At 39.7% G+C, this 57,671-nt stretch carries 56 protein-coding genes (2 of these 56 cut by a window edge); 5 read left to right on the top strand and 51 right to left on the bottom strand.

Features of this window, described 5'->3' with window-relative positions:
* The 10 genes from ACTQ54_RS07575 to ACTQ54_RS07530 all read right to left on the bottom strand — a co-directional run.
* Positions 1–831, bottom strand: the 5' end (the start) of a protein-coding gene (locus ACTQ54_RS07575; RefSeq protein WP_441755614.1) for an ABC transporter permease. Its footprint begins 1,290 nt before the window's first position; the window shows 831 of its 2,121 coding nt (coding positions 1–831); its start codon is at positions 829–831; the stop codon falls past the left edge of the window.
* Positions 821–1,591 (bottom strand): ABC transporter ATP-binding protein, encoded by a 771-nt coding sequence (locus ACTQ54_RS07570; protein ID WP_441755613.1) that lies wholly within the window; start codon positions 1,589–1,591, stop codon positions 821–823. The genes ACTQ54_RS07575 and ACTQ54_RS07570 overlap by 11 nt, the downstream gene beginning before the upstream one ends.
* Before the next feature lie 1,094 nt (positions 1,592–2,685).
* Positions 2,686–3,540 carry a two-component system regulatory protein YycI gene (yycI, locus tag ACTQ54_RS07565; RefSeq protein WP_441755612.1) on the bottom strand — a complete coding sequence of 285 codons (855 nt, stop codon included), beginning with the start codon at positions 3,538–3,540 and terminating at the stop codon, positions 2,686–2,688.
* Complete coding sequence (gene yycH, locus ACTQ54_RS07560; protein ID WP_441755611.1) at positions 3,530–5,020, bottom strand: two-component system activity regulator YycH; 1,491 nt, start codon at positions 5,018–5,020, stop codon at positions 3,530–3,532. The genes yycI and yycH overlap by 11 nt, the downstream gene beginning before the upstream one ends.
* Positions 5,020–6,870, bottom strand: coding sequence for a cell wall metabolism sensor histidine kinase WalK (walK, locus tag ACTQ54_RS07555; protein WP_441755609.1), 1,851 nt, complete (start codon positions 6,868–6,870; stop codon positions 5,020–5,022). The genes yycH and walK overlap by 1 nt, the downstream gene beginning before the upstream one ends.
* A gap of 6 nt (positions 6,871–6,876) precedes the next feature.
* Positions 6,877–7,584: a response regulator YycF gene (yycF, locus tag ACTQ54_RS07550; RefSeq protein ID WP_441755607.1), complete on the bottom strand. Its 708-nt coding sequence runs from the start codon at positions 7,582–7,584 to the stop codon at positions 6,877–6,879.
* Positions 7,585–7,783: 199 nt separating this feature from the next.
* Positions 7,784–9,175 carry a L,D-transpeptidase family protein gene (locus ACTQ54_RS07545; RefSeq protein WP_441755605.1) on the bottom strand — a complete coding sequence of 464 codons (1,392 nt, stop codon included), beginning with the start codon at positions 9,173–9,175 and terminating at the stop codon, positions 7,784–7,786.
* Between the two features lie 103 nt (positions 9,176–9,278).
* The gene (locus ACTQ54_RS07540; RefSeq protein ID WP_441755603.1) at positions 9,279–10,112 is read right to left on the bottom strand and encodes a Cof-type HAD-IIB family hydrolase; all 834 of its coding nucleotides are present in this window, start codon (positions 10,110–10,112) and stop codon (positions 9,279–9,281) included.
* A gap of 1 nt (position 10,113) precedes the next feature.
* Positions 10,114–10,785 (bottom strand): O-methyltransferase, encoded by a 672-nt coding sequence (locus ACTQ54_RS07535; protein ID WP_441755601.1) that lies wholly within the window; start codon positions 10,783–10,785, stop codon positions 10,114–10,116.
* 129 nt (positions 10,786–10,914) lie between these two features.
* Positions 10,915–12,324, bottom strand: coding sequence for a hemolysin family protein (locus ACTQ54_RS07530; RefSeq protein ID WP_441755599.1), 1,410 nt, complete (start codon positions 12,322–12,324; stop codon positions 10,915–10,917).
* 234 nt (positions 12,325–12,558) lie between these two features.
* On the opposite strand from ACTQ54_RS07530, the gene cbpA reads away from it, so the two are divergent.
* Positions 12,559–13,206, top strand: coding sequence for a cyclic di-AMP binding protein CbpA (cbpA, locus tag ACTQ54_RS07525; protein WP_441755597.1), 648 nt, complete (start codon positions 12,559–12,561; stop codon positions 13,204–13,206).
* Positions 13,207–13,531: 325 nt separating this feature from the next.
* Here the strand turns inward: cbpA and ACTQ54_RS07520 are convergent, their stop codons facing one another.
* From ACTQ54_RS07520 to efp, 12 genes are all read right to left on the bottom strand, one after another.
* Positions 13,532–14,155 (bottom strand): MBL fold metallo-hydrolase, encoded by a 624-nt coding sequence (locus ACTQ54_RS07520; protein WP_441755595.1) that lies wholly within the window; start codon positions 14,153–14,155, stop codon positions 13,532–13,534.
* 44 nt (positions 14,156–14,199) lie between these two features.
* The gene (gene alr, locus ACTQ54_RS07515; RefSeq protein WP_441755594.1) at positions 14,200–15,402 is read right to left on the bottom strand and encodes an alanine racemase; all 1,203 of its coding nucleotides are present in this window, start codon (positions 15,400–15,402) and stop codon (positions 14,200–14,202) included.
* 24 nt (positions 15,403–15,426) lie between these two features.
* Complete coding sequence (gene acpS / locus ACTQ54_RS07510; protein ID WP_441755592.1) at positions 15,427–15,828, bottom strand: holo-ACP synthase; 402 nt, start codon at positions 15,826–15,828, stop codon at positions 15,427–15,429.
* Between the two features lie 52 nt (positions 15,829–15,880).
* Positions 15,881–17,398, bottom strand: a complete 1,518-nt coding sequence (locus tag ACTQ54_RS07505) for a DEAD/DEAH box helicase (RefSeq protein ID WP_441755590.1) — start codon at positions 17,396–17,398, stop codon at positions 15,881–15,883.
* Positions 17,399–17,592: 194 nt separating this feature from the next.
* Positions 17,593–18,996 carry a UDP-N-acetylmuramoyl-tripeptide--D-alanyl-D-alanine ligase gene (locus tag ACTQ54_RS07500; RefSeq protein ID WP_441755588.1) on the bottom strand — a complete coding sequence of 468 codons (1,404 nt, stop codon included), beginning with the start codon at positions 18,994–18,996 and terminating at the stop codon, positions 17,593–17,595.
* Between the two features lie 24 nt (positions 18,997–19,020).
* Complete coding sequence (locus tag ACTQ54_RS07495) at positions 19,021–20,106, bottom strand: D-alanine--D-alanine ligase (RefSeq protein ID WP_441755586.1); 1,086 nt, start codon at positions 20,104–20,106, stop codon at positions 19,021–19,023.
* Positions 20,103–20,885, bottom strand: a complete 783-nt coding sequence (locus ACTQ54_RS07490; protein WP_441755584.1) for a hypothetical protein — start codon at positions 20,883–20,885, stop codon at positions 20,103–20,105. Before ACTQ54_RS07490 ends, ACTQ54_RS07495 begins: the two co-directional genes overlap by 4 nt.
* Positions 20,886–21,157: 272 nt before the next feature.
* Positions 21,158–21,715, bottom strand: a complete 558-nt coding sequence (locus ACTQ54_RS07485; protein WP_441755582.1) for a LemA family protein — start codon at positions 21,713–21,715, stop codon at positions 21,158–21,160.
* Between the two features lie 73 nt (positions 21,716–21,788).
* Positions 21,789–23,285, bottom strand: coding sequence for an FAD/NAD(P)-binding protein (locus ACTQ54_RS07480; RefSeq protein WP_441755580.1), 1,497 nt, complete (start codon positions 23,283–23,285; stop codon positions 21,789–21,791).
* Positions 23,286–23,368: 83 nt separating this feature from the next.
* On the bottom strand, positions 23,369–23,602 hold the full coding sequence (locus tag ACTQ54_RS07475) for a type II toxin-antitoxin system PemK/MazF family toxin (RefSeq protein WP_441755579.1): 234 nt from the start codon (positions 23,600–23,602) through the stop codon (positions 23,369–23,371).
* Positions 23,596–23,910 carry an AbrB/MazE/SpoVT family DNA-binding domain-containing protein gene (locus ACTQ54_RS07470; RefSeq protein WP_441755577.1) on the bottom strand — a complete coding sequence of 105 codons (315 nt, stop codon included), beginning with the start codon at positions 23,908–23,910 and terminating at the stop codon, positions 23,596–23,598. Before ACTQ54_RS07470 ends, ACTQ54_RS07475 begins: the two co-directional genes overlap by 7 nt.
* A gap of 38 nt (positions 23,911–23,948) precedes the next feature.
* Complete coding sequence (efp, locus tag ACTQ54_RS07465) at positions 23,949–24,512, bottom strand: elongation factor P (protein WP_441755575.1); 564 nt, start codon at positions 24,510–24,512, stop codon at positions 23,949–23,951.
* 164 nt (positions 24,513–24,676) lie between these two features.
* On the opposite strand from efp, the gene ACTQ54_RS07460 reads away from it, so the two are divergent.
* A complete protein-coding gene (locus ACTQ54_RS07460) occupies positions 24,677–25,309 on the top strand; it encodes an NUDIX hydrolase (RefSeq protein ID WP_441755573.1) in 633 nt (210 codons plus the stop codon).
* 356 nt (positions 25,310–25,665) lie between these two features.
* Here the strand turns inward: ACTQ54_RS07460 and ACTQ54_RS07455 are convergent, their stop codons facing one another.
* From ACTQ54_RS07455 to ACTQ54_RS07430, 6 genes are all read right to left on the bottom strand, one after another.
* On the bottom strand, positions 25,666–26,652 hold the full coding sequence (locus ACTQ54_RS07455; RefSeq protein ID WP_441755571.1) for a glycoside hydrolase family 43 protein: 987 nt from the start codon (positions 26,650–26,652) through the stop codon (positions 25,666–25,668).
* Between the two features lie 20 nt (positions 26,653–26,672).
* Positions 26,673–28,499: a glycoside hydrolase family 2 protein gene (locus ACTQ54_RS07450; protein ID WP_441755569.1), complete on the bottom strand. Its 1,827-nt coding sequence runs from the start codon at positions 28,497–28,499 to the stop codon at positions 26,673–26,675.
* A 34-nt stretch (positions 28,500–28,533) separates the two neighbouring features.
* Entirely contained in the window at positions 28,534–28,911 is a 378-nt protein-coding gene (locus ACTQ54_RS07445) for a hypothetical protein (RefSeq protein ID WP_441755567.1), read from the bottom strand.
* Between the two features lie 12 nt (positions 28,912–28,923).
* Positions 28,924–29,766, bottom strand: coding sequence for a carbohydrate ABC transporter permease (locus ACTQ54_RS07440; protein WP_441755565.1), 843 nt, complete (start codon positions 29,764–29,766; stop codon positions 28,924–28,926).
* Between the two features lie 15 nt (positions 29,767–29,781).
* The gene (locus tag ACTQ54_RS07435) at positions 29,782–30,687 is read right to left on the bottom strand and encodes a carbohydrate ABC transporter permease (protein ID WP_441755563.1); all 906 of its coding nucleotides are present in this window, start codon (positions 30,685–30,687) and stop codon (positions 29,782–29,784) included.
* Positions 30,688–30,752: 65 nt separating this feature from the next.
* Positions 30,753–31,988 carry an ABC transporter substrate-binding protein gene (locus tag ACTQ54_RS07430; RefSeq protein ID WP_441755561.1) on the bottom strand — a complete coding sequence of 412 codons (1,236 nt, stop codon included), beginning with the start codon at positions 31,986–31,988 and terminating at the stop codon, positions 30,753–30,755.
* Positions 31,989–32,271: 283 nt separating this feature from the next.
* Between ACTQ54_RS07430 and ACTQ54_RS07425 the strand changes: the two genes are divergently transcribed.
* Positions 32,272–33,195 carry an ArsR/SmtB family transcription factor gene (locus ACTQ54_RS07425; protein ID WP_441755559.1) on the top strand — a complete coding sequence of 308 codons (924 nt, stop codon included), beginning with the start codon at positions 32,272–32,274 and terminating at the stop codon, positions 33,193–33,195.
* Positions 33,196–33,790: 595 nt separating this feature from the next.
* Here the strand turns inward: ACTQ54_RS07425 and ACTQ54_RS07420 are convergent.
* The 18 genes from ACTQ54_RS07420 to ACTQ54_RS07335 all read right to left on the bottom strand — a co-directional run bounded on the left by ACTQ54_RS07420 (position 33,791) and on the right by ACTQ54_RS07335 (position 49,219).
* A complete protein-coding gene (locus ACTQ54_RS07420; protein ID WP_441755557.1) occupies positions 33,791–34,135 on the bottom strand; it encodes a hypothetical protein in 345 nt (114 codons plus the stop codon).
* 281 nt (positions 34,136–34,416) lie between these two features.
* Positions 34,417–34,827 (bottom strand): nucleoside 2-deoxyribosyltransferase, encoded by a 411-nt coding sequence (locus ACTQ54_RS07415; RefSeq protein WP_441755555.1) that lies wholly within the window; start codon positions 34,825–34,827, stop codon positions 34,417–34,419.
* Between the two features lie 33 nt (positions 34,828–34,860).
* A complete protein-coding gene (locus ACTQ54_RS07410) occupies positions 34,861–35,616 on the bottom strand; it encodes a methyltransferase domain-containing protein (protein ID WP_441755553.1) in 756 nt (251 codons plus the stop codon).
* A gap of 828 nt (positions 35,617–36,444) precedes the next feature.
* Positions 36,445–36,711 (bottom strand): type B 50S ribosomal protein L31, encoded by a 267-nt coding sequence (locus ACTQ54_RS07405; protein WP_441755551.1) that lies wholly within the window; start codon positions 36,709–36,711, stop codon positions 36,445–36,447.
* Between the two features lie 130 nt (positions 36,712–36,841).
* Positions 36,842–37,087, bottom strand: a complete 246-nt coding sequence (locus ACTQ54_RS07400) for a hypothetical protein (protein WP_441755549.1) — start codon at positions 37,085–37,087, stop codon at positions 36,842–36,844.
* 2 nt (positions 37,088–37,089) lie between these two features.
* Positions 37,090–37,506, bottom strand: coding sequence for a GNAT family N-acetyltransferase (locus ACTQ54_RS07395; RefSeq protein WP_441755547.1), 417 nt, complete (start codon positions 37,504–37,506; stop codon positions 37,090–37,092).
* Positions 37,507–37,509: 3 nt separating this feature from the next.
* Positions 37,510–37,731: a YdbC family protein gene (locus tag ACTQ54_RS07390; protein ID WP_441755545.1), complete on the bottom strand. Its 222-nt coding sequence runs from the start codon at positions 37,729–37,731 to the stop codon at positions 37,510–37,512.
* A gap of 24 nt (positions 37,732–37,755) precedes the next feature.
* Positions 37,756–38,205, bottom strand: a complete 450-nt coding sequence (locus ACTQ54_RS07385) for an aminoacyl-tRNA deacylase (RefSeq protein ID WP_441755543.1) — start codon at positions 38,203–38,205, stop codon at positions 37,756–37,758.
* A gap of 109 nt (positions 38,206–38,314) precedes the next feature.
* Positions 38,315–39,580: a transcription termination factor Rho gene (gene rho / locus ACTQ54_RS07380; RefSeq protein WP_441755541.1), complete on the bottom strand. Its 1,266-nt coding sequence runs from the start codon at positions 39,578–39,580 to the stop codon at positions 38,315–38,317.
* A 25-nt stretch (positions 39,581–39,605) separates the two neighbouring features.
* Positions 39,606–40,877, bottom strand: coding sequence for a UDP-N-acetylglucosamine 1-carboxyvinyltransferase (locus ACTQ54_RS07375; RefSeq protein WP_441755539.1), 1,272 nt, complete (start codon positions 40,875–40,877; stop codon positions 39,606–39,608).
* A gap of 18 nt (positions 40,878–40,895) precedes the next feature.
* Entirely contained in the window at positions 40,896–41,741 is an 846-nt protein-coding gene (locus tag ACTQ54_RS07370; RefSeq protein ID WP_441755538.1) for a hypothetical protein, read from the bottom strand.
* A gap of 247 nt (positions 41,742–41,988) precedes the next feature.
* Positions 41,989–43,245, bottom strand: coding sequence for an MFS transporter (locus ACTQ54_RS07365; protein ID WP_441755536.1), 1,257 nt, complete (start codon positions 43,243–43,245; stop codon positions 41,989–41,991).
* A 68-nt stretch (positions 43,246–43,313) separates the two neighbouring features.
* Entirely contained in the window at positions 43,314–43,943 is a 630-nt protein-coding gene (gene pyrE, locus ACTQ54_RS07360) for an orotate phosphoribosyltransferase (protein WP_441755532.1), read from the bottom strand.
* Positions 43,944–43,946: 3 nt separating this feature from the next.
* The gene (gene pyrF, locus ACTQ54_RS07355) at positions 43,947–44,684 is read right to left on the bottom strand and encodes an orotidine-5'-phosphate decarboxylase (protein WP_441755531.1); all 738 of its coding nucleotides are present in this window, start codon (positions 44,682–44,684) and stop codon (positions 43,947–43,949) included.
* Positions 44,685–45,278: 594 nt separating this feature from the next.
* Positions 45,279–46,136, bottom strand: a complete 858-nt coding sequence (gene fba / locus ACTQ54_RS07350) for a class II fructose-1,6-bisphosphate aldolase (RefSeq protein WP_441755529.1) — start codon at positions 46,134–46,136, stop codon at positions 45,279–45,281.
* A gap of 124 nt (positions 46,137–46,260) precedes the next feature.
* Positions 46,261–47,886, bottom strand: a complete 1,626-nt coding sequence (locus ACTQ54_RS07345; RefSeq protein ID WP_441755527.1) for a CTP synthase — start codon at positions 47,884–47,886, stop codon at positions 46,261–46,263.
* A gap of 177 nt (positions 47,887–48,063) precedes the next feature.
* On the bottom strand, positions 48,064–48,726 hold the full coding sequence (rpoE, locus tag ACTQ54_RS07340; protein WP_441755525.1) for a DNA-directed RNA polymerase subunit delta: 663 nt from the start codon (positions 48,724–48,726) through the stop codon (positions 48,064–48,066).
* A 73-nt stretch (positions 48,727–48,799) separates the two neighbouring features.
* The gene (locus tag ACTQ54_RS07335; RefSeq protein ID WP_441755523.1) at positions 48,800–49,219 is read right to left on the bottom strand and encodes a DUF1934 family protein; all 420 of its coding nucleotides are present in this window, start codon (positions 49,217–49,219) and stop codon (positions 48,800–48,802) included.
* A 186-nt stretch (positions 49,220–49,405) separates the two neighbouring features.
* On the opposite strand from ACTQ54_RS07335, the gene ACTQ54_RS07330 reads away from it, so the two are divergent.
* Positions 49,406–50,248 (top strand): lipoate--protein ligase family protein, encoded by an 843-nt coding sequence (locus tag ACTQ54_RS07330; RefSeq protein WP_441755521.1) that lies wholly within the window; start codon positions 49,406–49,408, stop codon positions 50,246–50,248.
* 20 nt (positions 50,249–50,268) lie between these two features.
* On the top strand, positions 50,269–51,660 hold the full coding sequence (locus ACTQ54_RS07325) for an HD domain-containing protein (RefSeq protein WP_441755519.1): 1,392 nt from the start codon (positions 50,269–50,271) through the stop codon (positions 51,658–51,660).
* A 179-nt stretch (positions 51,661–51,839) separates the two neighbouring features.
* Here ACTQ54_RS07325 and ACTQ54_RS07320 read toward each other — a convergent pair whose 3' ends face one another.
* From ACTQ54_RS07320 to ACTQ54_RS07300, 5 genes are all read right to left on the bottom strand, one after another.
* Positions 51,840–53,591 (bottom strand): ABC transporter ATP-binding protein, encoded by a 1,752-nt coding sequence (locus ACTQ54_RS07320; protein WP_441755517.1) that lies wholly within the window; start codon positions 53,589–53,591, stop codon positions 51,840–51,842.
* The gene (locus ACTQ54_RS07315; protein ID WP_441755515.1) at positions 53,578–55,323 is read right to left on the bottom strand and encodes an ABC transporter ATP-binding protein; all 1,746 of its coding nucleotides are present in this window, start codon (positions 55,321–55,323) and stop codon (positions 53,578–53,580) included. The genes ACTQ54_RS07320 and ACTQ54_RS07315 overlap by 14 nt, the downstream gene beginning before the upstream one ends.
* A gap of 274 nt (positions 55,324–55,597) precedes the next feature.
* On the bottom strand, positions 55,598–56,293 hold the full coding sequence (locus ACTQ54_RS07310) for a methionine ABC transporter permease (RefSeq protein WP_441755514.1): 696 nt from the start codon (positions 56,291–56,293) through the stop codon (positions 55,598–55,600).
* Positions 56,293–57,384, bottom strand: a complete 1,092-nt coding sequence (locus tag ACTQ54_RS07305) for a methionine ABC transporter ATP-binding protein (protein ID WP_441755512.1) — start codon at positions 57,382–57,384, stop codon at positions 56,293–56,295. The genes ACTQ54_RS07310 and ACTQ54_RS07305 overlap by 1 nt, the downstream gene beginning before the upstream one ends.
* Before the next feature lie 12 nt (positions 57,385–57,396).
* A protein-coding gene (locus ACTQ54_RS07300) for an AEC family transporter (protein ID WP_441755510.1) crosses the window boundary here: on the bottom strand, positions 57,397–57,671 show its final stretch. 637 nt of this gene lie beyond the right edge of the window; the window shows 275 of its 912 coding nt (coding positions 638–912); its start codon lies off the right edge, out of view — the gene reads right to left on this strand; its stop codon occupies positions 57,397–57,399.

The following is a 57,671-nucleotide window of genomic DNA, read 5'->3' as shown; positions in this document are numbered from 1 at the left end:
TCGAGTAAATATCTCCAGTCCTTGCGTTGTGTTGTTGCTCGACCTGGTGGATTGGCGGTTTAATAAAGCTGCTGCCCCACGAATCACAGCGATTGTCCCGATTATTCCAAGTGGCATGGCTACTGCCAGCTTAGTAAAACTGGCTTCTTCAAAGCCAACAATCGCAAACCAGTAAGTAGTGAGTAATATGATGCAACCAGAAATAAAAAAGATAATGTTCGTTTGTTTTGACCGTGTTTTCTGCTTAGCGGTTACTTGTCCGTCCAGTAGTTTTTTCACTTCGGGACGGAAAATGCGAATGGTTGAGAAAAATAAGGCAAGCAGCTGGATGCCCACATATCCCACTAAAGTATAAAGCGACGCTTCTAGCGAAAAACTAAATTGATGCCCAATAATCCCTTGCCCAATTAAACGTGCTGTTACTAAACTGATTAACTCAGATAATAACAAACCAGCAGCAATACCAGCGATTAAAGTGAAAGTAGTGGTGATTAGGGCTTCCGCCCATAACATCAACCACAAACGACCATGTCTCATCCCTAATAATAAATACACCCCAAACTCCCGACTGCGTCGGTCAATTTGATAGCTATTAGCAAATAAGACTAAAATAAAAAGCAGGAATAATGTAAAAATATACAATAAAGGCAAGTATGACAACATCTTATCAAGAGCAGCATTTTCAAAGCCACGTAAAAAACGAAAGACCGCTTGGTTTTCTAAGGATAAGATAATATAAAATGCCGCGACCGCCGTCACCAACGTTAAAAAATAAATCCCATTTTCCTGACGCGCCCGTTGTGCTTGTCGAACAATAAGCTTAAAGAACATTGGCACTTCCTCCTCCTAACTGAGAGACGACTTGCAAAATCCGCTGATAAAAAGCATCTTTTCTTTCGTCTGCTTTACGGCGCAATTCATGAAAAATAACCCCATCCTGAATAAATAATATCCTAGAACAATAAGAGGCTGCATTCGCATCATGGGTCACCATCAAAATGGTACGTTGCATTTGTTGGTTAATACCGTTTAATTTTTCCATTAAGTTTTTCGCAGACCGAGAATCCAATGCTCCTGTCGGCTCATCCGCTAAGATAATCGACGGATTCATAATTAAACTCCGCGCGGCCGCCACCCGTTGCTTTTGCCCACCTGACAATTGGCTTGGAAACTGCTCAAGCACGTCTTGCACATCAAAATATTCCGCAATAGCTTCCACTTGCTCCTTTTGCTCTTTGACCGAACGCCCATGAATCGACAAAGGTAACATAATATTCTCCCGCGCCGTCAAATTATCTAATAATTCAAACGCCTGAAAAAGATAACCAATCTGATTACCACGAAAATCAGCTAAATCACCCCGGCTGAAATTACTAATATTTTCCCCATTTAAAAAGATTTGTCCCGCTGTTGGCCTGATAGTCGTCGCGATACAATTCAACAAAGTCGACTTCCCCGATCCACTCGGTCCCATTATCCCCAAAAATTCACCATCCAACACATCAAAACTAATCCCAGCCAAAGCCGCCGTCGGTGTCCCAGCCTGATTATATATTTTCTCCAAATCTTTAATTTCTAATATGCGCTTCACTTGCATCCACTCCCTTATACTTCTACTTTAAAATAAATATCTGCAAATGAACACGAACAAATTTTGTCAGCTTGTCTTGGGAGCCTAATTGTTCAGGTGGGATGTTGACTCGATGGGAATTAGATGGTTATTAGATGGGGATTGGTTTGTTTAGTGGCTAAATAGACGGAATAGTAGGCCGAAATCGTCTATTTAGGGCCTAATCCGACGAATAACAGGCTAGGTTGCGTCTAATCCAGGCCAATCTGACGAATAGCAGGCAGCTTTTCGTCTGATCCAGGGCCAATCTGACGAATAACAGGCTAGGTTGCGTCTGATCCAAGGCTGATCTGACGAACAATAAGCTAGATTTCGTCTGATCCAAGGCTGATCTGACAAATAACAGGCTAGGTTGCGTCTGATTCAAGGCTGATCTGACGAATAGTAAGCTAGGTTGCGTCTAATCCAGGGCCAATCTGACGAATAACAGGCTAGGTTGCGTCTGTTCCAGGGCCAATCTGACGAGTAACAGGCTAGGTTGCGTCTGATCTAGGGCCAATCTGACGAATAACAGGCAGCTTTCGTCTGATCTATGGCTAATCTGACGGATAACAGGCAGCTTTTCGTCTGATCCAAGGCCAATCTGACGGATAACAGGCAGCTTTTCGTCTGATTCATGGCTGATCTGACGAACAACAGGCAGCTTTTCGTCTAATCCAAGACTGATCTGACGAATAATAAGCTAGGTTTCGTCTGATTCAAGGCTGATCTGACGAATAATAAGCTAGGTTTCGTCTAATCCAGGGCCAATCTGACGAATAACAGGCAGCTTTCGTCTGATCTATGGCTAATCTGACGAATAACAGGCAGCTTTTCGTCTAATCTAGGGCAATCTGACGGATAACAGGCTAGGTTGCGTCTGATCCAGATCTATTCTGACACATAATAGACATTTTTACATCAGAACCGCAACTTATCCAATTTACACAATTATATGGACTAGACTAGATACTAGGGCACAATCGTCTGTTTACTCCACCTTCTCCCAATCCCACCTAAAAAGCACAAGTAAGACTAGAGATAACCAGCCTTGCTTGTGCTTCATGCAGTGATATTTAATTGGTGGCTCGACGGACGAGGACTTCACCTCGCATGGCGTCGACTAGCATAGACCCGACTTGGCCGTCGCTGTAAGAGTAGACCACATTCCAAACGGGCGAAAAGATTTGGTAGTCATTTAAGCCGGAATATTGGGCGTAACTCAAGGTAATGTGGACGACATAAGCGTTTGACGGAATGAAGGTTTGGAGGCGGTTGTCTAGGACTTCCAAGGAATTTTCTTGGGAAATCAGTTGAAACGGACTGTCCTCGCTGATCGGAACCAGGTCATTCACATAGGTTTGACGATAGCTTTGCAAGTTGTAGTCTTCATCCAGCGAAATACGGATTTCGGCAGAACCATCAACAATAGGGGCTCCATCATAGGCACTCATCCAAAAAACGATTATACGGTTTGAAGGGACATACCACCATTGGCGGTATTCTTCCCCATTGATAAAAAATTCATCTTGCGACAAATAGTTGTCCATCAAATAACGGGCTTGGTCGACCGAAAGGCCAGCGGTATCGGCTGTAATTAGACCTTCCAAGTTAATGGGTTCGACGAAAGTACTTTCTAGCACACCGTTGTCAGAAACCGTCGTAATTTGATTGACTAATTGATTCACATTGTCGCGTAAGACGGTATTGTAGTCAGCCTTTATTAAAGGCAAACTTTCGATTTCAGTCGACAATTCTTGATTCAAAGTGATGCCACGGCTATCCAAACGCTCTTCAATGGTCACAAATTCTTGGTTGTTGACCGAATGCTGACTGCCAAAATCCACCTGCGCCAACAATTGATACACTAAATAAATATCAAAAACGAAAAAGAAAACAATTAACAAAATCTGAATTCGTTTATAGTCCATTTAATGCACCTCCTTGCGCCAATCGGTAAGTAGCGCTTTGGTCTAGCCAACTGACTTCATCATCGGATTCTGTTTCGGCTGCACCTTCTTCGGCTTCTTCCATCAATTGATTAATGACACCATTACTAATTTGTTCCAGTGAGTAATAAGTGCCTTGGTAATTAAAAAACCAAGCAGGCATAAAGTTCACTTTTGACATATTCTCCATTTCTGGCAACCACTGGTAACCTAGGGTCACATTTGAGAAGTCTCTAAAGCTGAGGCCTTGTTGGTTTAAAACACCGACCATTTCTTCTGCGGTTTCCAATTGGACCGCTTCTGATTGGTCGTCAATTTTAGCCAACAAACGAACAGCCGAACTTTGAAGGCGAGCGACCACACTGTTGTTATTTAAGTCATTGTTACTATTTTCTAAATAAATAATCGTGCTACCATAAGGTGTAATGCGGTTTTGAAAATAAATCGGTAGCCCATTTAGGTAACGGCGGAAAATAATCATGTCCCCTACTTGATCGCTATAACGAATCCCTTCTTCCCAAAAGTCAAAGTCTGACACGAGGTTTAACCCTAAGCGAATGCGTTGATCAAAATTCATCCTTACTTGATCTTCTGGGGTTGTGTACTCAATATTAAAGGTTTGCGTAACCGTATCGAAGGTTAAGACAGTATCTAAACTTTGATAGGTACTGACTGTTTGCGAATTGGAAGGGGATAAACGAATAAAGCGTGTATTATGGTCTCCAAAAACCAAATCAGTATAGATGGTTTCTGGGATGACTTGTAATAAATACTCTTCCATATCTAAAGTTAAACCATTAAGTGGTAAATAGACAAATTCTTCATTGGCAATAGGGAATCGGTCTGCCTGCATCCATAGATTTCTTGACTCTTGCGCAAGTTCGTGGAGATTAAGCGCAAAGTAATTCGCAACTTCCACCTCCAAAAAGGACTGCTGGCTACTGTTCATCAAGAAAGCCTGATTACTTTTTCCGAAGGGAACCACGATTCTATCAAAGGTATACGCCGGTTGTTGGTTATCTTGAATTTCTAAATAATGATCCATCGTAACAATGGGAAAATCATTGGCAAAAACAAACTGGACATGATTTTCATTTAGATGCTGGTAAAATAAATCCGAATCTTCTACAACTACACTCTCAGAAACAACCAATTGATTCGAACGCATTTGCGCAACTAACGAACTAATCAAGTCCACATCATGTACCACATAGACTTCCTCGGTTTCATTAATGACAACTTTCGTAGGATATAAAGTATTGGTCAAACTCGTACGCGTATTATTGTCATAAAAATCACTGGTGTAATTATCCTCACCCACAATTTGGGTGGTTTCTTCTACACGCGTATCCATAAACAACTGGTAAAAAGGAATGGCATCAAAAATAAGGAAATAGGTTAGAAATAAACTGGCCGCAATGACAATGGCTAAGATAATCGACATCCAAGGTAGTTTTTTCATTAGTCATCCCACCCCTCGTCTATGATTTCAAAGATTTCGTAAGGTAATTCAAAGATAAACGAAGAACCGTAACCTTCACGACTCTCCACCCAAATTTTTCCACCATGCAACTCAATCACTTCTTTAGAAATCGCTAAACCAAGACCCGTCCCACCTTGATCACGTGATCTGGCCTTATCAACCCGATAAAAACGCTCAAACAAATGCGGCAAGTCCTTTTGCGGAATCCCAAGCCCTTGGTCACGCACAATCGTTGTCACCTTATTATGGGATTCTTGAATACTAATAAATATCTCCCCGCCTGCCGGCGAATATTTAATCGCATTGTTAATCAAGTTATCAATTACTTGCGTCATTCGGTCTTGGTCCATTTCAATATAAATATCTGAAGTGGTAAACTCACGATTAATCACGAAGCCTTTTGAAGTTTTTCCACTTTTCAACATAAATTCAAAGCGGTCAATAATATGATTCATGACGCGTTTATAATCTAATAATTCCATTTCAGGTTTAATTTGACCACCATCAAGTTTCGATAAGTCCAGTAGGTTCCCAATCATCCGAATCATACGGTTCGTTTCAGATTGGATTACTTCAATAAATTGAGGTGCAATGACTGGATCTTCCCATGCCCCATCTGAAAGGGCTTCGGAGTAACTTTTAATCGACGTTAATGGGGTTCTTAATTCATGCGAAACATTGGAGACGAAATCGCGTCGCTCTTGTTCCGTTTTTTCTTGTTCTGTCACATCGGTAAGCACACAAACTAGACCTGTAACAAAACCAGTATCTCGGCGGATTAATGAGAACTCTGCTTTTAAAATGGTTTGAATCTTACCATCACTGCGGTTCATTAATACTTCTTGGTCGCTTGTTAGTAAGGTTTCTAAGGTAACCTGATTGGTAATATCCAATAAACTTAAAATCGAGATCCCAATGGCTTTTTGATGTGGGACATTGAGTAAAGAAAGCGCACGGTTATTTACTAAAATAATATTACCGCGACGGTCTGTTGCCAACACCCCATCCGTCATATGGCGTAAAACACCATCCAAACGCTGTCTTTCCGACTCGGTTAATTCTTGGGCTTCTTTAACTTTGACCGCCACATCATTGATGGTCATGGCTAATTCTCCAAGCTCATCTTGGCCATAAACCGTTGCTGGGTAATCATAGTTACCTTCAGAAATACGGATTGCCTGCTGGCGAATATTTTCAATCGGCCGCGTTAAACCTTGTGAAAGAACGATTGAAACAATAAAAGTAAGCAAGACAGAAAAGACAGCTGATTGGATGAAGACGACCATAATATCACCTGTCTGTTCATATATTTGTGTCATATCCGCTACAGCATGAATAACCCCGAGCAGTTGATTATTATCCAATGAAATCACTGGCTGTATGACGGTATATTGTTGGATACCTGAAATGGGGTTATACAATTCTGCAACGTATGAACGTTGATTTAAAAAAACTTGGTTAATCTCATTGCTATTCATCCGTCGACCAACCGCATTGGCCACATTGGTCTCATTTGTGGCAATCACATAACTTTGCGGATTGATCACTTGATAAACAGCATTCGATTGTTGAAAAGAGTCCAAGACCTGATTCATTCTCGAATAACGATCATCATTCGACAGAGTGGTATCACTTAGAATCGGTCGGACATTATTCATTAACAAATCCACTTGTGTATTAACGGTTTCTTTGTAGTTATTGGCTGTTTGCGTTTCTAATTGGTCCACAAAGAAAACAGCAATAAACTGAAAAGCAATCATTAAGATAAAAATAAATAATAGTGGAATTTTAATGTAGATTGACTGAAATATAGAAAAGGGACGCTTCATCTTCTCTTAATCCTGTTCTGGGTTTTTTAGAAAGTATCCTACGCCTCGGCGCGTTACAATATAGGTTGGATGACTCGGTGAATCTTCAATTTTTTCACGTAAACGACGGATCGTCACATCCACCGTACGAACATCACCAAAATAATCATATCCCCATACGGTTTCAAGTAAATGTTCGCGTGTCATCACTTGACCAATATGTTTAGCTAAATAATGTAGTAATTCAAATTCACGATGAGTAAGTTCAATTTCTTGGCCACGTTTTGAAATGATATAGGCATCTTGGTGAACAATTAATTCTCCTACAGCAATATCATTATTCTTCTCAGCATTGTCTTGTTCATAATCGCGAAAAGCATTACGTCTTAAATTGGCTTTTACACGCGCAATTAACTCACGGTTAGAAAATGGCTTGGTGACATAGTCATCGGCACCTAGTTCTAAACCTAATACTTTATCAATTTCTGAATCTTTAGCTGTTAACATAATAATGGGCACAGCACTGTCTTTACGAATTTCACGGCAAACTTCTAAGCCATCTTTTCCTGGTAACATTAAATCCAAGATAACGAGATCAGGATCTTCTTTTTTAAACATTTCAACGGCTTCATCACCATCGTATACTTTCACTACTTCGTAACCTTCATTTTTTAGGTTAAATTCGATAATATCGGAAATCGGCTTTTCATCATCGACTACTAAAATCTTTTTCATTTTCTCACTCCTCTTAGTGTCATACTTATTTATTTTGAAAAATTCTCACTCACTCTTTTATTATAGCGATTACAAGCAATTAGTCAAAACTATCACCATTAATTTTAATATATCTTATTGCTTCATTAATATAAAAACAGAGGTAGGATGTACGAATCTGACATCACTTGCCTCTGTTTACTATAGCTTATTTTAATGATTAAAATATGATAACAGGTGTTCCAACCTCAACTAATTCAAATAATTGAGCCATCATTCCAGGAGGGGTGTTAATACATCCTTGCGAACCAGCATATTGGTAAATATCGCCACCAAAGTTAGCTTGCCAGTTAGCATCGTGAATACCTTGACCAGTATCGTCAAAAGGTAACCAATAACTTACAGGTTGTTCATAGTCGTTACCTCTTTGTTGGTTAATTCCTACTAGAGTGGCATCTCTTTCTTTATTCCAAATAGAATACGCTCCAGCAATCGTAGGGGTTGGAACCGCATGGTTATTCCCCATACCACTTACAATAGCTGTTTCTAACATCTTTACACCATCACGGTAGTAGTACATCATTTGGTTGGCTAAGTCTACTTCAACATAAGTTCCACCAATGTCGTCACCGTTAGAATTATAACCTGTCCCTTGGATAATTGGTTGACGTGTAATATCTTCACCTGCTAATAAGTCTGCAGCAATTTGTGCCGCTTCTTCATCACGGTAAATTGACCAACCTAATGTACCTGGATCTACAGTTACTTCACCTTGTAATGTACTGTTAAATGAGCGATATGAATTATAAGTTGCATATTGGTCATTTAAGGTTCCTAAATATTCATAAATTAGATTTTGGTCAAATACTGGATTGTTTTCACTATCAAAGTATAACCATTCTTCAATTTTTTCTTGCGGAATCGTCACTTGGTTACCTGCAATATCTAAGGTAATTTTTGTGCTTGTTAATTCCTCAATACGATTCATTAAAGATTGAATTTCTTCACTTTCAGCGGTTACTTCAGGTTCTAAGTAAGTTTGATTGATTTCAACTTCTTCAGTTCCGTCTTGTAAGCCTGTTACAATTAATTCTTTAACTTCATCGAGGTCTAATTGCGTTCCATTAGAAGCGTCTTGAACGAAATAGCCACGACCGTCTTGGTAATCAATGTAAGCATTCGTTGCTGCTTCGCGATCTGAGTTAGTTAAGCCAATCTCAGCTAAAACAGCTGTTAAATCTTCGTCATTAATTTCTAAATTATCCATTAATGCATGATCATACTCAACACTTGAAAAATATCCACCTAACCATTCGGTTGGGTTTTGTGAATTATAAGTGCTAGTTAAAACTTCCTCTGTATTAAGTTGACCATTTAATTCGCTAACAGTAAAAGTTCCTAAAGTTTGACCATTTTCTTTTATTGTTATAGTTTCATTATTTAGCTCTTCTTCAATTTTAGCTTGAGCTTCTTGTAACGTTAAGTTACTAATATCTACTGAACCAAAAGTTGTATTTGCTTGGAACTTTTCTGCATAATAACCTATTCCGGCACTATATGCGACTCCAAGTATTATCAGCGTTATTAAGCTAATTATGAAAGTTTTTTTCATATACGTCCACCACCATTTAATTATTTTCTTCCTCATTCAAGTACATATTGTAACATACAATTGTGAAGATTCTATAAATAAATTGTTAAATCTCGCTTGCAAATTAAAATATATATTTATTAATGGCTTGGGCTACCCCAGCCTCATTATTAGTCGCTGTGGTTGCGTCTACAACAGCATCTAGCCCGTCTACACCATTGCCCATCTTAACGCCTAAACCAACATATTCTAGCATTTCAAAGTCATTTAATTGATCTCCAAGCGCCATAATGTTATCAGCAGAGATATTTAGTTGGTTGGATAGGGCTTTTAAGGCAACTCCCTTGTTAATATCTTTAGGTAAAAACTCGATAATAATCGGTTGGCTGCGGACGACAGAACTGTTACTGGCTAAGCTTTCTGGGAGTTCGGATTGGATTTTGTCTAACAGTGTTTGCTCTGACATGATCATCATTTTATAAATTCGTTTAATCTTCACAAATTCTTCAAAACTTATATGGGTTATTTCCGTCGCTAGTGTTTTAGCATCTTCAATCACTAAATCGGTCGATTCTTGCCCCCCAATTAAATACATTTTGTCATGATCAAAGGCTAAAAGACGGGCACCTTCCGTTTCATAAGTTGGTATGAAGTCTACTAATTGTTGAATAGCTGAACTTGCAAGGGTATATTCTTGCATCATTTTTAAATCAGACAAGCGATAAGTCACCGCTCCGTTTTGTGAAATTAAATATTCTTCATCTTTAGAATGTGGAAAAGGCAGATGTTCAACAAAGCGTTCAACTCCCGGCCACGTCCGGCCTGTACAAATAACAACCTTAATATCTTGTGCCATTGCTTCTTCAATCGCGGCAATATTTGCTTGAGGGATTGTTTTATCGTCTGTTAATAATGTTCCATCTAAATCGATTGCGATTAATTTAATGTTATTTGCCATGTTATTCCTTTTCCTTTCTAACCATCACTAAGCCGTCTCCCAGTGGTACTAAGCACGAACGGTGATCGGGATCATTTAAAACGGTATCCAATAAGAGATTTAGCTTGCGGTGAATTTTACGGACACGTTTCGGTCTGTCTTTCTCATCATCTAAAATTGTGCCACCTTGAAAAACATCATCAATAATTAAAACACCACCTACGCGCAGAAGACGCATGCATTCAGGATAAAAATCGATGTATTTAGCTTTAGCACTGTCCATAAAAATCAAGTCATAACTGCCTTTGAGGGTTGGTAGAATGTCAGCCGCATCCCCTTCTAAAAGCGTCACGCGATCTTCGATGCCCAGACGTTTAAAGTTTTCTTGGGCACGTTCATACATTTTAGGGTAGCGGTCAATCGTGGTCAAATGGCCCTCTGTTTGTAAATGCTGAGCCATCAAGCTGGCCGAAAAGCCTATCGCTGTTCCAATTTCTAAAATATAACGCGGTTCAATGGTCGCACAGAACAAATCTATAAACTTCGCTGTTTCATGAGGGATTATAGGGATACCATTATCATTCGCAAATTTTTCAATCTCACCTACGCCCCCAGGAAAGCCTGCTTGGGCTGTCCGCATATATTCAACCAATTCTGGCATCACAACTGGTCGATGCATCATTTCATTTAACATAGACAAACTCCTTTAATTTTTTACAAAAAATGAGTTGCATTTACGAATAGACCGATAAGAAGTCATTAGCGACTCCTATTTCGAACTTTCCATGCAACTCAAGGTACATTCTAAATAAATAACTTAAATTTAATCCTCATCGTCTTCATCTTCATCGTCTTGGTCACGATGCAGTTCAGGATGATAGCCTGCGGCTTCATCATCGTATAAATTATATTCCGTTTCAATGGTGTAATCTTCGTCAAGCATCATATGGATACCACGAATACGTCCATTTTCCACTTCAGTTGTTTTTAAAATCCATTTATTCGCACGACAAACAACGACTTCATCATCATCGGGAACATAACCAATTTCATAAATAATCATACCGGCCATTGTATCCACTTCTTCTGAGTGAAGTGATTCATCGAAATAGGTATTGAATTTATCGATTGGTAGACCACCGTTAATATAGTAGTTATGATCATCAATCTTACGCACATCACTTGATGTATTGATATCAGACTCATCTTCGATCTCACCAACGATTTCTTCCAATAAGTCTTCAAGGGTTACAATTCCCTCAACACCACCATACTCATCACGTAAGATGGCCATATGGGTTTGCTCACGTTTAAATTCAAGTAATAAGTCGTCAACAAAAATCGTTGAAGGTACAAATAATGGATCACTTGCTAATTCACGAAAGTTAATTTGTCCAAAACCTACTTGGCGTGAGGCTTTTAAGACGTTTTTCATATGGATAACTCCGATAACATTATCCTTATCATTTTCATATAAAGGGATACGTGAATATGGACTACTTAAAATAGTATCTAGAATTTCATCGTAATCATCTTCAATGTCAACCATCTGGGTATCAGTACGAGGGACCATTACTTCACGCGCTACTTTACTATCTAAGGATAGAACACCTTGTAGCATGGTAAATTCGGTTAAGTCGATCGAACCTTCTTGACGGCTGGCATTCAAAATGCCTTTCATTTCGTCACGGGTATATTTTTCTTCTTGTTTAGAAAAATCGATGGGTGTAATCCGTTGTAACAAGCCAGTCGATGCAGAAAGTAATTTAACAAAAGGTTTAAAAATGGTTTGAACCACATTTACAATCCCTGATGTTTGCATGGCAATTGTTTCCGGCATTTGCATAGCAATTTGTTTAGGGAATAACTCACCAAACACAAGTGTTATATATGAAAGAATTAGTGTTACCACTACTATAGCTGCTGTCTCAACTCCTGGAAAGTTTGGAAACCAAGTAGCCAGGCGTGAAGCAAAGCTGGTAGCAGCAGCCGCACTGGATAGAAATCCAGCTAAGGTAATCGCAACTTGAATCGTAGCTAAGAAATCATCCGAATCCTCTAATAATTCCATCACACGCTTGGCTTTTTTGTTACCATCTTCGGCTAAACGCTGTATCTTTTGTTGGTTCACAGATACGAATGCGATCTCCGAGGCAGCAAAAAAAGCATTTATTAAGGTTAATACCAGTATTACTAATAATTGACTAAACAATGAATTCCCCGAGGGGTCCATAAATTTTTCTCTCCTTCTTCGTATAAAAAATGTAAAAATAATACGTATATCATTACTATAGATAATTATCAACTAAAAAGCAATATTTATAGCAGTGATATTTAATTTTTTTATAGGGCTTTAAAATAGATTTTTTAGATTAAAAGATTAAAATATCATTAGAAAACAATTGCTAAAATTACTAAAATTTGCTAATATGATAGCGCAAGAGATTTCACGAAAGGTTTTGACAGAATGTTTGATGACTTAGTCGTTTACAAAGATAAACTCCACTGTTTGTCAGAGACTACCATGTGCGATGAGGCAATTGAAATTTTGGAAAATAATCATTTGCGATCCACACCGATCCTCGACCAGACGAACACCATGTACCGCGGTAACATTTATCGTTACCACATTTACCAATATAAATATCATAATCCAGACAGTGATCTTAGCAAGATTCCTGTGACACGTTTTCTTAAAAATAGCACCCGTGTTTTTCGCCAAAATGATCATTTTTATCGGCTCTTTTTTGCGATGAAAGATTTGCCTTATTTGGCAGTGGTTAATGAAGAAAATGCTTTTGTCGGTATTATTCCTCATGATCATTTAATTGACTTTCTCGCTCAGGCTTGGGCCATTAATCAAGCCGGCTATATTTTGTTTGTCCGTTCGATGGGCAAACCTGGCGATTTAAATCGTCTGTCCCGCATCATTAACCGTTACAGCGACATTTCGTCATCGATGTTTCTTGAGCGCACCGATTACCGTACACATGCCATGTCCATTTTTGTCTTACCTCAAGATACGGATAAAATCCAAGTGAACCAATTAATTAAATATCTCAACCGTAAAGATATTGCCCATCAATTTTATGATTTACAGTCGAATAAGATATAGTTGATAGATTATTTGATATTAGCTAGCTCTGTTTAGTTGAATTTTTAATGAGTATAAGTGCCTCAGTGAAATCATTGAGATGCTTATACTTTTTTATTTTGCAGTATAACTGTTTGTACGCGGATTGTTGCTGGTTTTTTAATCTGATTTTAATCTTTCGTGTGGTGAGATGGTCATTCGGCATATAATTTGAGTTATGTGCCGTTTCAGCGTCCCATTCGGCATATAAAATCCGCTATGTGCCGTTTCAGCGTCCCATTCGGCATATAAACTCCGAAATATACCGATTCAGCCATACACAGAGTCAAAAACCAACCGCTATCCTTTACAGATAGGGGTTGGTTTTTATTTCAGCGGCAATTGTTGTCGCAGAACCGTGGCCGGGGAATAATCGGTAATTTTCTGGCAAGCTGAGTATTTCCTTTTGAATGCCTGTTAATAACAAGGCTTGACTTCCTCCTGGTAAATCGGTCCGCCCGATGGATTGCTCAAATATGGTATCACCACAAATAACAAATCCATCATCTTCGAAAATATAGACCACATGGCCGGGACTATGTCCAGGGACAAAGGTGACTTTAAATTCAAAGTCACCTACAGTTTTGACGCCCATGCTATCCCATTCGTGTTCAGCTGGCCGTTGCATAAAGGCTGAGCCTACAAAGTAAGATAAGTTTTTCTGCGAATCGATGATGAAGGATGCTTCAATCGGATGGACATAAGCTTCAATGGCAAAGGCCTCACGCACGGCATCTAAAGCACCAATATGATCGTAGTGGCAGTGGGTCAACAAGACCGCTTGCGGTTGCCAACCATTGGACTTGATCCAATCAATTAATGTTTCAGCTTCCGCACCCGGATCGATAATTAATGCTTTTTTGTCTTCATTCACAATTGCATAGGTATTTTCTGAGGCAATACCGACAACCATTTTTTCTACCATTAACATTTTTTTCTCCAATCTTTTTTCGGCAGCTCTAAGAGCTGAGATATTTATTGGGGGGATTCATTAAGGTAAACGCGTGGGACACGCTCACCCAAACTACAGAAAATTTCGTAGCTGATGGTATTTAATTGTTGGGCTAAGAGTGACGCATGGTTATTCAGCTGACCGTCGCGGCCAATCAAGGTCACCGTTGTGCCTATCGGCAATTCTTCCGGCAGGCGAATCATCATTTGGTCCATATTAATGACGCCGGCGACAGGGCTAGCTTGACCATGCACCAGCACATCAATGGATTTATAATGACGCAACCAACCGTCCGCATATCCGATTGGAACTGTCCCAATCCATTCGTCGGTTTGAGCGGTATAGGTCGCACCGTAGCTAATTTTGCTACCCGCTTCTACTTTCTTCACATAAATTAATTCTGATACGAGTTGGAGAGCTGGCACAAAAGGACTTGACTCAATCGTTGCTAAGTCACCTGCAATTTGACTGGCATCGACTTGATTCATTGGAATCTGGTCTTTTGGATTCATCCCATACATGACGATGCCTAAGCGAATAATGTCTGATGTCGGTTGTTGAGGGTACCAAATCCCCATAGCAGAGTTAGCATAATGCCTCAAGGAAACACCTTTAGGCACCACTTCTAATAAATGCTCCCATCGCTTCCATTGTTCGTCCACATAGGCTTCAGGTCCGCCACCTGCGGTTGCAAAGTGAGTAAAAACCCCTTCCCAATGCGTCCAGCTGTAATCGTCCATCGCATCGATAAAGTCTAAAATTTCTTCTTGAGTCCGTAAACCAATCCGGCCCATTCCGGTGTCGATGGCCAGATGGTAGTTCAATGGATAGCGATTCAGCAAATCGAGCAGTTGGTGTTTACTTAGCTGTTCGTAGGCTTGTTGGAAAAACTGGCTGTTGCTGACGGTAATGGTCAGTTGATACATTAAGATTTCAGCAATCCCACGTGGGTCAGTTAGCCCCAGAACAATAATTGGGACAGCATCTAAACCTGCTTTACGCAAGCTAATCCCTTCATCTACGGTTGCAACCATCAAGCCATCTGCTCCTGCTTCAAGCGCAGCTTTAGCAACCGCGACATCCCCATGACCATAGGCATTCGCTTTAACAGTCGCAAAAACTAACTGCCTTTCTTCTTTCATGCTAATCATTGTTTTTACATTGTGTCGAATCGCATCCAAATCAATGATGACTTGTGTTGGGCGATGTTCACTAGGTTCTATCACTGTGGCGTCCTCCTAAGTCCTTCGTTAACCTTCTGTCTTCTTTTCAAAAAACAAATCCAACATTTGATCGATTTGATTATCGCCAAGGTTGATAATAACCGTCGCAATCGCATTGTCACGACTATGGCTGATGGATAAATCAACCCCTTCAATCAGCGGCGCCTTATCTAAATAAGGCACACCATTTTCACTGGCAAGAATTGAAATATCCGTAAATTTAAGTTTACCAATGCCGGTACGTAAAGCCTTACTGTATGCTTCTTTGGCACTAAAGCGACCTGCCAGAAAACTCATTTGCCGCCTACCTGTTAACTGATTGAAGATTTCCAATTCCTCTTCCGTCAGAATCTTCGCAGCAAAACGCTCATTCCGCTCATAAGCTCCCGCAATTCGATCAATCTCAATAATGTCTGTTCCGATACGCACTCTTTTAATACCCCTTTAAATAAATACCTCAATCGCAACCAAACGCTTGCTTTTAGCCTCTACCTTTTTGGCGCACTTTAAAGTTTTTGCTTTTTGCATTGGCTTGACGGGAACCGCCAGATTTAGAACTTCTGTTGCCTTGACCTTTGCTACGAGAACCAGAATTACGGCTACCGCCTTCACGATTGCGATCACGGCTACCGCGAGAACGTTTAGAACTTGGACGACGGTTGTCTTTTTTATTCGCATTTGGTAAAGGTTTTTGCGGTGAGATGGTGACATCAACATCATTGTGAGTCACAATCACTTCACTTAATAATGCTGCAACAAGTTCGGTTGGGTTGTATTGTTCTAACATGTTTTTAGCAACATTCATGTAGCTATCAACTTCGCGACCACTAATCTTATCATCTAAACTAGCAATGATTTGTTGCACTTGGCCTTGTTTAGCTTCTTGATCGGTTGGTGGACGTAATGGTGTCATTTCTTTACGAATTAGTGTTTCAATGGTACGTAAATAAGGCATCTCATTACTTGTTACAAATGTCGTAGACATACCTTCATTACCGGCACGGCCTGTACGGCCGATACGGTGAACATAACTTTCAGGATCTTGAGGAATATCATAGTTGTAAACATGCGTTACCCCTGAAATATCTAGACCACGGGCGGCTACGTCAGTAGCTACTAGGATTTCAATTTGGTTTTGTCTAAATTGGTTTATCACACTTGTTCGTTTTTGTTGTGTAATATCTCCATGGATTAATTCCGTGTTATAGCCACGTAAATTTAAACCACGACCTACTTCATCCACACGTTTTTTAGTCCGGCAGAAAATAATGGCTTGCGTTGGAGCTTGCACATCGATTAAGCGCGTTAAAATATCGAATTTCTCATCATCACGACATTTCACGAAATATTGATCGATTAAATCAGCCGTCATTTCTTTGGCTTCAATTTTGACGTGTTGAGGTTCTTTTAAGATTTTGTTGCTTAATTGACGAATCGCTGGAGGCATGGTGGCTGAGAATAGTAATGTTTGACGACTTGCTGGTGTTGCTTCAATAATCGCAAACACATCTTCATAAAAGCCCATATTTAACATTTCATCCGCTTCGTCTAAAACTAAGGTTCTTAAATCACCTAAGCGTAACACACCACGACGGATTAAGTCTAAAATACGGCCAGGTGTTCCCACAACAATTTGTGGCTTATTCCGCTTAATACGTTCAATTTGCTGACCAATTGGTGCACCACCGTAAACAACATAGACACGTGCACGTTGACCTTTACCTAGACGAAATAGTTCATCTTGAACTTGAATGGCTAATTCACGGGTTGGCGCAACCACCAAACCTTGAATACCTTCTTGATTAGGGTTTAATTTATTTAACATTGGAATCCCAAAGGCGGCTGTTTTGCCCGTTCCTGTTTGGGCTTGCCCAATGATGTCTCTGCCTTCTAATGCTAATGGAATGGCTTGTTGTTGGATAGGAGTTGGTTCCTCAAATCCCATTTCGCTAAGAGAGCTGAGTAGTTTTTCGCTTATTGCTAATTCATTAAATTTCAATCGTTTCTTCCTTTTCTTTGTTTTCTTCTATTTTTCATTGTACATCAGAATAAAGACAGCTACTAAACTTGATAATAAGTTGAATGAGCATTGCATCACTAAAGGTGGCTTTTAAAGGCTCTAATCCTAACTGATTACGAAGTCGAGTAGCTATCTTTATCATACATACGTCCCTGTGTTTATAGCAGAGATATTTATTTGGTTTGGTTTCCGGTTAAGGCGGTAACGACTTTAAGTAAGTCGACGCCGAAACTTGATTTGACGAGCACTACATCATCAGCTTTGATCGTCGCATTCAGTGCCACGATTAAGTTCTCGTGACTGTCTTCTTCATAAAATAACTTGTCACTGGCATATTCTTTTTGGAGTTCTTCATATAAATAACGCATATTTGGACCAAAAAGAAAGACTTCTTCAATCGCATCTGGCGAAATCACTTCTGACAATTGGCGGTGGAATTGTTCGCTGCCTTCACCTAATTCACGAATGTCGCCTAAAACCGCAATTTTACGGTTGGTATCGGCCATTTCAACGGTTGACAAAGTTTGTAAAACTGCACGCATTGACGTCGGACTCGCGTTATAAGCATCGTTTAGTAGGCGGGCACCTTGATATGTTTTTAGCCATTCAAGGCGATTAGCGGTTAATTTGAATTGTGCCAGTTGGAAAATGGCTTGTTCCATTGGAACATCCAGCACTTCCGCAATACTTAAAGCCACTAGGGCGTTAGATACATTGTAAGCACCAATCACTGGAATCATGCAAATAACATTTTCGTCCACATTGGTTTTAAATAGGGTTTTATCGTGCTCTTCAACAATATCGTAAGCAAAGACATCGTCATCTTTATCAAAACCAAATGACCGCATATAAATGGGGAAATTAATCTCAGGCATTTCATCACTAATTAAAGGTTCATTGGCTGGGAAAATAAAGATCCCATACTCTTTCATCCCTTTAAGGATTTCTAATTTAGCTCGCGCAATCCCTTGACGGCTGCCTAAATGTTCCATATGACTTTCGCCAATTAAAGTAATGGCTGCGATATTAGGTTCAGCGATTTTGCTGAGTTTTTCAATTTCGCCAAGTTGACTCATACCCATTTCTAAAACGAGGACCTGTGTATCTTCAGGCATGGATAAGATTGTATATGGTAAACCAATTTCGTTATTGTAGTTCCCTTGTGTTTTATGCACTTTATATTTAGCAGAAAGCGCCATAGCCGTCATGTCTTTCGACGTTGTTTTCCCATTACTGCCGGTAATTCCCACAACGAAAGGATTTACTAATGTTCGATAATAGTGCGCTAAATCTTGCATGGCTTGTAAGGTATCATCTACCAAAATGATGGCTAACTTATCGGAAGGGGCTTCAACTTCTGGGCGTGACCAAAGGGTCGCTGTTGCACCTTGTTCAATAGCCATATCAATATAATCGTGACCATCTGTTGTCCCACCGGTTAAGGGGATAAATAAGGTGTTCGGTCCGACTTTGCGTGAATCAAATTCGATTTGTTCAATCATCATCTGACGATCAGAGGTCGTATAATCAATCGCATGAACCGCTTTGACGATTTCCATTAAATTAAGAGATTTCATTTATCGATTCCTTCTAGTAAAATATTAGTTATTTTGCTTAAGGGCTTGCTTGGTTTCATGTGAACGCAGGGCTAATTGTAATAATTCTTCAATCAGGTCACGTTGATTTAAGCCTGTTTCTTTCCATAGTAATGGGTACATACTAAAGGCTGTGAAGCCTGGCATGGTATTTATTTCGTTAATATAAATATCATGGTTGCTAGTCACAAAAAAGTCTACGCGGCTCAGTCCACGCCCATCAATCACACGGTAAGCCTCAAGGGCATATTCTTGAATACGCGCCACAATAGCTTCTGGAAGTTCCGCTGGAATTTCCATTTCCACCGTATTATTGATATATTTTTCATTATAATCGTAGAAGTCTTGTTTTTTAACGAGTCGTCCCACCACGCTGACATGGGCATCATCATTACCTAAAATAGCGACTTCACACTCTTGTGCTAAAATACCTTGTTCAACTACGATACGACGATCATATTGAAAAGCAAGTTCAACAGCAGTAATCAATTCTTCAACATTTTCAACCTTGCTGATACCCACACTTGATCCCATATTAGCCGGTTTAACAAATAGAGGGTAAATCAAGCTGCCTTCACAGCGTTGAATAATATCATCTTTATCGGTACGCCAATCCAGTGCATTAAAAGATACATAAGGGACTTGGGGTAAGCCCATTTTATCAAACAAGCTTTTTGAAATGATTTTATCCATCCCATTGGCACTTGCTGTAACACCCGCACCAACATAAGGTAAGTTTAAAACTTCAAGGAAACCTTGAATGGTTCCATCTTCACCATTTGGCCCATGTAAGACAGGAAAGACAATGACATCCGGTTCTTGAATTTCCCCTGGATTAATGGCTACACCCACCGAAGTTTCTGTATCTGATTGTGCCCAGCTGGCTACTTGACCTTCTTCTAACCGAAGTTGGTTAACATTGGTTGGGGATTGCTCTAATAAAGGCCCTTTTAACCATCTGCCATCTTTTGTTAAGTAAATGGGTTGGACTTGATAATACTCGTACATAATTAATTGACAAATGGTATGTGCCGACAAGATTGAAATGTCATGCTCTGCACTTTGTCCACCATATAAAAGGATTATTTTCATTGAGTTTCCTCCAGCTTCTCTTCGTCATTTTCACCGTTAATTGATAAATGCCATTCTTGCACTTCTATATTATAACTTAACATTCCGATAGACTCATCTATTTTTTGCGCCAAGGTTAACAAAGTTAATTCATCCTCAATAATAAATAATGGGATTTGCCAATTCTTATTGATTAATTCGGCACGAGCAAAATCAAACTTCAAACCAAATAAAAAGTAATGCTCTAATTGATCAACAATGGCTTGGGGTACCGGCGCAACTTTTGTCCGACGCGCAAAAAGAAAACTCCGATTTTCATTCATGAGTTGACCCATCTTGGTATTTAATACACGCTGTAATCTTGGAATAAAATGACTGACATAACGATAGTAGGTTTTATTCAACCCATTAGGCAAAGTCAAAAATGCATAGTTGTTCTGTAACTTATAAAAGAAGGCAGAACGCAAAGGATTGCCCGAATGAAACAGATATAAGATTTCAGCGATCTCATTCGGTGTTAACTGATGCATCAACTCGATACTTTCAAAATCAATCCAATTCGACGAATGGATTTGTTGTTTGGTTACCGTTTCAAGGTATTGCAACACTTCCGGTTGCCCGCGAAGAATTTTGAAGTTTGTTGGAGCATCGAATCGGCCAAATTGTAAGTGAGCTTCAGCGAGAATCAAATTATGAGGAACATACTGATTATTGAAATCTTCAATTTTTAAATCTATCCCACGTGTCTTAATATAGTTCATTACCGGATCGTAATGCACATACAAATTGACGCGACTCATCATTTCCCTCCTTTACCTAATTAGTCAACATTTTACTATACTTATACAGCTAAATGATAGTCTATTTTCACATTTTTTAAGATTTAACGACTTCTTTACCAATTATTACACTTAACTAAAAAATTGTACTCTTTTTCCCCTCTAATAGCAATCTTTCTTTTAATAAATATCCCTGCTTTGAGTCGATGATATTTATTTCAGGGCTTTAAAAAAGTCAATCCAGCCAAGTAGATCTTGTCTGAATTGACTTCTATTACTTGATGCTTATGTGATTAAAAACTCACTTCTGGCACAGCACGGTCTTCTTCTGGCGTTTCTAAATAAGGGCGTGTCCTAAAGCCGTGGACACCGGCAATAATATTATTCGGCATGGATTCAACGGCCGTGTTGTATTGTTGAACGCTTGAATTGTAAAGCATTCTTGCTTTAGCAATTTTGTCTTCAGTGTCAGCGAGTGTTTGCTGTAATTGCGTAAAATTGGTATTCGCTTTTAATTCAGGATAAGACTCAGCTACGGCTAAAAGACGTGATAAGGCTCCTGTTAACTGATTAGACATGGTATTGATTTGTTCCGGACTGGCATCATTTGGCAAAGCTAACATTTGTTGCCTGGCTTGAGTGACACGGTCTAAGGTTTCACGCTCATGACTCGCATAACCTTTAACGGTTTCGACTAAATTTGGAATCAAATCATTCCGGCGTTTCAATTGGACATCAATTTGGCTAAAGCTCTCATCGGTCCAATTACGTCTTTGAATCAAACGGTTGTAAATCATCATCCATGCTAAGCCGATAATGACAACAACGACTAAAATTATTATCCACTCCATTGTCTTTCCACCTTTCAAATAAAAGCCTAAGATAAGTCAATTATAAACTACTGGGCTTTGTTTGTCTAAAAGCTTACTGCTTTTTTTCGAGCAGGCGGTTCATTAAGGCTTCTGCATGCTGTTGAATTTTAATAGTAGAATTATTTTGGTAAATAACCCCATTAACCAACATACCATGCGCATGCAAATTGTCCCATTCGCCGTAACGCGGTGAAATCACTTGAACCGTTTGACGATTCATACTTAATCCTTTGGCGGTGTCAACTTGAGCAATCCGTTCATCGAGTAGGTGGTCAAGGAGCGGATGACTGTCCAATTCACTCTTGTTCGTTAATTGTCCACCGGTTGCGTTGACAACCCAATCCACGGCGACAGACTCTTTATCCTTATCTTCAGGGATTAAGATTAGCTTGTCGTCGGCCTCACGGTCAATGGTCTCTAAATCACCAAGGACAGTTAAGCGATTCTCTTTGGCAAGTGCGAGAATTTCTTTAGCAGAATTAGGCGGCATTGGATTACGTAAATGGTTGATTATGTCATTGTATTTTTCATTAAATTGCTTCCGGTTCTCTTCGGATAAAACTTCCCAAATTGTGGTCATAATGACCGTCAAATGACTCATGGCCGCTTGCATCTGCCCAACAACCTCTGGATTAGCGAGCGTTTTTTCGATTCCTTCAATTCCAGGCAGATAATATTCTTCTTTGAACGCTTTAAAATCTAATTGATTTAACGCCAAGTCATGCGTGATCCATTTATCAACCGTTTCAAAATCCAAATAACCATTATTTTGTTTAATTTGCTCGTCCACGCGTACTTGTTGGAGGCAGTCAAATTGGAGTTCGACTTCATCATTCCCACGAACCGTCGGGAAATGCCCGCCAAGTGAAAAAATAAATATCTCTGCTACTTGACGGTCGTTACCTAAGTATTTCAACACATCAATTCCCGATAAGCCTGTTCCGATGATGCCTACTCTAGCAGCAGTATCGACATCTTTGGGATATTTATTCAAAGGATAGGTCTGATGAATGTAACGAGGGTGACCTTTTAATTGGTAGAAATCTTGAATGGGAAACTCACCGCAACATAAGTGGACACGGTCATAAAGCTGGTCCTCATCATCGGCCAGTTCAGATTTTTCAAGTTTAACCGCCCATTTTTTCTTAGTTGGTAACCAAGTGAGTGATTCTACTTTACTGTAAAAGCTGGTCGCATTTAAGGCTTCAACTAGTTCTTGCGTGCGATCAAATAAATAATCGCCGTACAAACGACGCGGGGCATATTGTGGAATAGGGATTTGTTTTTCTTCTAACCACTCAACGAAATCATGCATGTTTTCAAAATCATATGAAATAGCATCGCTAGGCGAATTAATTAACGCTTCTTCTGATGGTTCTCGAAAAGGAACACCTCGGCCAAAAGATGCTTCTGTGTCAAAACAATCAATTTCTACTTCCATATTTGGGTATTTTTGTTTCGCTTTTTGATAGGCTAGGAGTGTGGCAGACCCACTAACACCCATACCAATAACTGCTACTTTTTCGATAAACTTTCGCCTCCGATTCAATGTAAAAGTGATTTAATTTTACTAAAATCAAGCTTAGTAGTCAATTTATTGACAGTTAATTTTTGCTATAATGATCGCTTAAATCAAAAAGCAATTTTTAGGTGTGAATAATAGCAAGGGATTTTTTCTGTTTCTGTCAACGGATAATAAGTTGGAAAGTTACGTGATGTATTGGATGTGGGGGCAACAATGGTTATCCCACTTGATGCCTGCACAAAATCGTGACTCAATGCAATCGCCGGACTTCTAGATGGTCGTTCATACCCTTTACTAGGGCTGAAGTTAACATAAAAAATATCACCTTGCTGAATTACCACTCCAATCCCTCTCCTTTAGCTTCTCCCCAATCTAATTCTTCTTCTGAATAATTAAAAGCTTTACCGTTATAGTCTGCAAACAATTCGTAAATTGTTTCAGGATATTCTTGTTTAGGAATTAATTGAATATGTTCATTTTGAACTTTGATTTCAAATAACTGGTTTTCGTTTAAAATTAACTGTTGAATAATCGCAATCGGAATACGGATCGCTTTTGAGTTTCCCCAATTAACTAATTTTACATTGTCAATATTTTCACCTCTTAAATAGAATACACCAAATGTATATACATGAACAAAAAATATCACCCTACGGTATACGCAGGATGATATTTATTTAAGGTTAATTATCTTTGTGCACGACGTTGGTAAGTTCCTTCGCTAGTGCTAATTTCTAGCGCTTCACCGACTTCGATAAAGTCCGGCACGTTCACGACTAAACCTGTTTCCATTGTCGCTGGCTTACCAGAACCTGTAACAGTAGCCCCTTTAATCGATGGTTGTGTTTCAGCAACCGTTAAAACGACTGAACCAGGTAATTCAACCCCGATAACTTCCGTTGTATAGAATTGAATTTTAACTTGCATATTTTCAAGCAAGAATTTCAATTCGTATTCAATCAATTCGTTTGGAATTTCATACTGCTCGTATGTTTCCAAGTCCATAAAGTAAGACGTACCGTCCATGCTATATAGGTATTGAACGGTTTTTGTTTCAATGTAGGCACGTTCAAATTTTTCATCCGGACGGAATGTAGTATCATAAGTTGCACCCGTACGCACATCACGCAATTTCATACGCATAACCGTATTCCCTTTACCAGGTTTATGGTGGCTCGCGTCGAGCACACGAATCAATTTACCATCTTGAACAAAAGTCATACCCGCTCTTAAGTCTACTGCTGTAATCATGTCATTTCTCCTTTAAATAAATATCTCAGATTCAATTGTAGAATTTCCTCTCCTATCATACCATATTCAGTGGCTTTTTCCTAACAGCATTGTTAGCTATGAAGTTATTTATTTAAAGGTTTAAATGGTATAATAGGAGAGAATTCAGTACATGGAGGTGTCGAATGAAAAACTTTTCGATGCAATCGATTAAAGAAATGGTAGACAATTACCGCGCTAGACCCATTGGCACAACGAAACGCTATGCGGTGCTGATTCCGCTTGTTGAAATAGATAACGAACTACATTTGTTATATGAAGTGCGTAGTCAACACATTTCACAACCGAACGAAACATCTTTTCCGGGCGGACGAATTGATGAAGGTGAAACACCAGCAGAAGCTGCCGTGCGGGAAACCGTTGAAGAGTTAAACTACGATGGTAGTAAGATTGAACTTTTTGGTGCTTTAGACTATATTGTCCAAGATAGCCGTGTGATTTATAGTTATGTCGGGGTACTGCATGACTTTGATATTGATCTGCTGAACCCCAACGAGGAAGTGGCCAGTGTCTTTACTCTGCCATTGCGGTTCCTTGTCGAAAACCGACCAGCTTATTACGAAATCACTGCCCAAGCCAATTATACCGACGATTTTCCTTTCGATTATATCAACAGTTCACGTGATATTCGGATGCGGACCTTTAGAGCCAAAATCCCCTACTATCGCCTTGACGACCAGTATCTCTGGGGCTTTACCGCCAACATCACCGACCGCTTTATTGAGTTGGTCAGGGAACATTTTAAAGATAAGTTGTAAAGACCAGCCTTTGCGGCTGGTTTTTTTGGTGTTGGCGGGGGCGAGGCGGTTTAGCAGTGGGGCGAGAGGTGGGTCACGTTAGTTAAGTAGCTAAATAGACAGTTAAGTAGGCTCAGTTCGTCAGTTTAGTGCCTAAATAGACAGTTTAAGAGGCTCAGTTCGTCAGTTTAGCGTCTAAATAGACAGTTTAAGAGGCTCAGTTCGTCAGTTTAGCGTCTAAACTGACGTACCGGAAGCACTTTCACGTCAGATCCAACCACTCCACCAATTTAGCGCCGCCCTTGCTGGCTGCACCACAAAAAACCTCTAAGCTTTCCGGTTGAAAGCTTAGAGGTTTCGTCTCTTGCCAGAGATATTTATTTTAATTGGACGTCGTCGGTAGTTGGGCCGTCAACTTTCAATTCGCCGTCTTCAAAGTAAAGGCGATCAATCGCTGGACGGCGGTTGCCGCTTGGGTTGTTGGGATCGGTGTGGATGTGGTACACGATATAGAGCGTCTCATCATCCAGGCCTTTCGTCACACTGTTGTGGCCGGGGCCGGAAATCCCTTTGCTTAAATCCGATGTCAAAATCGGGTTGGTGTCACTTTTCTCAAAAGGTCCCATCGGATTGTCACTCACCGCATAACCTACCGCATAATTGGGTCCGGCAAAGAAGTTGGCAGAATACATCAAGTAGTAGCGGTCTTCGTGTTTGATCACAAACGGACCTTCATTCCATTGGTAGTCGCCATTAGGGTCTTCCCACTCATGATCGGGCTCCAATAGAAATTGTGGTTCGCCCACCAAACTCAACAAATCGTTAGCCATTTCCTGTACATAAATATGGCTGACATGCTTACCATCAACAATATTTTCATAATTATCTTTGACATAATAGAAATAAGGTGTGCCATCATCGTCAATAAAGAAGTGGCCGTCGATATACGAACCTTCATCAGCTATTAAATCAGGGTTCGCGTCCACAAAAGGACCGGTCGGCGAATCACTCGTTGCTATCGCAATCCGCAAACTGTCTTCTTGGTTGCGGGCACTATAGGACATATAGTAGGTGTCGCCATGCTTAATGACTTCCGGCGCCCAAAAATCCCCCGTCGCCCATAAGTCAGAATGCATGTGATCATAAGCCAAACCATATTCTTCCCAATCCACCAAATTGTCTGACTCCCAAACCAAAAAGCCCACGCCCGGTGCCGAAGTCGCATACATGTAATATTTACCGTCATCTTTTAAAATATAAGGATCCCCAATATCCGTCATATTCCCGATGGGATTATTATAATAAATTTCTTCTGCTGTCACTGCTTGAACCCCTCCAAAATAAATAACACTGCATACGGCCATTAATAGCAACCAGTATTTTTTTAGCATTTGCATCCCTCGCTATCGTCCGTCGCAATATTATTGCTGTGGTACTGACTGTTGATGGCTTTAATTTTTTCTAACGGACATTTTGGTTGACGATCATAAGTTAATAAGCCATTAATTTCTTGCTCCACATCATAGAGCTGGGTGTAACAAAAACCGAATAAATGGTTTGATTCCATCACAGCATTGGTCACACGTTCATATTCAGAAACAAAGTCTGCTTCGTCCGTTACACTGGTGTAACCCCAGCCTGCTTGTTCACCCACTTTATAACCAATCCCACCATACTCAGTCAGAAGAATAGGTGTATCTTGGTAACTAAAGCCTTCGGCATAAATTGGTCGACCAGCAGAGGTTGACGCAAGGATATTTATTTTATAATTTGTATCGTGTTTAAATTGTTCGAATTTTTTCACTTCATCGATTTGGCCGTGGGCATAGTTGTGAACAGCTGTGATGTCGGTTTCAGTCATTTCCCAACCATCATTGGAAATGACCAGACGGCTTGTATCCAGAGCGTGAAGCAGATGATACAAGGCTTGGGTGTAGTGCTGCTGGCGGCGATCACGCGCCACTTCACCAATCCCCCAACTTTCGTTAAATGGTACCCAAGTCACAATTGATGGGTGGTTATAATCGCGTTTGACGATTTCTTTCCATTCGTCTGTCACGTAAGAAATGGATTCTTTACTGAAATAATGAGCTGAAGCTGATTCGCCCCAAACAATATAACCCATTTGGTCAGCCCAATATAAAAAGCGCGGATCTTCGACTTTTTGGTGTTTACGAGCGCCGTTAAAGCCCATCGCTTTCGATAATTCAATATCTTTTTTAAAGGCTTCGTCTGATGGAGCGGTCATCAACGACTCCGGCCAGTAACCTTGGTCTAACACCAGTTTTTGGTAATATGGCTTGTTATTCAGATAGGTTTTCCCGTCTTCAATATGGATTTTACGCATCCCAAAGTAGCTATCAACGCTATCTAAGGTTTGTCCGTCTTCTTCTAACGTTAAACGAACATCAAATAAATTCGGTGTCTCAGGTGTCCAATACCAACCATTATGGTGAAAGGCTGTTCTAAAAATTTGTTGCTGGCTAATCGAAATAGTTATTTCCATAAAAGGACTATGGCAATCTAAGCGACCACTGGCAACTTTTTCACCTTTAAATGCAATGGTATAATTTAAGCTTTGGTTGACTTTCGGATTATGGAGATCGACTAATAACTCCACTGTTCCGTTATCGATGTTCGGTGTAAAATAAGCTGCTTCAATGGATGATGCAGCGATATTTTCTAACCAGACGGTTTGCCAAATCCCAGTTGAATTTGTATACCAAATCGAATGGGGTTCTTCTGACCAGGTTTGCTTACCTCTTGGGATACGTTCATCCTTGCGAGGGTCAAACACGCGTAAAGTAATGGTTTGTTGGTCGCTATCTTTGTCGAGATAGGCTGAAACATCAAATTTAAAGGAGGTATGTCCACCAATATGTTGGCCAACTAGCGAACCATTAACAAAGACATCTGCAATATAATCAACCGCGCCAAAATGAAGGACAAAACGGTCTTTGGTAAAATCTTCTGGCATCGTAAATGTTCGACGGTACCAAACAATTTCATGGTTGCCCGTATCATGAATCCCACTTAATTTAGATTGATAAACAAATGGGACTTGGATAACTTGATCAAAAGGCACATTGTTTTTGAACCATTGTTCCTTCATGCCGCGATTCTCATCATCAAAGCAAAATTCCCATTCTCCATTTAGATTTAACCAGTTCTCACGCACAAACTGCGGGCGTGGATATTCATTTCTTTTCATACAAACTGCTCCTCAAGTTACATTATTATGTGTGTTATTTAATTGAATGTTGCATTTTTATGGATTTATTTTTCGCAAAGGCGATGGTGGTAGCTAAAATCAATAACATTAAACTGACATAATCCACCAACAACAGAAATACGACAATCTGTCCGATCCAAAAATACAACATCACTTTTAGAATACTGCCATCTTCCAGATATTTATTAGCGAAAATAGCATTAATAATCCCTATAGTAACGTAAGCCATGCCATAGATAAACACAAAATTCCCAAAAGTCGATAGGGCTGAATTGGCGCCTAGAAAGGTCGACTCTAAATTAAATAAATAAATACCGGCCGTAATTGCTCCGGTAATTATTTGCCAAATACTTGCGATATAGATAATGATGCGTTCGAGTTTGCGACTCATAATGTTTCACCTCTAACCTTTTAGTCCTGCTTCAAGTGTGAGTGATTCCATAAAGTATTTTTGCGCAAACACATAAAGTAATACCGTCGGTATGATTGCCATAACCGCTCCTGCTGCTCCTAGTCCAGGATAGGTACGGTATTGCCCTTGCAGCAACTGTAGTCCAGGAGTGATGGTTAGATCATCTAAGCCACTCATCACAATGGATGGCCATAAGAAGTCATTCCATGAACCGGTAAATGAGAACAAAGCGGTTACGATTAAGACAGGTTTTAAAATCGGCAAAATAATACTTGTAAATATTTGAAAATCATTAGCTCCGTCGATTCGCGCTGACTCATCAAAGGATTTAGGGATATTTAATGCGAATTGCCTTACTAAAAAGACATTCCCAACACTTCCGGCACCTGGCACAATTAAGGCTAATTTGTTATTTAACCAACCTAACTGTTGAACGATGTCATACAATGGGATTAAGTTAACGATTCCTGGGAACATCATGGATGCTAGTAAAAATGAAAACAAGACATCTTTTCCCTTAAAGTCCATACGGGCATAGCCATAGGCAGCAAGAGATGTTACCACTAAGACTAAAGCCACATGTCCTACCGCTACAATCAGCGAGTTGGTAAACCAGCTTAAAATAGGGGTGGAAGGATTTTCAAATAAAATTTCTTGATAATTTTCAATTGTCCAATTAATTGGCAAGAAGCTATAGCCTAATTGACGAATTTCAGCTTCCGATTTAAATGACGTAAAGATCCCCCAAAGAATTGGGTATGACCAAGCTAATGCGGCCAGGATTAAGACGGCATAGGTCAAGATTCTCCAAATAGATAATTTTTTCTTTTTCATTTTGACACCAGCCTCCTAATCTTGTTTTCTCATGATGAAAAATTGAATGACAGAAACCGCCATAATACATAGGCCTAACATGACGGCCATTGCTGAGGCAATCCCAGCTCTTGACATCCCTGCCCCAAAGGCATTTTGCTGCACATTCATAATAAGCACTTCCGTTGAACGGTTAGGACCACCACCCGTTAACATCAGCGGTTGACCATAAACATTAAATTGCGCAATCGTAGTCGTAATCGTTGTATATAAAATCTGGAAACGAATACTTGGTACGACCACTTTGAACAATTTTTGAAAGGCATTGGCGCCATCTAACTCAGCCGCTTCCAGCATATCAGTTGATACCCCGTTAATAGCGGCTTGGTAAATAACTAAGTTACCCCCAATCGTCCACCAGACGGTTACAACAACTAAAGCTATCCAAGCGTAAGGCTGTGTGCTTAATAAGTTGATATTTATTCCAAAGATTTCATTGATCGGTCCATATGAAATACTCAGTAAAAACTGCCAAATTATCATAACCGCAGATATCGCAAATAATGAAGGAACATAGAAAATTGATTGGAATAATCGATGGAGTTTTGGTCGTGTATTTAAAATTGTTGCTAAAAATAATGGCACGAGTATACAAAACGGAACCGTAATAAGAACAAAGAAGAAAGTATTACCTAAACCATTCCAAAATTGACGATAAAAACTAGAATCTTGATCGAATAAGATTGTTGTAAAATTCTTGAATCCAACAAAGACCGGATCTGTAAATAGATCCCAATCAGTAAATGCAATATAAATCCCATAAACAAACGGGATTAAAGTAAAAATCAAAAAGATGATGAGATGCGGTCCAACAAATAAGGCTGGCTGGAAATTGAGTTTTTTACGTTTTTTAAGATTTGGATTTGCTTGTGTATTTTCCAAAATTACCCACCCTTTTAATTAAAAGGAGGATTGACATCCTCCTCTTGTTTTATTCTTAGTTTATTTTAGTAACCCATAATGTCGTTAACGGTTTGTTGAATTTGGTTAAGTTGTTCCATAATATCAACATTACCTTCAAACATATCCCAAGCAGTTGCATCAATTTCACCAAACACATGTGATGAACCTTCATCAGTAATGATTGTAATGGCTTCACGTGCTTCTGGCGTTTTAATTAAGAATGATTGAGGCATTGCTAAATATTCTTCGTTTTCTAACATAGCTAATGAGGCAGTGTTTTCACCAGATTTCAACCATGTTAATTGATTTGTTCTTAACCAATCCACAAATTGAACGGCTGCTTCACGACGCTCATCTGGACGATTTTGGTCTAGGAACATAACAAATTGTGAAGCCCCACTTGCTTGAACAATGTTTTCTGCATCCCATTGCGGTGTAAAGGTTTGACCCCATTCAAAGTCTGTAATATCTTCCATTTGACTTAACATCCAAGTACCTTCTGGCAAGAAAATAACATTACCATTCATAAATTCAGCAACCGTATCGATACCATTACCGGTTGTGTAACCTGCTTCGTACATACTCTTGAATTGTTCAATGGTAGCAGCGGCCGTTTCGTTATTAATGTTAATAACGCCATTTTCGTCTGCGAATGTTCCACCCATTTGTAAGTAAAGGTTGTTAAAGTTTTGCATTGGCCAACCAAGTCCATATGCATAAACGCCGTCTTCTTTCGCTAATTCACCCGCTGTTTCAATTTCTTCATACGTCACAATACCATCATCCGTTGCACCAGGAACATACTGATCCACTAAATCTTGGTTGTAGTACATCACCCAAGTACCCATGGTTGTTGGTAAACCATATTGTGAGTCATCAACCGTACCAACTGTCCATGCCTCTTCTAAATAATTCTCAGCATTAACTTCTGTTCCTTCAATAAATGTATCCCATGATTCTAATAGGCCTTGTCCAACATATTGTGTGACCGTTTCAGATGCTACCAGCGCAAGGTCAGGAATACCTTCACGTGAACGTGTTGCTGTTACTAAACGTTGGTTTAAAGTGGCACCTTCCATAGCTAACAATTCAACCGGAAACTCTGGATTTGTTGCGTTATATTCTTCGATGTTTTGACGGATCAATTCCCCATCTGGTCCCGTTACCCCACTCCATACAGTAATAACATTTTCTTGCGCATCAACTGTTTGTGTACTCGCAAAAGGTACAACAGAAAGAGCTAGAGATGCTAAAGCTAAAAGACTTAATTTTTTCTTCATTATTATTTCTCCTTTTTTAAATAAATAACTCTATTTCGACCTAACAATGGACATCACCTACCGATAACGCAGCCTCCTTCCTTAACGATTGACTTATAAGTAAAGCAAATGCGCTTAATAAAGCCTTTTCTATATATAAGTATAATACGTAAGATTATTGTTTGCAATCGCTTTCTATGTTGTGAGTCCTATGTTTACACAAGAAGCAATTGAGTAGTTTCTATGACTGCTTTGTTGTGCTATAATTTACTTAAAAGTAAATCATGTGAGGAGGTTCTTTTAATTGGAAATTGATACAAGCTTAGAACATTTACCGGTTTTAGAAGCTTTAGCTAGCGAATCACGTTTACGCATTATCAATTTGTTAGCTATTGGAGAATATAATATTAAAGATATTGCCGAGAAATTATATTTGTCGAGCGGCATTGTGACACGACATATTAAACAATTAGAAGATGTTGGCATCATTCGAACGCGCGTTGAGGCAGCGCAATCAGGCACACAAAAAATTTGTCGATTGGCGATTGATGAACTCTATGTCCGCTTCCCTGGTCTTGTTTTCCCAACCTTTAAAGTATACCAAGAAAGTATTCCAGTTGGGCATTTTACGGATTATGAAGCAACGCCTACTTGCGGATTAGCTACTTCGACAAATTATATTGGTATTTTGGATGAACCAAAACATTTTATGAACCCTCAGCGGATGGAAGCACAAATTATTTGGATTACCTCTGGCTTTTTCGAATATAAAATTCCAAACTATTTAGATGTCTCATCGCAAAAACCAGAATTATTAGAAATATCACTCGAGATTGCTTCCGAATTTCCTGTTTCGAATAACAATTGGCCATCACAAGTCGGTTTCTATATCAACGATGTCTACATTGGCAATTGGACGATCCGCGGTAATTATTCCGATGTCCGTGGCAAACTGAATCCCGACTGGTGGCCGGACCGTAATAGCCAATACGGCTTGATGAAAACCTTACGGATTACCCCCCATGAATCATTAGTGGATAGCGAAAGTCTTTCGAGTATTACTTTAGATGATTTGAATTTTGATGATGGTCTGATTACCATACGGATTGCTGTTGAAGAAAGTGATTATGGTGGCGGATTAACTATTTTTGGTAAACAGTTTGGCAATTTCCCGCAGCATATTTTGTATAAGATGTATTATTCGGAGGTGGAGGGGAGTAAGGTATAAAAAACAGAAACAGAAATCACTCATAAATGAAAGAGTGATTTCTGTTTTTTTAGCTAGCTGAAACCTTTTATTCCAGACTTATTTTTTCAAATCAATATCACTTTCGAACGAGGGAGACAACCGCGATCGGATGAAATATCATTTTCAAACGAGCGGATCAACCGCGCTCGGATGAAACACACTTTTCATCCGAGGGAGACAAACGCGCTCGGATGAAACGCACTTTTCATCCGAGGGAGACAAACGCGATCGGATGAAACTCTACTTTCATCCGAGCGAAACAGCAGCGCTCGGATGAAACGCACTTTTCATCCGAGGGAGACAAACGCGCTCGGATGAAACACACTTTTCATCCGAGGGAGACAAACGCGCTCGGATGAAACACTCTTTTCATCCGAGGGAAACAACAGCGCTCGGATGAAACACACTTTTCATCCGAGGGAGACAAACGCGCTCGGATGAAACACACTTTTTATCCGAGGGAGACAAACGCGCTCGGATGAAACACACTTTTTATCCGAGGGAGACAAACGCGCTCGGATGAAACACACTTTTTATCCGAGGGAACCAGCGGCGATTGGATGAAATACCACTTTCAAACGAGGGAAACAACGGCGCTCGGATGAAATACCACTTTCAAACGAGGGAAACAACGGCGCTCGGATGAAATACCACTTTCAAACGAGCGGATCAACAAAAATCTCTGCCCTTCCGCTTCTTCTACTTCAATAATAGTCGGAACCGGCAATTGATCAGCTAACAAGCGCATCATCACTCGTTCTTTTCCTCCTTCTTCATCGGCCAAGTCGGTTATTTTCAACACATAGTCATCAAACAATAAGACTTGAGCATTTGACATGCCCACTTCATCAAGGTGAAAATTTTGCTTCCTTAAGTGTTTGTGAATTGACGGTGGAATGACTATCCCACTAGCTTTCAACTGCACTTCTTCGTATAGCAGGTTCGGCTTTTCTTTTGTGATGCCACTACAGCTTGTTTAAAATCAGTGATATTTATTGGATGGGGTTGTCTGATCATGATTTTGTCGATGGGTTGGCCCGGGTCGTAATGCTCGAGCGTCCATAGGTCTTCGAGTGGGTAAACCGTGGATTCAAAAGGTTCAGAACCAATTTCGGCGCGCTTTAACTTCAACCGCAAATTGTAGGCAATCGGATATAAGGCAGCGATGCGGTTGGCGTGGTCTTCGCCATTGGTATTTCATCAGGTTAGCTCACTTTCTAAAATTTTTACAGCTTCATCAAAGTTAGAATAATAAAATATTTTATCAAAATAATCTGTTCCAGCAATCATGGCGGACAGCGGACTCACTTCCTGCCGGTGCAAAATAATGACCGGTTTTTGTAAAAATTCTGCATAAGCCAACTCATAACCAACGCCCAACGAAGGACGCGTTGTCTCCGCAATCATCACATCACTTTCAACAATCCAAGCAATATCCCGATCACGAATCTCTTTATCCGACAGATTTTTTTCGCCCTCATCTGTCACTAAATTGTCTCCAATATGCTCAGTCAACACTTGATGGTCTTCCTTCAAAAACGCAATCAATTCCTTATATAATTCCGCATCTTGCCTACCGCCACGAATCGATGCTGCAAAATAAATTTTCATTATATTTCCCCTTCCTCTAATAAATATCTCTACCTATTCTTTTATCGCGAGGCTCGCCCAAAAAGATGGAATACCTTGTTCATGAAGGAAACCTTCTCCATTTGTGTCTTCATAAATATCTTGCAGTCGAAAACCAGCTTGTAATTGACCTCTAATTTGGTCTTCTATGGTATGTGAAAATTGAATCCCGGAATGCGTTGCTTCCAGCATTTTTAATTGCTCAGGATTTTTTAAGGGATTAAATGGCAAACTATACTTAATCGTCGTCTCGTCATCTGGATCAAACAGAAAATTAATACCATTATCTAAGTCGGAAAGCAAACGACCGCCTGGCTCTAATACACGGTAACATTCTTTCCAAATCGATAAAACATCTTCAACATAAACATTCGAAACAGGATGAAAAATTAAGTCAAAACTTTCATCTTCAAAAGGTAGAGCTTGCGTCATATCTGCTTGAATCATCTCCATTTGATAGCCTTCTCGCTCTGCCACCATTTTTTCACTTTCAATTTGTTTCGTTGCATAATCTAAGACCGTACACTCAGCCCCTAAAGCAGCAAAAATCGGCATTTGTTGACCTCCACCTGAAGCCAAACCTAACACTTTTTTGCCTTTTAAATCGTGTGGAAACCACTCTTTAGGGACTGGCTTCGTAGGGGTTAACACCATTTCCCACTGGCCTTCTTTTGCTTTGGCAAATTCTTCTCGGCTAATTGGAATGCCCCATTGCCAGCCATCTTCAACCCACTCATCAATGGTCTTCGCATTAATTTTTGTATAGTCCATCTTCACCACTCCAAACTAATCGTTTTAATAAATATAACACAAAGAGGTACATAAGATACGTTATATCCATTGGTAAATGGATGTTGCTAATTAAAGTTCGTTAAGGTCATGATGTGAGTATAGATTCTGAGTGGTGTCATTCATTTTCGATGATATGTTGATTGGATTTTGCTCGGGTTTTGCTTACTTTAGTGAGCGTGTTATAGCTTTTTGATTTCTCTATAGTGTGTTTGGAAGAAAACGCGAGGAACTAAAATTACTTGAAGAGCTGCGTTTAGCAAACGCAAGGAACTCAAATCGCGGGAGAGGCTTCCGTTTGGCTAACGCAAGGAACTCAAATCGCGGGAGGGGAACGCGTTTGGCAATCGCAGGGAACTCAAGGAGGTGGGAAGGGCTTCCGTTTGGCTAACGCAGGGAACTCAAATCGCGGGAGGGGCTTCCGTTCGGCAAACGCAGGGAACTCAAATCGCGGGAGGGGAACGCGTTTGGCAATCGCAGGGAACTCAAGGAGGTGGGAAGGGCTTCCGTTTGGCAATCGTAGGGAACTCAAATTGTGGGAGGGGAACGCGTTTGGCAATCGCAGGGAACTCAAATCGCGGGAGGGGCTTCCGTTCGCCAAACGCGTTTACCCTAGAGAAAAAAGAGGGCATCCGTTCGCCAAACATCAGTACCCTTTGCAACTTTCCCTATTACTTTTACACAATTCCGTAAATTTCATCAAACCAATAATAAGTCGGCAAAAAGTTAGCCAAACACCAAAAAAAGAGGTCTACCACCTCAAATGGTAAACCTCTTAAATGCTTATATACCAATGTTTATAGACAAAAATTACTCTGCTTCTGCGTTTTTGTCTGTGAAGCCATATTTTTTGTTGAAACGATCCACACGGCCATCGGCTTGCGTGAATTTTTGACGTCCTGTGTAAAATGGATGTGAGTCTGAAGAAATTTCTACACGGATTAATGGGTATGTATTCCCATCTTCCCATTCAACTGTTTCTTGTGAGCTACGAGTTGAACCAGATAGAAATTGATAGCCAGTTGTAGTATCCATAAAGACAACGGGTTGGTATTTTGGATGGATGTCTGCTTTCATATTGTCTTCTCCTTTTCTGCCGTAAACTATCTGCTAGTCTACAGTTATTCCATGCACAATTGTGCAACAATAAGATGATACCATGACCGAGTTCAGAATGCAAAGAATATTTTCTAAATATTTTTTTAAATCATTCCCTCGGCTCTTCTTCTTTTTCTTCGCTAACAACCTTTTCATCATCAACTTCTAAAATTTCTTTCTTTTCTGGTAAATCATTTTCTTTTTCAGCAAAACCAGAGTCAAAGGCAACGCCTAATGAAATTCCGATGGCAATCCCAATAGCTAGATTATCCATCAATAGACCAAATGCGACTCCTAAAGCGACACCGACACCAATACCTAATCCAAAATTGTGATCGTTATCCTTTTTAGCCATTGTTAATTGCCAAATCCTTTCATATAAAAACCAACGAGATCCAATTGATCATATGTTTCCATACCAAGTGATTGATAAAACGCTACTGTTTTTGGCGTCTGTTCGGTTGTTAAAATAATTTGTTGCGCATAGTTGACTTCTTTAAGCATTAATTTCATTAATTGACTGCCAATACCTCGGCCTTGATATGCTGGATCAACGAGTAAATCTTGGATATAAGCAATGTAGCCACCATCACCTATGACACGTACTAACCCGACTAATTTTTCTTTATCCCAAGCTGCGTAATGATGACGCGATTGGTTTAAAAGGGTTAAAAGCGGAGTTGGACCATTCAAATAGTTCGTCCAACCAACTGATGTATACAATTGAACCAATTGTGCTTCTGTGACTTGACGTTCTTGTGAGTACTCTATCACAAATTATAACTCCATTTCATTTAATAGATCACGTAAAGCAATCAATTCTTCTGTGGTTAACGTTAGACCTTTGCTCATTTTGTTATATTCTGGATCCCATGAGCGGATGTCAAAATTGGGTTGGCGGCTATTCCAACTTGTCAGTGTTAATTCCTTCTTCCAGCCTTTATCATTTTCTGATAAAACGCCGATATGTTCTTTGATTTCAAATTCAATATTGGCCATTTCAATCCCTCTCTTTCATCAAAATTAATCGGTGGCAATATCTGCTAATTGCCAGTGGACAAGCTGTGTTAAATCGGCAGGATTTATTTCAACAGAAAAGCCAACTTTACCTGCACTAATTAAAATACCTGCTTCATTGGCTGCCGATTGGTCGAGTATCGTTTTAAAGTCTTTTTTCATTCCGATGGGTGAACAGCCGCCATGCACATAGCCCGTTAATGGAAGGAGTTCTTTTTCTTTTATCATTTGAATATTTTTCTCATCAACAGCTTTAGCGGCTTTCTTTAAATCTAATTCTTTCGTGACAGGTACCACAAAGACATAGTGTTCATTGGACTTTCCTTGGGTGACGAGCGTTTTATAAACCGGAGAATCCACAGCTAGTTTTTTAGCGTCTTCCCATTTATAGGCTTGGTAGGGAATATGAAGTTGTTCGAGGACACGCATGACATTTGTTTTCTTTAGTTTAGCCATTGTAGCACCTCCTTTCAATTCATTTAAGCACAATTTCTTAAAATTTGGAAATAATTAAATCGAGAACACAAGTAGTTAACGCTGTGTTCTCGATTATTAGCAGTGATATTTATTTTGCGGAAAGTTTTTCGATTTGGTCTAAAAAGGCTTGGTTGCTGTCGGAATGTTTGAGCAGTTGGATAAACTGATCGGTGTATTCTAAGGAGTCGCCGACCATCATTTTGCGGAGTTTCCAAATTTGGTCGAGTTCGTGGCTGTCGAGTAAGAGTTCTTCTTTACGGGTGCCAGAACGGCGAATATCGATGGCAGGGAAAATACGGCGTTCAGCTAACTGACGTGACAAGTGAAGCTCTGAGTTCCCGGTTCCTTTAAATTCTTCGAATATCATATCGTCCATGCGACTTCCGGTATCAACCAATGCGGTCGCTAAAATGGTGAGAGAACCGCCATGTTCGATATTGCGAGCGGCACCAAAGAAACGTTTTGGTCCATAGAAAGCTGCCGGATCAAGTCCTCCACTTAGTGTACGTCCGCTTGGTTTCACGACTAGGTTGTAAGCGCGGGCAAGACGGGTGATGCTGTCCATTAAAATAACGACATCGCGACCGTCCTCGACTAGACGCATGGCACGGTCAAGTACTAGTTCAGCGATCCTAACGTGGTTTTCAGGTTGTTGGTCAAAAGTAGAATAGACCACTTCGCCATTAACACTGCGTTCAATATCGGTAACCTCTTCAGGACGTTCATCGATGAGTAAGACGATCAATTCAACGTTAGGGTTATTTTGACTAATCCCATTGGCAATATCTTTCAAAATCGTTGTTTTACCTGCTTTTGGCGGCGCTACGATAAGCCCTCTTTGCCCAAAACCAATTGGCGAAACTAAATCAATCATCCGATTAGCGATGGCTTGCGGTTTGTAACTTAGTTTAATTTGTTCTTCTGGATAAAGCGGGGTTAAACTTGGGAAATGGTCGCGTTGTTTGGCTTCTTCTGGATCTTTACCGTTAACGGTTGAGATTTGCATTAAGCCATAGAAACGCTCACTTGCTTTGGGAGGTCTTGCCGGGCCAGAAACCTTATCACCGTTTCTAAGTTCAAAGCGACGAATTTGTGAATTTGAAATGTAAATATCTTCTTGACTTGGTGAGTAGTTAATGGGACGTAAAAAGCCAAAACCTTCACCGGGATTTGTGTCTAATACTCCTTCTACTTGGAAGAAGCCTTGTTTTTCTTCTTGTGTACGCATCACCGCAAGCGCCAATTCTTTCTTGCTTAATTGGCTATAATTGGGTATTTCTAATTCACGGGCATATGCGTATAACTCTTTAACCTCTTTGGCAAGTAAGGTTTCTAACGAAAAGGCATCAGCCATTTTTTGTTCATCCTATCTATATTTTTTACTCTTCGGGCAGATCATCTTCAACCATCTCAATATCCGCTCCAAGAGCAGTTAATGATTCAATAATATTGGCGTATCCACGTAAAATATTCTCTACACCGGTAATCACGGTTTCGCCTTCGGCAATTAAGCCTGCAATAACAAGACAAGCACCTGCACGTAAGTCACTAGCTTTAACAGGAGCACCCGTTAATTTGGCAGGGCCGGTAATACGGATAATATCGCCTTCGACTTTAATGTCCGCTCCCATACGGTTTAGTTCAGGAATATGTTTTACCCTTTGTGGATATATGGTATCCATAATGGTCCCTTCACCGTTCGCTTTCACTAGTAAAGGTGTGATGGGTTGTTGTAAGTCCGTTGCAAAACCTGGATAAGGTAATGTTTTAATGCTAACCATCTGTAAGTCATGCGATGGGTGAACATAAATACTATCTTCACCAATCTCCATATTTACGCCCATTTCATCTAGCTTAGCAATGAAACCTTCGATATGTTCAAAAATAACGTTATTTATTTTAACGCCTTCCCCCATCGCAACAGCAGCGGTGATATAAGTACCGGCTTCAATTCTATCGGGGATAATCGTGTGGCTAACGCCGTGTAAACTATCGACACCTTCTATACGAATGACGTTAGTACCTGCTCCACGAATTTTAGCCCCCATTTTGTTCAGTAAGGTAACCACGTCAATAATTTCAGGTTCACGAGCCGCATTTTCGATGATTGTTCTACCTTTAGCTTTAACGGACGCTAAAATGGTATTAATTGTTGCACCTACAGACACAACATCCATATAAATACGTGTTCCTTCTAAGCCATTTGGCGTTGACAGGGTAATCACACCAAACTCATCTTCAATGTCTGCGCCTAAAGCAGTGAAGGCTTTGATATGTTGATCGATTGGACGTGGGCCTAAGAAACAACCTCCTGGTAAACCGATCACGCCTTCACCAAATTTAGTCAAAGTTGATCCCATAAAGTAATAAGAAGCACGTAAGCTTTGAATTTTTCCAGTTGGCATTGGAATAGACACCATCTCAGATGGGTCAATCCGTAAGATATTATTTTCAAAATGTGTTTTAACATTAAAGCCGTCTAAAATTTCAATCAATGAATAGACATCTTGAATATCAGGCACACCTTCTAAAACAACTTCTGAATCCGCTAAAATAGCTGCTGGAATTAAAGCAACAGTACTGTTTTTAGCTCCACTAATTGTCACTTCTCCCTTTAAGGGTTTGTTTCCACGAATAATAATTTTTTTCATAATCGTATACTCCTTGCATCAATCTTTTGTCATCGTATGATAGCGTTCATTCGCTAATTGACTTAATTTTTTATCAATCGTTGATAGACTTTCCCATTGTCTTTCGTCATTTAGACCTGCTAAATGATATAAATCTTTCAGTAATTGATGGATTGCCACGGGGCTCAGCCCAATCCGTGCCTCTACCCAATCCTCATCAACATAAACGATTTCATGCGCCACAATATTACGGAGATACTTTTCAATATTCCGCATACTGTGTGACTTTTCGATCAAGGTCTCATCTTTTGAATTCAACTCAATGATTTTCAACAAATGGCTCGAACTGACATAGTGACTATAATTAAAGCGACTGCCATAAAAATGTTGGAACGTCCGTTGAATCATATTGTCATGGCCTTCAATAGCCGATCGAGACCATTGTAAACCTCGGTACAAAGCATCCCCATCTTCTTTCACCTTCGTGATTGGCTCAATGTATTTATTTAAATCAGGCAATAAATACTTTTGAATAATTAACCGATAAATATCAACTAATAAAGGCGTCAGTGCTCTTAAATAGTCCGCATACTCCTGCCGTTTCAATTGAATCGTCAGATAGTGCCAAAAATTATAGCTACGTTGCTCAAGATAAGTGGGCTGAGTTAAATAAGAATAGCCGGTTGAAGGAGCAAGCCTTTCGATAGCCGAAAGATTGCCTTTAACGATCGCATGAGCTAATCCGACTAGATTAAGGGCATCGGCATCTTGCCATTGGGGATGTTGATGTAAGAAAGAATATAAAGATATATATTGATGGTGTTGGATCGCATGTTCTATCAAATGCAATTGAATGGTTGCATCAGACCGAGTATTGTTTGACACTCATTTTCACCTCATCAATGGACTAGTGTGATCATTTTTTTCTTGCATGTCTGTTTATATTTCACTCATAAGTTTAACATAATACACAAAAAAATACATTGATAAATCATTATAGCCCCAAAACCCCTTAAAATAAATATCTCTGCTTGAAGACGTGAAATTGCTACACAAAAAAACTCGAAATTTAGTCGCAGTGGCTACACTAGCCTTCCTAAACTTCGAGTTTTTCTCTTATCTTTATTTTAAATTAAGCTTCTACTAAAGTTGCTGCCATAGTTGGTAAGTCTTCTTGCTGAATGCCTTGGTAATTTGCTTTCTTCAAGGCTGGTATAGTCATCATAGCTGCAAAACTAATCAGATATAATGAGGCTAAAAACAGCATAACTGCTGGAACACCTGCTACATCTAAAATCAGTCCAATGATAACAGATGAAAATCCTCCGACTGCACGACCAACATTTAAAATGGTGTTATTGGCAATCGAAGAAATTTGATAAGGATACAAGCGCGTAATCATGGCACCATAACCTGCAAACATCCCATTCACAAACAATCCAACGATAGATCCACCAATTAACAATGTCCACGTGCTGTTAGCAAAAGTAAATAAGTAAACAGCCACAGCCGATGACAGTAAAAAGATTCCATATACTAAGCGTGGTCCAAATAAGTCAAGCAACTGACCGAAAACTAACATTCCTAGACACATACCTAAAATAGTCGCAATCATCCATTGCGAAGACCCACTCACACTGATTCCTAAATTACGTTGCATAATCGTTGGCAACCAGTTCATCATTCCAAAATAACCTGCGATTTGAACGGTTGTCATCACCATCAACATCAAAGTTTGATAAGCCAACTTCGGTGTTTTAAACAAATCAGCAATGCTACCTTTTTCAACTGCAACTTCCGCGCTGCCTTGATTATCAATATATAGCTCGGCATCATTAATTGAAAAACGAGCCCAAATGACTAAGGCAATTGGCAGAAGTCCAAATAAGAATAGTCCACGCCAACCAAAAACAGGTGCGATAATTGAGGCTAATAGAGCAGAAACAATCGAACCTATTTGCCCAACAATACCGTTCAGTGAACTAACCCGTCCCATTTTTTCAGAAGGAACAAGTCCTGCCATGATTGAAATGGCCACTCCATATTCACCACCAACTCCAATACCCGCAATAAAACGCATCAAATATAAATAATAAATATCATTGGTAAAGAAAATTAAGCCTGTTGCTACTGAAAAGATAATAATCGTCCATTTAAACACTTTGAATTTATTGTAGCGGTCTGCTAGGACACCAAACAATAATCCTCCTACCAACATTCCTAGGTTGGTGATTGTAGCAATCCACCCACCTTGAGCATCGCTAATACCTAATTGCGCAATGATGGTAGACATTGAAAAAGCTAAAAACATGACGTTTAAATCATCGGTTCCAGAAGCAACAATGGACATAATAATGGCGTTACGTTGTGATTTATTTAAGTTTTTCATATTTTTTCTCCTTTAATGAATGCTCTCGGCATTCTTTATTAAATTCGCAGTGAGATAAGCAGTGATATTTAGTTGTTAGGCCATTGACGGGGGTTCTGGTACCAAGCGGCAAGAGTGTCGTAGTGGTTGGCAAGTTCCGGGCGTTTGACAGCAACATCAATCAAGCTTTTGTAGTTCGTTAAAGTGACTAAGGGAATTTGCGTGCTTGCGAAATTTTCACGACCGGCTTCCAATAAATAATCGAAAATCGCTACACAGCCGAGGACCTTTCCGCCTGCTTCTTTGACTTTCTCGGCAGCGGTTAAGACGCTACTGCCAGTACTAATTAAATCTTCAACCATTACAACTTTTGCGCCTTCATTTAAAAGTCCTTCAATCGCTTTTTGTTTGCCGTGGCCTTTATTGGATGAACGGACATAAATCATAGGCAGATTGAGTTTTTCTGCGACAAAGGCGGCATGCGGAATGCCTGCTGTAGCCGTTCCCGCAATCACTTCAACCTCTGGATAATGTTGGCTGATTAATTGTGCTAAGGCCGTTTCAATTTGATCGCGTTCCTTAGGATGACTCATAATCAATCGATTATCACAGTAAATCGGCGCTTTAATCCCGCTTGCCCAAGTGTAAGGTTCGGTTGGACTTAAATGAATGGCATTGATTTCAAGTAGTAGCTCTGCAACAGTTGAAGATTGGTTCATCGATTATTTTCTCTCCTTAAAGGCTGCCATGCCTGCTTCCCATTGTTGACGAATTTCGTTGTAAACAGCAACTGGATTGTCAGATTGTGTGATTGGACGACCGACTACGATAAAGTCACTACCGACTTCCCCTGCTTCAAATGGGGTCGCAATCCGTTTTTGATCATGGCTATTTTCTTTGTTTAAGCGAATACCCGGTGCAATAGTAATCAACTTATTGTTAGAATAAGTTTTTAATGTCCTTACTTCTTGAGGCGAGCATACCACACCGCTAATACCAGCTTTTACGGCTAATTCTGCATAGTGTGTCACGCTTTCTTTCATAGTCACAGCTAATTTTTGCTCATCACGTAATTGTGAGATGGTTGTTGAAGTTAATTGAGTCACAGCCACCAGTAAAGGCGTTTTACCTGTCTTCTGTGCGGATTTTTCTAGTCCACGGCGAGCCGATTTCATCATTTCAACCCCACCACTGGCATGGATGGTGAGCATATCCACTTCTAATAAGGTTAAGACTTCCATCGCACGTTCAACTGTCGTTGGAATATCATGTAATTTTAAATCTAAAAAGATATCATGTCCGGCTGCTTTTAATTCTTTAATTAATGCAGATCCGTGTGAAAAAAATAATTCCATACCTACTTTAAGGTTTAGTTTCTCGCCTTCAAATGCGCGCAACATTTTAAAAACATCCTCTTGTTCTTGCATGTCTAAGGCAATAATTGGTAAGTTTTTATCCATTTCTTCAGCTCCTCCATCATTACACTTATCGTGTTGTCTCTATTATAAAACAAAAAAAGAGACTAGCAACTAATATCAGTGCCCGTCTCTTAACAAAAATACATCATGTGTCCTATTTATTGGCAGGTAAAAATAGCACAATAAATAGCCTGTTGGTATGTACTTTCATGTTTCACGGAACACGCTTAAAGTAAACCTTGCTGTTTGACATTATAGCATTCGATTGGTGGATGTCAATGAGGAAAATGATGAAAAAATGAAGTCCATTAGATGTTGTAAAACAAAGTTGATTATTGGGACGTGATGGGATCTTTCAGGTGTGTTATAAGCGCATACCGAAAGTCATATACGCTTATAAAATAAGCGGGAAATAACGGGACTTCCCGTCACTTCCCACTTATATTAAAGAGCCCTTACTACCCTGAGTTTCCAATCTTAAGACAATTAGAGAACGGTCACCATTCTGAGATCCGGATAGCCACTCTCAAATCAATTCCAAAGACACCCAACATCTCCAATCCATCATTCCTACAAAAGAAAAAAACCGCCATAAACACTGTTACCCAGCGCTCATGACGGTTATATTTATTAGAATTAAGCTTGTCCAGTTGAACCAAACATATCCATTGTTGCTTTTGTTGTTTCAACAATTGCTTGTACACCTGGTTTTAATACTTTACGTGGGTCGTAAACTTTTTTGTCTGTATCTAACAGTTCACGAACGGCTTTTGTAAATTGTTGTTGTAATTCAGTATTAACATTGATTTTAGCATGTCCATATTCAATCGCACGTTTAACTTGGTGCTCAGGAATACCAGAACCACCATGTAATACTAATGGTGCATTAGTCGCTTCAGAAATAGCTAACATTTCATCGAAACCTAATTTAGGCTCACCATCGTAAGTACCGTGAACAGAACCTAGAGCAGCCGCTAAAGCATCAACACCTGCTTCAGTTACCATACGTTTACATTCTTCTAAGTCAGCGTATTGTACTCCACCAATCACACCGTCTTCTTCACCACCAACAGTACCAACCTCAGCTTCAACAGAAGCGCCACGAGCGTGTGCATAATCAACAACTTTTTTAGATAAAGTAATGTTATCATCAATTGGATCATGTGAACCATCAATCATGACTGAACTAAAGCCAGCATCAATAGCATCTTTACATGTCTCAAAGCTTGAACCATGGTCTAAGTGTAGAGCAACAGGAACAGTAATGTCCATTGTTTCTAATAAGGCATTAACCATTGCTGAAACAACTTTAGTGCCACCCATATATTTTGCTGCACCTTCAGATACACCTAAGATAATAGGTGAGTTATTTTCTTGAGCTGCAGTTAGAACAGCTTGCGTCCATTCTAAGTTATTAATATTGAATTGGCCAACTGCGTACTTTCCTTCTTTTGCTTTGTTAAGCATTTCTGTCATACTTACTAAACGACTCATTAAATTTCCTCCTTGTGATAAACATCTATAATATTATTATAAGCCAACGCAGACTAATTTACTAGCTTAAAGGGTTTGAATAAGCCCTTTCATGAAAAATAAATATCCCCTTTTACCACTAAACTTATGCTTTCGCCTGTTCGGCTTGACGTCGGTAGTCTAAACTTGCAGACACAAATCCATTGAACAAGCTTTGTGGTCGGTTAGGACGTGAAACGAATTCTGGATGAAACTGAGACGCTACAAAAAACGGATGCGATGGTAACTCTATAATTTCAACCAACTTACCGTCTGGACTTAAACCAGAGAATACCATACCATGTTCTTCCATCATCTCACGGTAAGCATTGTTAAATTCATAACGGTGGCGGTGACGTTCCTGAACTTCATCTTGTCCGCCATATAAACGGTGAGCCAAGGTATCCGGTTTAATGACACATGGATACAAGCCTAAACGCAAGGTTCCACCTAAGTCTTCCGCATCTTCTTGATCAACCATTAAATCAATAATCTTATCTTTCGCATCTGCATTTTCTTCGCCTGTATCTGCGCCTTTGATGCCAACAACGTTACGAGCGTATTCGACACAAGCTAATTGCATGCCTAAACAAATACCTAAGAAAGGAATTTGGTTTTCACGCGCATATTGGATAGCTAATAATTTCCCTGCAATACCACGATGACCAAAACCACCTGGCACTAAGATTCCATCCACATCCGCTAACTCTGACTCTAAATTCGATTCTGTCAGATGTTCTGCATCAATCCATTTCACTTCAACATCACTATCTGCTGAAAAACCAGAGTGTTTTAAGGCTTCAACGACAGATAAATAAGCATCTTGCAGTGAAACATATTTACCTACTAGGCCGATTTTAATAGTATTTTTTAAGTTTAAAATTTTATTCGTTAAGTCTTCCCAAGCTTGTAAATCAGCTTCCGGTACATTCAAACCGAAATGGTCCACAACTAATTGATCCATTTTTTGTTCTTGTAAACGTAAAGGGATCGAATATAAAGTCTCTACGTCTAATGACTCAATCACCGCATTGACATTCACATCACAAAATAGAGCTAACTTTTCTTTCATCGAATACGGTAAAGGTTCTTCGGTTCTAACCACTAAAATATTTGGTTGAATCCCTAAACTACGTAACTCTTTCACAGAGTGTTGCGTTGGCTTGGTCTTCATTTCACCAGCAGCTTTTAAATAAGGGACTAGGGTCGTGTGAATATATAACACATTGTTATGACCAACTTGTGACCGCATTTGGCGTAGGGCTTCTAAGAACGGCAGTGATTCAATATCACCAACAGTTCCCCCAACTTCTGTAATCACGATATCCGCATTGGTCGTCTCCCCTGCACGCATAATCTTTTCCTTAATCGCGTTCGTAATATGCGGAATGACTTGTACAGTCGCCCCTAAATAATCTCCACGACGCTCTTTCATTAAGACTTCTGAATAAATTTTACCTGTTGTCACACTAGAGTATTGATTAGCATTTTCATCAATAAAACGTTCATAGTGCCCTAAGTCTAAGTCAGTTTCTGTCCCATCATCCGTTACAAAAACCTCACCATGTTGATAGGGACTCATCGTACCAGGGTCCACATTAATATAAGGATCAAATTTTTGAATCGCAATCTTCAATCCGCGATTTTTCAAGATCCGACCAAGTGAAGCCGCAACAATTCCCTTTCCAATAGAAGAAACGACACCACCTGTTACAAAAATATATTGAGTCATCATTCATTTTCCTTTCTGCAAACCATTAATCTACACTTTTTTGTAAAAAACAAAAATGCTCCCTATTCCATGGAATAGGGAGCATTTATACTGTCCTTGGCTAGCAATGATTGCTAGAGTGCCCAAGTAAAATAATACTTGATTGTCCGTCTTTCGTCAAGAGCAGATTCCTTAGGACTAATCCTCATCCTCATATTCATAATCTTCATCCGCTTCTTCGACTTCCTCTTCATCCTCATCATCAAATTCTTCGAAGTCATCATCTGGAATATCCACTTCAGCATCACCGAGTTCATCTAAATCAGAAACATAAGCGTTTAATTCTTCGTCTTCATCATCGTCTTTATCTTCTTCAGCTAAAATAACAGATAAATCTTCTGTTTCTTCCTCGTCCTCATCCTCATCCTCCGAAGTTGAGTCATAGTCCTCGTCATCATCGTATGCATCATCGCTGTCTTCTGGATCATCATCGTTATAGTCAATCATATCTTCATCTTCAAAGACATTAATTTTACGTTTCTTACGACGTGTACGTTTTGGAAGCTCATCTTCTTCTGAAGACGTAATGATTTCTTCATCAATTGAATCGATTGGGTACCAAACACGCAAACCCCAACGATTTTCACCTAAAGAAATAAAACGACCATCCACATTTAAATCCGTATAAAAACGAGCCATCTTGCTTTCAAGTTGTGTTTCAGTTAAACCTAAATAATTTTGTATTTGAACAAGCAAATCATTGAATTCAATAATGTCACCATGCTCAGTAATGATCGCATGAGCCACTTCAATCAACGACAATTCGCTTTTATTTTGACCGGCAAGTTCTTCTAGTGCCATCAAGCCACTTCCTTCCATATATTCTTAACTATCTTAACGATTTAGCCAGCATAAATCAACTAAAATCTTATGCCTATAACACCGTTAAATGATACTGGTATATTCCCAAAGGCTGATCATTCATTGTCATTTGATAACGAATCTTAATTTGTTTAAGCCCATCCTCTTCTTCAATTACTAATTCCAAGGTTTGAACATTCAATTCCCATACCCCTTGCGGTGTATGATAAGCCGTTAAGGTTTCGACCTCAGGATTAAACCTTAAAGTATACGATGGCTGAATAATCTCTATAATATAGAAGTTATTATTCATGTCTAGCTGCCATTTTATTTCAATGGGGTAACCTTCTTGATCATGGTAACGAATTTTACTATAGGTCCGCAAAACCGTTAGATCCCCTTCACCTTCAAGATAATATTGATCCATGCCTTGATTCATCTGATGGTCAATCTCTTGATGAACTTTAATCTTAATCGGTTGTTGATACATCATTTCACCTCATTTACACTACAAGAATATTATAGCTAATCTCCTTAATAAATATCAATGCTAATGTTACACAAATCAAGAAGCCTTCATCTGTATGTTATCATTTTGTTTCTTTTTGCTAGCTACATAGTTATTACAATAAATTATTGGTATAATAATAATAATTTAATAATGAAGGAGCACTGATTTATGACGGCATTTGACTATATAGAAAATCATCATTGGCATGTTTTTGATGAAAAACATAATCCACACCAAGATTCTGGCAATAGCGCCCTTGCATACCAGGATAGTTTTTTACGTTATGTGCCATTCTTAAACCAAAACCAGTCAAGTAAAAACAACGCGATCCTTCATTTTTACCCTCTACAAAAAGAAGCTATCCTCCTTGGTTCAAAAGATACGCGCCTAAAAGACGTTTTTTCAGCCAATCAATTTTTAGTGGACAGTGGTTATGATGTCTTATTAAGACCTCATGGTGGCTTAGCGGTCGTTAATGAACCAGGCATTTTAAATGTTGGCTTAGTCAGTGATAACCAGCGTTATCCCTTGTCGATTGACTTGGCTTATGAGCAAATGGTACAACTGGTCCAACAGAGTTTAAGTCAATGGAACATTAAAGTTGAAAGTTATGAAATTCCAGATTCTTACTGTCCTGGCCGCTATGATTTAGTCATTGATGGATTGAAAATTGGTGGGATTGCCCAGCGTCGCTTTAAAACAGGCATCACAACGGCAGCCTATATCAGCGTCAATGGCGATCAAGATGCAAGAGCTGAGTTAATTCGTGATTATTATTTAATTGGTCAAGGCGATGAGACTTATCCAAAGGTGAATCCTAATGTGATGACAACGCTAGAAAAAGTTATTGGCGAAGCGATAACCGTTAGTGATTATCAGAGATATTTATTAGAGGTTTTTAAAAGGTTTTCGACGGTTGAAGTGGGAGACTTCAACCAAACTGATTTGGAAGGTTTTTACCAACAGAGTTTTCCGAAAGTGTTTCAAAGGACGTTAAGTGTCCAACCCTAGTCTAATATGAGAGGTGCTTTATGAAGGATTCAAACTATGCATCAAAATCGTTTAGTCGTGAAAAAGTTTTTCGTGACCCTGTTCATGATTATATTCATGTTAAGGACCAGGTCATTCTTGATTTAATTGATACGTCGGAATTTCAACGTTTGCGTCGGATTAAGCAGTTAGGTACGTCTTCTTATACTTTTCACGGGGCTGAGCATACGCGGTTTAACCACTCTTTAGGGGTTTATGAAGTTATGCGTCGGATTGAAAGTAATTTTTCGCGGAATTATCCGTCGCAAACGGAGCATGATGGCTTGTGGGACAGCCAGGAACGCCTGCTTGTTTTGTGTGCCGCCCTCCTGCACGATATTGGCCACGGACCGTTTTCACATACCTTTGAAGGGATATTTAATACGGACCACGAGTTGTTAACACAGGCGATTATTACGTCACCGGAAACGGAGATTAATAAGGTTTTGCGCTCGGTTAGTCCGGATTTTCCAGAATTGGTCGCCAGCGTGATCAATAAAACATATCCAAATAAGCAAGTCGTGCAGTTGATTAGTAGTCAAATTGATGCAGACCGCATGGATTATTTATTGCGGGATGCCTATTATGCGGGGGTTAGTTATGGGACCTTTGATTTAACGCGGATTTTGCGGGTTATTCGTCCTTTTAACCATCAAATTGCTTTTGATTATTCTGGCATGCATGCGGTGGAAGATTATATTGTCAGTCGCTATCAAATGTATATGCAAGTGTATTTTCATCCGGTGTCACGTGGGATGGAGCAGATTTTGCAAAGTTTATTTGCGCGAGCCAAAGAATGTTATTTGAACGCTGATATGCATATGAAGCATCCGGCTAGTTTATTGAAGCCCTTTTTGGAAGGCAATTGGGATTTACAGGATTATCTACGTTTAGATGATCATATCATGAGTTCTTATTTCACGCACTGGTTAGCTGAAGATGATCCGATTTTGGTTGATTTGGCCTATCGCTTTGTGAACCGGAAGCCTTTTAAGTCGATTATTGTGACGAAGGATGAGGTTGTACAGCTCAAGACAGCATTAATGGATGAGTTGGTGCGCGCAGGTTATGACCCGGATTATTATTTTAGTGAAAATAGTAGTTACGACTTACCTTATGATTATTATCGCCCTTACAATACGAGCAATAAAACCCAGATTGAACTGGTAACCAAAACAAACCAAGTGGTCGAATTAGCCACAGTGAGTCCTTTGGTGAATGCTTTGGCGGGGAAAGTCCGTGGCGACTACCGCTTGTACTTCCCTAAAGAATTGTTGAGCGAATTAGAAAACACACCGGCCGACGAATTAAATGAAAATCAAATCATGATTCTTGCGGCTTATGTGACTGAACATAATGATGTCACGCACCATATCCAACAATGGTTGTTTTAGTAGTTGGTGTTATGGTGGGGGATTGTTATTAGACAGTTCAGACGGCTTTATATGTCTATTTAGGCCGCAATTAGACAGAACAGACCGCCTTATATGGCTAACTAAAAGCTAAACCCACCAAAAAAGTTGTTCATCAACTTTTTTGGTGGGTTTTTGGGTTGCAAGCAGTGATATTTATTTTAATGGGTGGTGCTGTGGGCTTGCATGCGGAACATTTCGGCGTATATGCCGTTGGCTTTGAGCAGTTGGCTATGGTTGCCTTGTTCGCGGATGACGCCAGTTTCCAAGACGAGGATTTGATCGGCGTTTTGGATGGTTGAAAGGCGGTGGGCGATGATAAAGGTTGTACGGCCTTCTTTCACGACATCAATGGCTTGTTGGATAAGCTCTTCGGTTTGTGAATCGATATGGGAAGTGGCTTCATCCAAGATAAGGATTTTTGGATTGGTCACCAGAGCGCGGGCAAAGGAAATCAACTGACGTTCACCGGATGACAGGGTTTGGCCTTTTTCGACGACGGGTTCGTGGATGCCTTTGGGCAGCTTATCGATAAGAGATTTGGCGCCGACTTTTTCTAGGGCATCGATGATTTGTTCATCGGTAATGGCGGGATTTTTCATGCTTACATTTGTGGCGATGGTGCCTGAAAAAAGAAAAGGATCTTGTAGGACAATGCCCATTTCTTGGCGGATACTGTCTCGGCTATAGTCTGTAATCCGTTGATTATCAATCAGGATGTCGCCTTCTTGCGGGTCATAGAAACGAAAAAGTAGGTTGATAATCGAGCTCTTACCTGAACCGGTGTGCCCGACAAGGGCAATGGTTTCACCTTGTTTCGCCTGTAAATTAATATTCTTTAAAACAGTTTGATCGCTTGTATAGCCAAAGTTGACGTTTTTAAACACCACATTCCCTTGGGTCACTTTAATGGCAGTTTCGCTATCTTCTTCAATGGGCTCATCTAAAATTTCAAAGACGCGTTTTGCTCCAGCAAGTGCTTGTTGGGACTGGACAATCTGTTGGATTAACATCCCGATGGGACCAAAAAGACGTTCAACATAATTCATAATGATGTACAAGGTTCCAACGGTATAGCCGAGGATGCCGTCCACAAAACGTGTTCCAAGGTAAATCATCAATCCAAAAGTGACTAGGAGGCGTAATAAATTCGATAGGTTCCATGATAACATGGTGTCATAAATCACACTTTTATCACGGTTAGCCAGCCATTTTTTCTTCGTCTCTTCAAATTCCTGATATTGTTTGTCTTCTTGGTGGTAAAGCTGAACCATGGATACCCCTTGGATTAAGTCAGAAATTTGTGTGTTAACCGATCCTTCCATTTCACGCCAACTCGCATTAAGAGGCGTTGTTAGGCGAATATAACCAATTTGCCATAAAATAATCACAACAATTAAAATCGTCATTGGAATTGTAAATTCTGGCATCACAATAATAACAGCGATATAAATACCGATTAAATACATAATATTCACGACCGATTGCGATCCAAATGCATGGAAAAAGTTTTGCCGAATCACTTCGGTGTCATTAATAATTCTTGACGAAATTTGCCCTGGAGGCTTGTTGTCAAAAAACGACACGGGAAGTTTTTGCATATGGGTATAAGCTTGGTCACGAATGATTTTTCCTTGATAATTAGCAATTCTTTGGACAATAAAACTACTGATATATTGCAATAAACCTGCCAAAATAATCAAACCAATAAATATCCCAAACAAGCGGAAAACATAAGCAAAGTCTAAAGCCTCTCCCGCATTTAATTGTTGAGAAATATAATCAATCATCTGGCCGTTAATAATCGGTGAATACAGCGACAAAGCTGTCGAAAGCCCTAAGAAAATAACTCCCAGTAAATACATGGGCCATTTGTAGCGATAGTAAGTTAATAAGCGTTTAAATGTTTTCATAGTCACCTTCCTCTTCCATTTGTTGGGCTAAGTGCTGGCTGTAGTACCATCCTTTTTGCTCAAGCAAGGCATGAGGTGTCCCTTCCTCAACGACTCGTCCATCTTGAATCACATAAATAAAATCTGCGTGACTAACGGCAGATAGACGGTGCGTCACAATGATATTGGTTTGATTTTTTCGATAGGATTGGATGTTTTTGATGATATTTATTTCAGTTTTCGCATCAACCGCTGAAAGTGAATCATCTAAAATTAACAAGTCGGCTTTACGAATTAAGGCGCGAGCTATCGAAATCCGTTGCTTTTGCCCTCCGGAAATCGAGACACCTTTTTCACCAATAAGTGTATCTAATCCTTGTGGCATGTTCACTAGGTCTTTTCTTAAGTCGGCGGCATCAATGGCTGCATCGAGCTCTGCTTGGGTTGCCTTCGGTTTACCGACCAAGATATTTTCGCGAACTGTCCTTGAGAATAGAATGTGATCTTGTGGCACATAGCCGATCATGCTTTCCACGTCTTTTATCTTATAGTCGATAATGTTTTGATCGTTAATGAGTAGCTCCCCTTGTTTGCCAATAGGGTATTGGCGGAGAAATTGGCGAACAAGTGTGGTTTTCCCACTCCCCGTTTTACCGACAATCCCAATCGTTTGACCTTTATTGATCCGTATATTTATGCCACTTAGGTTTTCAGTGCTGCTTTTTGGAAAGCTAAAGCCATAATCATTAAAAGCAATGGTATTTATTTGGGTTAAGGGGGTTTGTCCCTCTAATTCAACGGTGTTTTTGGCATGGAGCAGTTCATTGATTTTTCCGAATGAAATCACGCCTTGTTTGTAGCCCGGAATTAAGTCCGCAAATCCCCAAACGGTGTGAGACAACATTTGGATATAGATTAAGGTGACCACTAGTTGGCCAACGGAAAGTTCACCTTGCCCAATCAAATAGGCGCTATAGATCATGCCGATTGCTGAACTGAGTCCCACCATCACGCTACTCAAAGGACCATAAATTGAGTTTAGGGCAACTAAATCATTCGAACGTTTCATGGCTAGTGTCGTTGCTACGTTAAATGATTCCACACTTCCCGTTCGACTACTGTAGGCACGAATCACACGGACACCATCCACTCCTTCAAGGACCTCACTACTTAAAGAAGAAACAGCTTCACGGTTGAGTTCGTACCGTTTTTGAACAATCTGACTGACCGTATAAATAATAAATATTAGAATAATTAAAGGGATAAGAGCCGCTAGCGTCACCTTCCAAGAAATCGTAACAATCATGACTAGGATAATACTGACAACCCATAAAACATCTCCAACTGCAACCATAAAACCGTAACCAACCAGCTCTCCCATAAAGACAATATCACTGGTCATGCGGGTTAAGATTTCACCTGAGCGGAATTGTTCGTAAAAAGGTGACCGTAATTCAAGTAATTTTCTAAATAAATTCAAACGGGTTTCTTTTTCGTAGCGGCGTGAATGGCTGAATAAGAAAGTTCCCCAGACACTATCCATACAAAATAATAAAATACTCGCCGCTAGGAAAATCAAGCCTAGCTTAGTTAAGCGCGGACCATTTAGTGTCCCTTCAACGACCCCATCAATGAATTGTTGAATTATATAGTTTGGGATGATCGTTAGAAGTGAAGCGAGTAAAGATGAAAGAAAAATAAGTAAATATATCCATTTATGTCGTTTAATAAATTGCCAAATGTTTGCTATCATGTAAAATCCCTCTCTAATTTTGCATCAAAAAAACGCCGCAGGAAAGCTCTTCCTTCGGCGTCAAAAAGACATTATTATCCAACACAAACCTCCTAAATGAAGGCTCGTTAAATTAGATAATCTTATTGAAAGAAAGAAGCTTGATTATTAGTGTATTTGTATGAAAAACAACTGTGTTGTACATAGTCAAAACCCCTTTCTTTATTTGATAGACTAACTATAACCTAGTTTTTATTGAATGTAAAACAAAAGCTTAATATTTGTTTAATTTATTTTAGCGTTTCGTCACCAGACGGATAAGTAAATTAAAAATCAATTGACTAATGAAGACAATTAATAAAATCAAAATAGTGGAAACAAGAATAATATCCATCCGGTTTCGGTTGTATCCGCGGGCGATAGCGATTGTTCCCAGACCACCTCCACCAACAACCCCAGCCATAGCAATTAAGCCAATGACATTGATGACTGTAGACGCACTTACCCGCAACAGGGCTGGTAGTCCTTCACGTAAATAAACACGATAAATAATTTCCCAAGGGCTAGATCCCATCGCTTGAGCTGCTTCAACGACACCTGGGTCTACTTCAAGCAAGGCAATCTCAACTTGGCGGGCAAAAAAAGGAATGGTCGCAACAATAATGGGTACTGAAGCTGCGGTCGAACCAATCCGGCTTCCGACAATCCATGAAGTGAAACCACCTAATAAAGCCAATAGAATAATAAAGGGAATGGAACGAAAAATATTGATGAACACATCACAGATTTTGTAGATTAGAGCTTGCTCTAAAATACCCTTAGGTCCTGTAATCGTAATTAAAATCCCTAATAAGAGACCAAAAAAACCAGCAAATATAATCGTAAGGCCTAGCATATAGAGGGTTTCCCAAGTTGCTTCCATCAGCATGTCACGCATTTCCCAAATAACCAACCATTGTTCTTGTAACTGACTTAAAATGGTCGCTAACATCAGTTTGTCCCCCTTCCTTGATTGCTAACGGCTTGTCCCTTACGAACAAGTGGTTCTAACAAGCTTTGCATTGATTCAACTTTTACATCATGTTCTTCTAAATAATGAATCCCTGCTTGAATTTGATTTGGTTCACCATTCATGGCTACCAGCAGATTACCTACCGGAGTATTTTGGATAATTTCAATGTGACCGTATAAGACATTTATTTCTAAATTAAAGCTTGTTATCACTTGTGAAAGTAGCGGAACCGTCGCATCTTCACCGATATATTTAATCCGAACCATAGTATAATCACGGCTCAAACGCAATGTCGACGGATGGTTTAATACAGTATCCAATTCTTGGTCAAAATGCGTTGCTGTGTTGATAAATTCTTTCGTTAATTCTTTCTGTGGATTCGTGAAAATATTTAAAATAGTATCTTCTTCAATGACGCGACCATTCCCCATAACGGCGACACGGTCGCATAAGTCTTTAACAACAGCCATTTCATGGGTAATAATAACGATGGTGATATTTAATTTTTGATTGAGTTCTTTAAGTAAATCTAAAATTGATGACGTTGTTTTGGGATCAAGGGCACTCGTTGCCTCGTCACACAAAAGAATGTCTGGATCATTGGCTAAAGCGCGGGCAATCGCTACCCTTTGCTTTTGTCCACCGGATAACTGGCTGGGATAACTATCCGTTTTTTCTTTTAAACCAACTAAATCGAGTAGTTCAGCTACTTTTTGCGCAATTTGTTGGCGGTTTAAACCACTGCCTCTTAAAGGATAGGCAACATTTTCAAAAATGGTCCGCGATTCCATCAAATTAAAATGTTGGAAAATCATCCCGATCTTTTTACGAGCATCTCTTAATTCACGAGGTCTCAAATCCATCATTAGTAAACCATTAACGGTCACCGTTCCTTTGGTAGGACGTTGCAGTAAATTGATGGTTCGAACCAGTGTACTCTTTCCTGCCCCACTATAACCAACAATCCCGTAAATTTCGCCTTTGTTAATAGTTAGGGAGACATCTTTTACAGCAGTAACCACCCGCTCACCGTTATTAAATACCACATCAATATTACGAAGTTCAATCATTTTAGTCACTCCTTACAGCACAAATAAATTATACAAATATAACATAAAAGGAATCGATAAAATCGACATAATGGTTGTACCAAACACAAGTTTAGCACCATGCTCATAATCGCCACCATATAAATGACTAAATATCGCTGTTGTCATCGCTGAAGGACCTGCTTGAAGCATGACGAGGATAAAGCCTGTATGGTAATCAATATTTGGTAGTAATAAGACGCCGATTAAAGCAATCGCTGGAAATAAAAATAGTCGGAAAAAGACTACTTCCCACATACGGCGACTCG

Source organism: Fundicoccus sp. Sow4_H7, assembly GCF_052115865.1.
Classification (GTDB): domain Bacteria; phylum Bacillota; class Bacilli; order Lactobacillales; family Aerococcaceae; genus Fundicoccus_A.
Note: the sequence above shows the minus strand (reverse complement) of the source record. Positions and strands in the feature narration are given on the sequence as shown.

Bases quoted from the DNA above. Each gene is read 5' to 3' on its own strand.
- ACTQ54_RS07445 (WP_441755567.1), bottom strand. From the start codon at position 28,911: ATGAGTCGCAAACTCGAACGCATCATTATCTATATCGCAAGTATTTGG.
- ACTQ54_RS07315 (WP_441755515.1), bottom strand. From the start codon at position 55,323: ATGATAGCAAACATTTGGCAATTTATTAAACGACATAAATGGATATAT.
- ACTQ54_RS07335 (WP_441755523.1), bottom strand. From the start codon at position 49,219: ATGATGTATCAACAACCGATTAAGATTAAAGTTCATCAAGAGATTGAC.
- ACTQ54_RS07535 (WP_441755601.1), bottom strand. From the start codon at position 10,785: ATGTTAAATGAAATGATGCATCGACCAGTTGTGATGCCAGAATTGGTT.
- ACTQ54_RS07440 (WP_441755565.1), bottom strand. From the start codon at position 29,766: ATGAAAAAGAAAAAATTATCTATTTGGAGAATCTTGACCTATGCCGTC.
- ACTQ54_RS07415 (WP_441755555.1), bottom strand. From the start codon at position 34,827: ATGAAAATTTATTTTGCAGCATCGATTCGTGGCGGTAGGCAAGATGCG.
- yycF (WP_441755607.1), bottom strand. From the start codon at position 7,584: ATGAAAAAGATTTTAGTAGTCGATGATGAAAAGCCGATTTCCGATATT.
- ACTQ54_RS07530 (WP_441755599.1), bottom strand. From the start codon at position 12,324: ATGGACCCCTCGGGGAATTCATTGTTTAGTCAATTATTAGTAATACTG.
- ACTQ54_RS07500 (WP_441755588.1), bottom strand. From the start codon at position 18,996: ATGAAATCTCTTAATTTAATGGAAATCGTCAAAGCGGTTCATGCGATT.
- ACTQ54_RS07545 (WP_441755605.1), bottom strand. From the start codon at position 9,175: ATGAAAAAAACTTTCATAATTAGCTTAATAACGCTGATAATACTTGGA.
- ACTQ54_RS07375 (WP_441755539.1), bottom strand. From the start codon at position 40,877: ATGAAAAAAATTATTATTCGTGGAAACAAACCCTTAAAGGGAGAAGTG.
- ACTQ54_RS07485 (WP_441755582.1), bottom strand. From the start codon at position 21,715: ATGGAGTGGATAATAATTTTAGTCGTTGTTGTCATTATCGGCTTAGCA.
- efp (WP_441755575.1), bottom strand. From the start codon at position 24,512: ATGATTACAGCAGTAGACTTAAGAGCGGGTATGACTTTTGTTCAAGAT.
- pyrF (WP_441755531.1), bottom strand. From the start codon at position 44,684: ATGGATAAAAACTTACCAATTATTGCCTTAGACATGCAAGAACAAGAG.
- fba (WP_441755529.1), bottom strand. From the start codon at position 46,136: ATGAGTCGTTTAGTAAGTATGACAGAAATGCTTAACAAAGCAAAAGAA.
- rpoE (WP_441755525.1), bottom strand. From the start codon at position 48,726: ATGGCACTAGAAGAACTTGCCGGTCAAAATAAAAGCGAATTGTCGTTG.
- ACTQ54_RS07320 (WP_441755517.1), bottom strand. From the start codon at position 53,591: ATGAAAACATTTAAACGCTTATTAACTTACTATCGCTACAAATGGCCC.
- ACTQ54_RS07405 (WP_441755551.1), bottom strand. From the start codon at position 36,711: ATGAAAGCAGACATCCATCCAAAATACCAACCCGTTGTCTTTATGGAT.
- ACTQ54_RS07520 (WP_441755595.1), bottom strand. From the start codon at position 14,155: ATGTTAATGGTAGAAAAAATGGTTGTCGGTATTGCCTCAGAAAATACC.
- ACTQ54_RS07495 (WP_441755586.1), bottom strand. From the start codon at position 20,106: ATGAAAATAATCCTTTTATATGGTGGACAAAGTGCAGAGCATGACATT.
- ACTQ54_RS07460 (WP_441755573.1), top strand. From the start codon at position 24,677: ATGAAAAACTTTTCGATGCAATCGATTAAAGAAATGGTAGACAATTAC.
- ACTQ54_RS07365 (WP_441755536.1), bottom strand. From the start codon at position 43,245: ATGAAAAACTTAAATAAATCACAACGTAACGCCATTATTATGTCCATT.
- pyrE (WP_441755532.1), bottom strand. From the start codon at position 43,943: ATGAACCAATCTTCAACTGTTGCAGAGCTACTACTTGAAATCAATGCC.
- rho (WP_441755541.1), bottom strand. From the start codon at position 39,580: ATGGCTGATGCCTTTTCGTTAGAAACCTTACTTGCCAAAGAGGTTAAA.
- ACTQ54_RS07450 (WP_441755569.1), bottom strand. From the start codon at position 28,499: ATGAAAAGAAATGAATATCCACGCCCGCAGTTTGTGCGTGAGAACTGG.
- ACTQ54_RS07390 (WP_441755545.1), bottom strand. From the start codon at position 37,731: ATGGCCAATATTGAATTTGAAATCAAAGAACATATCGGCGTTTTATCA.
- ACTQ54_RS07455 (WP_441755571.1), bottom strand. From the start codon at position 26,652: ATGGCCGTATGCAGTGTTATTTATTTTGGAGGGGTTCAAGCAGTGACA.
- ACTQ54_RS07345 (WP_441755527.1), bottom strand. From the start codon at position 47,886: ATGACTCAATATATTTTTGTAACAGGTGGTGTCGTTTCTTCTATTGGA.
- ACTQ54_RS07330 (WP_441755521.1), top strand. From the start codon at position 49,406: ATGACGGCATTTGACTATATAGAAAATCATCATTGGCATGTTTTTGAT.
- ACTQ54_RS07400 (WP_441755549.1), bottom strand. From the start codon at position 37,087: ATGGCTAAAAAGGATAACGATCACAATTTTGGATTAGGTATTGGTGTC.
- ACTQ54_RS07540 (WP_441755603.1), bottom strand. From the start codon at position 10,112: ATGGCAAATAACATTAAATTAATCGCAATCGATTTAGATGGAACATTA.
- yycI (WP_441755612.1), bottom strand. From the start codon at position 3,540: ATGGACTATAAACGAATTCAGATTTTGTTAATTGTTTTCTTTTTCGTT.
- ACTQ54_RS07490 (WP_441755584.1), bottom strand. From the start codon at position 20,885: ATGAGTCGCGTCAATTTGTATGTGCATTACGATCCGGTAATGAACTAT.
- ACTQ54_RS07410 (WP_441755553.1), bottom strand. From the start codon at position 35,616: ATGGACTATACAAAAATTAATGCGAAGACCATTGATGAGTGGGTTGAA.
- walK (WP_441755609.1), bottom strand. From the start codon at position 6,870: ATGAAGCGTCCCTTTTCTATATTTCAGTCAATCTACATTAAAATTCCA.
- yycH (WP_441755611.1), bottom strand. From the start codon at position 5,020: ATGAAAAAACTACCTTGGATGTCGATTATCTTAGCCATTGTCATTGCG.
- cbpA (WP_441755597.1), top strand. From the start codon at position 12,559: ATGTTTGATGACTTAGTCGTTTACAAAGATAAACTCCACTGTTTGTCA.
- ACTQ54_RS07305 (WP_441755512.1), bottom strand. From the start codon at position 57,384: ATGATTGAACTTCGTAATATTGATGTGGTATTTAATAACGGTGAGCGG.
- ACTQ54_RS07310 (WP_441755514.1), bottom strand. From the start codon at position 56,293: ATGTTAGCGACCATTTTAAGTCAGTTACAAGAACAATGGTTGGTTATT.
- ACTQ54_RS07430 (WP_441755561.1), bottom strand. From the start codon at position 31,988: ATGAAGAAAAAATTAAGTCTTTTAGCTTTAGCATCTCTAGCTCTTTCT.
- ACTQ54_RS07385 (WP_441755543.1), bottom strand. From the start codon at position 38,205: ATGGCTAAACTAAAGAAAACAAATGTCATGCGTGTCCTCGAACAACTT.
- ACTQ54_RS07325 (WP_441755519.1), top strand. From the start codon at position 50,269: ATGAAGGATTCAAACTATGCATCAAAATCGTTTAGTCGTGAAAAAGTT.